The following is a 45,332-nucleotide window of genomic DNA, read 5'->3' as shown; positions in this document are numbered from 1 at the left end:
GTCGTCCCACGTGTACAGGATGATCTCGGTCTCCTCGCCGGCGTGCCAGGAGGGCGCTGTCGGCCGCGGAGGCCTGCCAGGCAGGCCGGGCGCTCAGGACGGCGACCTCGACGCGGGCGCCGGGGCGTACGGGGGTCAGGCCGTGGAGAGCGGCGAGGACGCGCTCCTCCGAGTCCGGGTCGAGGAAACGGAGGCCGACCTCGGCTGCCGCCTGCGCGGGGACGACGTTGGTGCGGGCGCCGCCGTCGATGACGCCGACGTTGCAGAGCACCGGGCTCGGCAGGGTGGGGTCGGCCACGATCGCGCGGACCCGGAGGAGCTGGTCCACGAGCTCGTCGATCGCCGAGACGCCGTGCTCGGGGTCGAGCGCGGCGTGGGCCGCGCGGCCGGTGACGGCGATGCGCACCCGGGCGCTGCCGCGACGGCCGACCTTGAGGGCGCCGTCGGGATGCGGGGACTCGAATCCGATGGCGCAGGCCGCGCCCCTGGCCCGTTCCGCGAGCAGGGGGCCCGAGACGGGGGAGCCGATCTCCTCGTCCGCGACGAGCACGATCCGCACGGCGCGCCGCTGCGCGATCGGCAGGGGCTGCAGGTGTCGCAGGGTCTCCAGCATCACCACGATGCCGGCCTTCATGTCGTAGGAGCCCGGTCCGCGCACGACGTCGTCCTCCTCGGTCCACGGCAGGTCGTCCGCCAGGGTGCCGACCGGCCACACGGTATCGGTGTGGCCGATGAGGAGTACCGGGTCTCCGGTGCCGGGGACGTCGATGACGAGATCCGTCCCGAGCTCGTGCGGGACCCGCTGGACGGTGCCGCCGACGGCGGCGAACCAGGCGGCCAGCAGATCGGCGATGCGGGCGCTCGCCTCGACGTCGCGGCTCGGCGTCTCGAGCAGCACGAGTTCGCGCACGAGTGCGATGATGTCGTCGGAAGGATGGTCCGCGTCGCGCACTGCCGGAGGAGTCGTCACGGTTACGAACCGTATCTTGCCCCTTGATCGCCCCGCAACCCGCCGATAGCATCGCTCACAGCAGCAGGACTCCTCGATCTTAGGAAACGTATCGTGCCTCATTCTTCGGTGGCCGCCGATGTCGCCCACGGCTGCCGCGAACTCACCCGGTACGCCGAGTTCCGTGAGGCCGCGGCGTTGTACGCCCGCGTTTTCGCCTACACGGAGAACGAGTACGCCCTCAACGCCAACCTGCTCACCGCCCTCGCCCGCAACGGCGGTTCGGCGGTCGGCGCGTTCGCCGACGACGGGGAGCTGATCGGGTTCGCGTACGGTTTCGCCGGTTGCGACACCGCGGGCGCCTCGTTCCACTACTCGCAGGCGGCCGCCGTGGACGCCGCGTATCAGGGGCGGGGCGTCGGCCAGGCCCTCAAGCGGGCGCAGCGTGCCGTGGCCCTGCGGTGGGGGCAGCGGACGATGCGGTGGACGTTCGATCCGCTGCTCTCGCGCAACGCCCATTTCAACCTGAGTTCCCTCGGGGCCGTCGGCATCGCCTACGAGCGGGACTACTACGCCCGCCCCGACACCGACCGCCTGGTGGTCTCGTGGGACCTGGACGCCGCCGACCGGCCTTCCCGGCGGTCCCTTCCGATCCCTCCCGTGCTCGGGCCGGACGACTGGGGGCGGGGCGTGGCGGCGGACGACGGCACCTGGATCGCGATCCCGACCCGTCCCGGCGACCTCGACGTCGAGGCGCGCGCGGTGCTCCGGCGGGATCTGGAGCGGACGATGACCGCGGCGTTCCGCCGCGGAGACGTCCTCGTCGGGGCCACGCGCCTCGACGACGACACGGCGGTCTACCGCGCGACACCCGGGGAGGGCACGGCATGAACGACCACGATCACGACCAGGAGGATCGCGACCTCGTCTCTCCGCGGGACCGCTACGGCGAGCGCATCCGCACCAACCTCTCCGCCGAGAGCATCCAGGCGCGGATCATCGAGACGGAGCAGCGCACGCTCGCCCAGACCTTCGAGGAGCTCAGCCGTTCGGCCCAGGTCCCGCAGGCCGCCGCGCTGCTTCTCGGCGCCCGACGACGGTACGTGGCCGGCGAGGGCAAGGCGGCGGCGTACGCGCAGCTCCTCAACGCGGATCTCTCGGCGACGCTGTCGAACGTGTTCCTCGTCGACGGGCACGCGCTGCAGCCGCTCACCGTGCTCACGGATGTGCGGGCCAGCGACGTGCTCATCGCGTTCTCCCTGCGGCGCTACCGGGAGGAGACCGTGCGGCTCGGGCGGCTCTTCCATGAGGCGGGCGGTCAGCTCGTCGTCATCACCGACAGCGAGGAGGCCCCGCTCGCATCGATCGCGACCTCGCTCATCCGGGTGCGCACCGGATCGGCGTCGTACGCGGACTCGCCGACCCCGGTCGCGGCCGTGTGCCATCTGCTGAGCGCGCTCACCACGGCGAGCGCGAAGGGAGCGCGTCGGCGGCTGGCCGAACGCGACCGGCTGGTGGCCCGCCTGGGTCTCTACGGCCCCGAGACGGCGCGCCCCCGCCCGGAGGAGGACGCGTGAGGGTCGTCCGCGTCCGGCTGTTCGCCCTGCGGCAGGCGCTGCGGCACAGCTTCGAGACGAGCTCGCACCGCAAATCCGGCATCGAGCACGTGCTCGTCGAGGTCACCGATGCCGACGGTCAGACGGGCTGGGGGGAGATCGCGTCCCCGAGTGACCCGTTCTACGGCGCGGAGACCACGGTCACCGCGTGGGAGATCGCCACGCGGTACCTCGTGCCCGCGCTGCTGCGTGCCGAGGGGGAGGAGCCGGCGGAGCTGGAGGCGTCGTGGGCGCGGGTCCGCGGGCACGAATTCGCGAAGGCCGGGTTCTCCGGGGCGGTGTGGGACCTGGCCTCCCGGCGGCGGGGGGTCGCGCTCGCCGCGGCCCTGGGCGGGACGCGCGACGAGGTCGTCGCCGGGGTGTCGTTGGGCATCGAGCCGTCGATCGACGAGCTGCTCGCGCAGGTGGAGCTGCAGCGCGCCGCCGGCTACCCCCGCGTCAAGCTCAAGATCGCTCCGGGATGGGATGTCGAGCCGGTGCGTGCGGTGCGCGGCGCCTACCCCGACCTCGACCTCCACGTGGACGCGAACGGCGCCTACGCCGATGACGAGCGGGCGGCCGCGGTGTTCGCGCGCCTGGATCGCGAGGCGCTGACCATGATCGAGCAGCCCTTCGCACCGCGGGATCTCGTGGCCCACGCCGATCTGCAGGCGCGGCTCGACACGGACGTGTGCCTGGACGAGTCGGTCGTCGACCTCGGCGACCTGCGGACCATGATCCGGCTGGGAGCGGGGCGGGTCCTCAACATCAAGGTGTCGCGGATGGGCGGGCTCACCGTCGCCCGCGCCGCGCACGACGTCGCGCGGGACGCGGGCATCCCCGTGTGGTGCGGCGGGATGCACGAGTTCGGCATCGGGCGCGCTGCGAACGTCGCGCTGTCCTCGCTCCCGGGGTTCCTGCTGCCGTCGGATGTGTCGGGATCGGACAAGTACTACGAGTCCGACATCATCGCTCCTCCGGTGACCGCGGTCGCCGGTCGCGTCGCGGTCCCCACGGGACCGGGCATCGGGCACGAGGTGCTCGCCGAGCGCATCGCCCGCGACGCGTCCCGTGTCTTCGACTCCTCCGCGGCCGAGGCTCCCGAGGCCGTCCTGACCGCGGGCTGACCGGCCCCCGAACCTGCGAGAGCGGAATCCCATGCGCGCACTGCTGCTGTACCGGTTCGATCCGGCCGCCGAATCCGCGGAGGACGGGATCCACCCCGTCGATCCACGGGAGCCGATCATCCGGGCGACCGACCTCGGCGTCACCCGCGGCGACGGCGTGTTCGAGACCGCCGTGGTGCGCGGGGGCAGGCCGCAGGCGCTGGAGGCGCATCTCGCGCGGCTGGAGCGTTCGGCGCAGCTCCTGGGGCTGCCCGCGCCGGGCCGCGAGCGGTGGGCAAGGGCGGTGCGCCGCGCGGCCGCCGAGGTCTCCCGCCCCGGAGTGCTCCGCGACGGGGAGATCGCCTCGATCAAGTTCGCGATGACCCGCGGGGACGAGATCGACGCGGCCGGACCGACGGGGTGGGTGCTGGGCTTCGCGGGAGAGGATCCCGCCGGCGTCCGTGCGCGGGGCGTCTCCGCGGTGGTCCTCGACCGCGGATACCGGCACGACGTCATGGAGACGGCACCCTGGCTGCTGCAGGGAGCGAAATCCCTCGCTTACGCCGTGAACCAGGCGGCGCTGCGGGAGGCGCGGAGCCGGGGTGCGGACGATGTCATCTTCGTCAGCGCCGACGGCTTCGTGCTGGAAGGGCCGCGATCGACGCTGATCGCGCTGCTCGACGGGACACTGGTCACGCCACCGCCCGAGTACGGGGTGCTCCCCGGGACGACCCAGGCCGACGTCTTCGCGGGACTCGCCGAGGTGCCCTCCCGCGTCGGTGCGATGGTGCGGGACGATCTGGAGCGGGCGGACGCCCTCTGGCTCTGCTCCAGCACTCGGGGAGCGGTGCCCGTGCGGGAGCTGGACGGCGTCGCGCGCGCCGTGGACCCGGTGCTCACCGCGCGGATGAACGCGGTGCTGGATGGACGAGAGGACTGAGATGGTCGACGCGGACCTGCCGATCGATCGGGTGATCGACGGCCACAACGATCTGGCCTGGGCGAGCAGGACGCTGCTCGGCTACCGGGTCGCGGAGCTCTCCGGGGCGGTGGCGGCCACGCAGACCGACCTGCCGCGACTGGGCGCGGGCGGGGTCGCCGGCCAGTTCTGGTCGGTCTGGGTCGATCCCGTGCTGGAGGGGGCGGAGCAGGTCGTGGCCACGCTCGAGCAGATCGACTTCGTGCACCGGCTCGTCGACGCCCACCCGCAGCGCTTCGCGATCGCTCGGACGGCGGCCGACGTGCGTGCGGCGATGACCGAGGGGCGGATCGCCTCGCTCATCGGCATCGAGGGCGGCGACCAGCTCGGCGGATCGCTGGCCGTGCTGCGGCAGTTCGCGCGTCTCGGCGCGCGGTATCTGACGCTCACCTGGTCGCGGACGATCGCCTGGGCGGACTCCGCGACCGACGAGGCGCGCCACGGCGGTCTGACGGACTTCGGACGCGAGGTGGTGCGTGAGATGAACCGCATCGGTGTGCTCGTCGACCTCTCGCACGTCGCTCCGATGACCATGCGGCATGCCCTGGAGGTCGCGACCCGCCCGGTGATGGTCAGCCACTCCGGCGCCTTCGCCCTGTGTGACCACCCTCGCAACGTGCCGGACGACGTGCTCGCCGCGATCGGCGCGCAGGGCGGCGTCGTGATGGTGCCGTTCGTCCCCACGTTCGTCTCGCAGGCCCGTCGCGACTGGTGGGAGGCGGGGGGAGAGGGAGAGGCGCCGCACGTCGGCGTCGCGGACGTCGCCGATCACCTGGATCACGTGCGTCGCGTGGCCGGCGCGCATGCGGTCGGGATCGGCGCCGACTACGACGGCTCCGATGCGATGCCGGACGGTCTCGGCGACGTCTCGGGGTACCCGGCGCTGTTCGCCGAGCTGCGGCGTCGCGACTGGTCGGAGGACGACCTCCGGGCGGCGGCGCACGAGAACGTCCTCCGCGTGCTGGAGGCGTCGGACCCCGACCACGAGGCTTTCCTCGCGGGCAGCGCAGGAGAGCCGGCCGCAGCCGCGCTCGTGCCGGCGGTCGACACGTCGACCCGGGAGGGAGCGCTGTGACCCCGCGCGTCCTCGTGATCGTGAACTCCGCGAGCTCCGGCCCGCGCCGCCTCGGCACCTGGCTGCGGGAGAAGGCGATCGATGTCGACGAGATCGTGGGAGCCGAGCAGCCGCTGCCGATCTCTCTGGACGGCTACGCCGGACTCGTCATGCTGGGCGGCGGGCTCATGCCGGACGACGATCACCGCGCGCCGTGGCTCGCCGCCGAGCGCGCGCTCGCCGCGGAGGCCATCGCCCGCGACCTCCCCACGCTCGGCATCTGCCTGGGTGGTCAGCTGCTCGCCCACGTGGCGGGCGGCGAGGTCGCGGAGAAGACCGGACCGATCGAGCGCGGGGCGACCCCCATCCGCCCGACGGCGGCCGGGCGTGCGGATGCCCTGTTCGCGGCGTTCGGCGACGAGGCTCCGATGATCGAGAACCATCAGGACATGATCACGCGGCTGCCACCCGCGGCGGTGCTGCTCGCATCGAGCGCCGCCGTCGAGAACCAGGCCTTCCGGCTGGGGGCGCGGGTGCGCGGCGTCCAGTTCCATCCGGAGGCCTCCGCCGCCGACCTCGCCCGATGGGACGACGCGGCGCTGCGGGGGGAGGGACGCTCTCTTCCCGCGCTCATCGCGGACGCCGAGCGCGTGCACGATCACAACACCGCGGCCAGCCGCGCGCTCATCGAGGCCTTCGCCGACGAGGTGCGCGCCGGGGTCCCCGTATGACCGGGCAGCATGCGGATCTCCTCGTCACCGCCGAGTCCGCCGCGGAGGCACTCCGCCACGGCCTGGACGAGCGCGCGCGTCGTGCCGCTCCGGCCGCCATCGCCGCGGTGGCCGAACGGGGAAGCATCCGCGCAGTGCTCACCCACGGCCATCCACGCGCCGATGAGGCCCCGACGACGCGGGACACGGTCTTCCGCATCGCCTCGATGTCCAAGAGCTTCCTGGCCGCCACCGTGCTCTCCCTTCGAGACCGCGGCCTGCTCGACCTCCACGCGCCGATTCGCACCTATCTGCCGGAGGTCCGGCTGCGGCATCGGGGTGCGGACGTCGAGGTCACCGGCGACCTGCTGCTCTCCAACCGGTCCGGTCTGGGGGAGGACAACGCCTGGGTGGACCGGCATCTCGGCGCCTCCCGTTCGGAGATCGCCGCCGTGTTCGCAGGTGGGGTGCACCTCGCGGCCGCGCCGGGAACCGTCTACCAATATTCCAACCTCGGCCAGTCGCTGCTCGGCCGCGTCGTGGAAGCGGTGACGGACCGGGCCGTGGAGGACGTGATCCGGGAGACCCTGCTCGAGCCCCTCGGGCTGCGCCGGACCGCGCACGCGTCGGACGGCTACGCGCCGGAGACGCTGGCCGGCGGGTTCCGGACGTTCGACGACGGCACCACGTTCCGCCCCGAGCCGTTCGTGGGGTCCGGCGCGCTCGGCTGCATCGGCAGCATGTTCAGCACCGTCGACGACATCGCGAGATGGATGTGGTTCCTCGGCTCGGCCTTCACCGACGACCCGCTGGCGCCCGCCGTGCTGGCTCCGGCGTCGCGACGGGAGCTGCAGCAGGCCCGCACCCCCATCCCGGTGCCGTCGGCGATGTTCGACGGGCGCGATCTCGCGGGGGCCGGCTACGGCTACGGCCTCTTCGTCGAGGACGACCGGCGGTTCGGGCGGGTCGTGCAGCACTCCGGCGGCCTTCCCGGCTTCTCGGCGCATATGCGCTGGCACGCCGCCACCGGCGTCGGCGTCGTGGCCTTCGGGAACTCCGACGAGTTCGGCGCCCGGCGGATCGCGGGAGCCGCGCTCCAGCAGGTGCTCGAACGGACGGACGCCCCCTCCGCGGTCCTGCATCCGTGGGCGGAGACGGTCGCCGCCGCGCAGGCTCTCGACGCCGCGATCCGCGCCGGACGGCCCGCCGCCACGTACCCGTTCCTCGCCGACCATGTGCTCGACGACGTCCCGGCCGACGTCCGCGATGCCCGGCTGGCGGCGCAGGTCCAGGAGATCGGCGGATTCCGCGCGGAGCAGGACCCGTTCCCGGATCGCGTGGTGGCCGCGGCGACGGAAGCCGAGCTGCGCTGGCGGATCGCGGGAAATCGCGGCGACCTCCTCGTCGACGTGCGGCTGGTCGGGCTGCCGGAGCCTCGCGTGCAGGGGGTGAGCGCGGCGGTCGTCGCGCCAGGGCAGACGCGTGTCGAGGGGGAAAGGGCCGGGGCCGCAGAGCGGCATCGGATCATCCTGCCATCCCCCTGATCCCGGGACGGCACAGATCGACCGGGTCCAAAAAACCGCCCTAGGATGGAGACATCCCGACCCGTCCGTTCTGAGGAATCCTCATGCCCGCCACCCCTGTGCGTCGCCTCCTTCCCCTCGCCGCGCTCGCCGCTGCCACCGCCCTGGTGCTGACCGCGTGCGCCGGCCCGTCCACGGAGAGCGACGGCGGTGAGCTCGTGTGGTCGATCGAGGGCGCGAACCTGTCCGCGGGGCACATGGACCCGCAGGTGAGCCAGCTGGACGTCTCCGGCATGGTGCAGCGCGCGGTGCTCGACTCCCTGGTGTTCCAGGAGGACGACGGCACGTTCAGCCCGTGGCTCGCGAAGAGCTGGGACGTCTCGCCGGACAGCACGGAGTACACCTTCACGCTGCGCGACGACGTGACCTTCACCGACGGCGAGCCGTTCGATGCGGAGGCCGTGAAGGCGAACTTCGACCGGATCGTCGACCCGGAGACCGCCTCGGCCCAGGCGGCGAGCATGCTCGGCGCGGACTTCTACGCCGGCACCGAGGTCGTCGACGACCACACGGTGAGGGTCTCGTTCACGCAGCCGTATGCGCCGTTCCTGCAGGCGGCCAGCACCCCGCAGCTCGGCTTCTACTCACCGGCCGTGCTGGCCGAGTCGGCCGACAAGCTCAAGGCGGGCGGCCCCGACGTCACGGTCGGCACCGGACCCTTCGTGCTCACCGAGTACACCGCCGACCAGGAGATCGTCTACACGCGCAACGACGACTACGCCTGGGGCCCGCACGAGACGAAGGCGCCGGCGTTCGAGACGCTGCGCGTGCAGATCCAGCCGGAGGCGTCGGTGCGTACCGGAGTCATCGAGAGCGGAGAGGCCGACCTCGCCAGCAACATCCCGCCGAACCAGGTCGCCGGTCTGGACGACGCCGGCGTCACGGTGGACTCGGTGGAGTACCCCGGGCTGCCCTACGCGCTCTACCTGAACGAGAAGTACGGCGTCTTCGCCGACGAGAAGGTGCGGCAGGCGTTCGCCCGCGGCATCGACGTCGACGCGGCGGTCGAGGAGATCTACTTCGGGCAGTTCCCGCGGGCATGGAGCGTCCTCGGCAGCACGACCCCGGGCTACGACGCGTCGCTGGAGGACTCCTGGCCGTTCGATCAGGACGCCGCGAACGCCCTGCTCGACGAGGCCGGGTGGACGGAGCGCGATGCCGACGGCATCCGCATGAAGGACGGCGAGCGCCTGTCCGTGCGGTGGATCGCCTGGACCCCGGTCCCCGACGACCGCGCGGCGCTGGCCAACGCGATCCAGTCGGACCTCAAGGCCATCGGCTTCGAGGTGCAGCGCGAGGAGCTGGAGCCCGGCGCCTACAACGCCCAGTACGAGCCGAAGACGTTCGACCTCACCGACTGGGGCTTCTCCGGCGTAGACGCCGACTTCCTCCGTGCGCACCTGCACACCGACGGCTTCCAGAACGCCTCGCAGGTGAGCGACCCGGAGATCGACGCGCTCCTGGAAGAGGCGGTCGCGTCGAGCGATCAGGACGCCCGCAACGAGCTCTACACGCAGCTGCAGCAGTGGAACGCGGAGTACACGGCCATCGTCCCGCTCTACAGCCCCTCGGCGATCACGGCGGTCGGCGAGCGCGTGCAGGGTCTGGACTACGACCTCTACGGGCGGCCGCTCTTCTACGATGTGAGCCTCGGCTGACATCCGGCGGCCGTCGTTTCGAGGGAGCGGGCGGAGTGATCGAACCGTGAAGGCGGTGCTCGGCCGTGCCCTCGGGCTCGTCGCCTCGGTGGTCATCGTGCTGTGGGGCGCCGCGACGGTCGCGTTCCTGGCCTTCCGAGTGATCCCCGGCGACCCGGTGTCGGTGATGCTGGGGCCGCAGGCGCAGGTGAGCGAGGCGGTCAAGGACGGCATCCGCGCCGATCTCGGGCTCGACCGTCCGCCGCTGGAGCAGTACGTCGGCTTCATCGGGCAGCTCGCCCGCGGCGACCTCGGAGAGTCGTATCAACTGCGGCTGCCGGTGACCGAGGTCATCGGACGGCAACTGGGTGCGACCGTGCAGCTCTCGGCTCTGGCGCTGGGGATCGCCGTCGTGCTCGCCCTCGCGGTCGCGGTCTTCGTGCGGGGCCGTGTCGGGCGCACCGTCGCCGCCGGCGTCGAGCTCGTGGTGCTCTCCTCTCCGGTGTTCTGGATCGGGCTGCTGCTGCTCAGCGTCTTCGCGTTCGGACTGGGGTGGTTCCCCGTCTCGGGCACCCGCAATCCGGCGACCATCGTCCTGCCGGCGATCACGCTCGCCCTCCCGGTGGCGGCACTGCTCAGCCAGGTGCTGCGCGACGGGTTGATGCAGGCGGAGCGGATGCCGTTCGCGGAGACGGTCCGTGCGCGGGGCGCCGGGCCGACCTGGTTCACGCTGCGGCACGGGGTGCGGCACGGCGCCGCGTCGGCGGTCACCCTCGCGGCCTATCTCACCGGCTCGGTGCTCGGGGGCGCGGTTCTCGTCGAGACCGTGTTCGCCCGGCCCGGCCTGGGGCGGGTCACCCTCGCCGCCATCAACGACCGGGATCTCCCCGTCCTCACCGGCATCATCCTGCTGAGCGCTCTCGTCTTCGTCGTCATCAACGTGGTGGTGGAGCTCGTGCATCCGCTGATCGACCCCCGCGTCGCCGCCTCCTCCCGACCGGGAGTCGTCCGATGAGTAGGGGGCAGCGACTCCTGCTGGGCTCCGCCGCGGTCGTGTTGGTCGTCGTCGCCGTCGCCGCCCTCTGGCCGGGGCTGCTCGCCACGCACGATCCGCTGCAGACCGAGGTCCGGGCCTCTCTGCTGCCGCCGAGTGCCGAGCACCTCTTCGGCACCGATCAGAGCGGCCGCGACGTATACTCCCGCGTGGTGTTCGGCGCGGGGCGCTCGGTCGGGATCGGGCTTCTCGCCACCGCCATCGCCCTCGCCGCGGGCCTGCTCGTGGGGGCGCTCGCCGGCATGTCGCCCCGGGGTGTGGACGTCACGCTCATGCGCATCAACGACGTGCTCATGGCGTTCCCGGAGTTCCTGGTGGCGCTCGTCGTGGTGGCCGTGCTGGGTCCGGGGCCGGTGAACATCGCCATCGCGGTGACGCTGGCCGCCGCACCCGTGTACGTGCGGCTCGCCCGCGTGCAGACCAGGACGCTCCGCGTGGCCGAACACGTCGAAGCCGCCCGCATCCTCGGCGTGCCGCCGCTGCGGGCGTTCCGCCGCCACGTCGTGCCCGGGGTACTGGGTGCGCTGAGCGTGCTGGCGACCATCGGCATCGGATCGAGCATCCTGGCCGCGGCCGGACTGAGCTTCCTGGGTCTCGGGCCGTCCGAGCCGACCCCGGAGTGGGGTCTCATGCTCGCCGGCGGGCGCAATGTGCTCGGACAGGCCTGGTGGGTGTCGGTGTTCCCCGGACTCGCGATCACGCTGACGGTGGTGTGCGCGACGGTGGTCGGACGCATCCTCCGGGCCCGGGCGGACGGGAGGGACGCATGAGTGCGGTGCTGGAGGTCGAGGGACTGCGGATCGCCTTCGCCGGGACTCCCGTCGTGGAGGGCGTGTCGTTCGCGGTGGATACCGGCGAGTGCGTGGCGATCGTGGGGGAGTCGGGGGCGGGGAAGTCGCTCTCGGCCCGCGCTCTGCTCGGCCTCACGCCGCCCGCGGCCGACGTCGCCGTCGACCGGCTCAGCGTCGACGGGGTGGACGCCGCCGCCCTGACCGAGCGCGGCTGGCGACGGATCCGGGGCACCGGGATCGGCCTCGTGTCGCAGGACGCTCTCGTCTCCCTGGACCCGCTGCGACGGATCGCGGACGAGATCGCCGAGCCGCTGCGGCTGCACCGTCTCGTGCGCGGTCGGGCGCCCCTCGCCGCGCGCGTCCGGGACCTCCTCGCGCGGGTGTGGATGCCCGACCCCGACCGCCGCGCGCGGCAGCGTCCGCAGGAGCTCTCCGGAGGGTTGCGGCAGCGCGCGCTCATCGCCTCGGCGCTGGCCGGGAACCCCGCGGTGCTCGTCGCGGATGAGCCCACCACGGCCCTGGACGCGACCGTGCAGGCCCGGATCCTCGTGCTCCTGCGGGAGATCGCCGACGACGGCACCGCCGTGGTGTTCATCAGTCACGACTTCGCGGCGGTGCGGCGGGTGGCGGACCGGGTGCTGGTGATGAAGGACGGCCTGATCGTGGAGTCCGGGCCGGTCGCGGAGGTGCTCGCCGCCCCTCGCCACCCGTACACGCAGCAGCTCATCGCGGCGACCATGCACGAGCCGCGGGAGGAGCGTGCGGCGTCCTCGGAAGTCGTGGTCGTCGCCGAGGAGGTGTCCAAGGCTTTCGGCGGGGTGGCCGCCGTCGTCGACGCGTCGTTCACGGTGTCTGCCGGTCGGACGCTGGGCATCGTCGGCGAATCCGGATCGGGCAAGACGACCCTCGCCCGGATGCTGGTGGGCGTCGAGAGGCCGGACACCGGAGTGCTGCGCTGGAACGGAACGCCGCGCGTGCAGCTCGTGCACCAGAACCCGCTCGGCGCCTTCGACCCGCGGTGGACGGTGGGGCGGTCGCTGGAGGAGGCACTGGAGGCGGGAGGGATGCCGCGTGGTGCGCGTCGGACCCGTGTCGCGTCGCTGCTCGCGGAGGTCGGGCTCGATGCGAGTCTGGCGGCGCGACGGCCGGCGGCGCTGTCGGGCGGGCAGCGGCAGCGGGCGGCCCTCGCCCGAGCGCTCGCCGCCGACCCGGACGTGCTGGTGCTGGATGAGCCCGTCTCGGCCCTCGACCCCTCGGTGCGCGAGCGGGTGCTCCGGCTCCTCGCGCGGGTGCAGGAGGAGCGGCGGCTGACGATGGTCTTCGTCTCCCACGACCTCGACGTCGTCGGCGCCGTCGCGGACGACGTCCTGGTCATGCAGGACGGCCGGATCGTGGAGCAGGGGCCCACGGCGGCGGTGTTCGCCGCGCCGCAGCACCCGTTCACCCGGGAGCTGCTCGCGGCGAGCGGCCCCGTCAGTCCGTGACGATGATCCCGAGGCCTGCCGCCATCACCGGTGCGAGCTGCTGCACCTGCACCGACGAGAGCGTGGCGCCGCGGAGGCTCTGGACGTCGAGGTAGGAGAGCGCGTCGAGGCCGCGGAGGTCCACATCCTTCGCGCGCAGGCCTCGGGGGTCGACCTCGTCGCTGCGCGTGGCCTGGAACCGGACGCGCGTGAGCTCGGCCTGCGGGATGTCGATCGTGCGGATGGCGCATCCCACGACGTCGACGTCGTCGGCGCGTGCGGCGCCCAGGTTCAGATAGTCGATGCGCACGTCGCGCAGTTCGAGCTCCGCCACGCGGGCGTCGCTGAGGTCGAGGGTCCCGATGCGCCCGCCCGTGATCCGGAGCCGACGGATGCTCGCGTTCCGCAGCCGGAGCGCCGCGATGCGCGGTTCCGGGAGATCGACGTCGAGGAGCGTGGCCCCGGTGAGGTCGACGCTCTCGGCGTCCGCCTGCACTGCGCATTGCTCGAGCGTGGCGTACGCGAGGTCGACGGTGCCGGTGAGCTCCAGGGCGGCGGCGAGGAGATCCGCCCGGCGCGCGGGTTTCCGCGGCTCCAGCACGGGCGGCAGATCGGGCGCGGACACACGGGGTGCGGTCGGGGAGTTCGGCATCCTCCGAGGCTATGTCCTCCCTCCGACACCCTTACTCCTTCCTGCTCCGGTCCCAGGTCGCAGATCCTCACCGCCTCGCCCCCTCTCGCGCAGCCCCTGCGACAGGAGTCCCAATCTGCGACCTGGCCCCGGCCCACCCCGGCCCTGGCCCAGCTCCGTGGCTCCGGGCCTCAGTCTGCGGGAGGTCGCTGATCTGCGCCGCGTCGCAGGCTCTCCGTGGGAACGTCCGGCGGGGGCGGGAATCTGCGACATCGAGCGGGGGTCCGGAGGAGAGGGACTCGGGCTGCACAGGAGGGGGTGTGCGGGAGTTGTACACAGGGAATGGGAGGAGGCGGCCGGGGTGGGGAGCACCGGAGGGGATGGGGAGCAGCATCGGGGGCATGAACGGGATGAGGCGGGCACGGCTGCTGCGGGCGATGCGCGAGGTCGACGGAGTCGCGCGGGTCGAGCGGCTCCGGGAATACGGGGTCAGCCGGTACGACCTCGAGACGGCGCTCTCGGAGCGGATGATCCAGCGGGTGCGGGTGGGGTGGGTGGCGCTGCCCGACGCCGATCCGCGTCGGGTGACCGCGGCGCAGCATGGTGTTCTGCTGACGTGCGTGACGCAGGCGCGGCGGCTGGGCCTCTGGGTGCACGACGAGAGGCCGCGCCTTCACCTCGCGGCCAGCCCGGGCAGCCGGGGTGGGAAGCCGCCGGAGGCACGCGTGCACTGGGCTCGGCCTCTGGTTCCGCGACACCCGGATGCCCTGGAGGACTCGATCGAGAACGTGCTGAGCCTGGTGTCCACGTGTGAGCCGTACGAACAGGCGCTCGCGACCTGGGAGTCGGCATTGAACAAGGGTCTCGTCGATCGAGAGAGGCTGCTCCGACTCCGCTGGGGACCGCGCGGGCGGCGGCTCCTGGCCGAGGCGCTGCCGTTTGCGGATGCGGGGCTTGAGACCTACCTGCGCGTGCGACTGCGCTGGCTCCGTCTGCCGCTGCGCTTTCAGACATGGATCGCCGGACATCGGGTGGACGCCCTGATCGGCGAGCGACTCGTGCTGCAGATCGACGGCGGCACCCACGTCGGAGCCCAGCGCGACCAGGACAACCGTCACGACGCGGAGCTGAAGCTGCGCGGCTACCACGTCATCCGTCTGGGCTATCACCAGGTGATGGACGAGTGGCCCGCGGTGCAGGACCTCGTCATGCGCGCCGTCGCCCAGGGACTGCATCGTGCTCGCACGACGTGATGTCGCAGATTCCGCCCCGGGTCGCAGGGGTGTCTCCGGTTCCTGCGACGTGGAAGGGAATCCGCGGGGGGAGGAGCACGCGTACAATGGGCACACGAGCATCGATCCGGCCATCACCGGGGAGCTCTCGGAAGAACGGTCCGGCGACGGACTCAGTAGAACCGAGCGGGGCAGGCCCGTCACAGCCGCAGTGAGAGTGGTCCGTGGATCTCTGAGCTTGTCGAGGGGATTCAGGGGCACGCGAGGTGGTACCGCGGTCCGCGAGGATCGTCCTCGCAGCAGCATCCGCCACGACGACCACTGCGAGAGACCATGACCTACCCGCGCTCCTCCTTCGGCCCCGCTGCCGACCAGGCCGCCACTGTGGCGCCGAGCCCCCGCTTCCCGCAGATCGAGGAGGAGGTGCTCGACTTCTGGAAGACCGACGACACCTTCCGCGCCTCCATCGAGCAGCGCGAGGGTGCTCCCGAGTGGGTGTTCTACGACGGCCCTCCCTTCGCGAACGGTCTGCCGCACTACGGCCACCTGCTCACGGGCTACGCGAAGGACGTGTTCCCGCGCTTCCAGACGATGATCGGGCACAAGGTCGACCGCGTCTTCGGATGGGACACCCACGGGCTCCCGGCCGAGCTCGAGGCGATGAAGCAGCTCGGGATCACCGAGAAGAGCGAGATCGAGGAGATGGGGATCGACGTCTTCAACGAGAAGGCGCGCTCCTCGGTCCTGAAGTACACGCGGGAGTGGGAGGACTACGTCACCCGCCAGGCCCGGTGGGTGGACTTCGAGCGCGGCTACAAGACGCTCGACCTCGGCTACATGGAGAGCGTGCTCTGGGCCTTCAAGACCCTGTACGACAAGGGGCTCGCCTACGAGGGCTACCGTGTGCTCCCGTACTGCTGGCGCGATGAGACGCCGCTGTCCGCGCACGAGCTGCGCATGGACGACGACGTCTACCAGATGCGACAGGACCCGTCGGTCACAGTCACCTTCCCGCTCACCGGCGCGAAGGCCGAGGCGCTGGGCCTCACCGGCGTGCGCGCCCTCGCCTGGACGACGACGCCGTGGACCCTGCCGACCAACCTCGCGCTCGCCGTGGGGCCGGACATCGAGTACGTCGTGCTGCCCGCCGGTCCCGCCGGCGCCTCCGACGTGCACCAGGGCCGCGCTGCCCCCTCGGCCGACCAGCTCGCGGTCGAGGCGTCCGCGCACCGCTACCTGCTCGCGAAGGACCTGCTCGGCGGCTATGCCAAGGACCTCGGCTACGAGAGCCCGGAGGACGCGCTCGCCGCGGTCGACGCGACGCTGCGCGGTGCGGAGCTGGCCGACATCACCTACGACCGCCTCTTCGACTACTACGCGGACGAGGAGACCTACGGCACGGGGAACGCCTGGCGCATCCTCGTCGACGACTACGTCACCACGACCGACGGCACCGGCATCGTCCACCAGGCCCCCGCCTACGGTGAGGACGACCAGCGCGTCGCCGGCGCCGCGGGCATCCCCACGATCCTGTCCCTCGACGACGGCGGGCGCTTCCTCCCGAACGTCACGGATGTCGCGGGCGAGCTGTGGATGGACGCGAACACCCCCCTCGTGCGGATCATCCGCGACAACGGCCGCCTGGTCCGCCTGCAGAGCTACGAGCACTCCTACCCGCACTGCTGGCGCTGCCGGAACCCCCTGATCTACAAGGCCGTGTCGAGCTGGTTCATCCGTGTCACCGACATCAAGGACGACCTCCTCGCGAACAACGAGCAGATCACCTGGGTGCCGGAGAACGTGAAGGAGGGACAGTTCGGCAAGTGGCTCGAGGGCGCCCGCGACTGGTCGATCAGCCGCAACCGCTACTGGGGCTCGCCCATCCCGATCTGGAAGAGCGACGACCCGGAGTACCCGCGCGTCGACGCCTACGGCTCGCTGGAGGAGCTGGAGCGCGACTTCGGCACGCTGCCGCGCAACCCCGAGGGCGAGGTGGACCTGCACCGCCCCTACATCGACGACCTGACGAGGCCGAACCCCGACGACCCCACAGGCAGGAGCACGATGCGGCGCATCGGTGACGTCTTCGACGTGTGGTTCGACTCCGGCTCGATGCCGTACGCCCAGGTGCACTATCCGTTCGAGAACCAGGAGTGGTTCGACTCGCACTCCCCGGCGGACTTCATCGTGGAGTACATCGGCCAGACCCGCGGCTGGTTCTACGTCATGCACGTGCTCTCGACGGCGCTGTTCAACCGCCCGGCGTTCACGGGTGTCAGCTGCCACGGCATCGTGCTCGGCAGCGACGGCTACAAGATGTCGAAGTCGCTGCGGAACTACCCGGACGTGTCCGAGGTGCTGGACCGCGACGGGTCCGACGCGATGCGCTGGTTCCTGATGTCCAGCGCGGTGCTCCGCGGCGGCAATCTCATCGTCACCGAGGAGGGCATCCGGTCCGGCGTGCGGGAGTTCCTGCTGCCGCTGTGGAACTCGTGGTACTTCTTCGCGACGTATGCGAATGCTTCGACAGGCTCAGCAACCCAGGGAGGAGCAGGCTCGGCGCCCCAGGGAGGCGGGTACGAGGCGTCGTGGCGCACCGACTCGACCGACGTCCTCGACCGGTACATCCTCGCGCGCCTGGGCGACCTCGTCCGCGAGGTCCGGGCCGATCTGGAGGGTCTGGACTCGACCACCGCGTCCGCGCGACTGCGCGACTTCGCCGAGGTGCTGACGAACTGGTACATCCGTCGCTCGCGCGACCGGTTCTGGGTGGGCGTGACGGACGACCCGAAGAGCCGCGAGGCGTTCGACACGCTCTACACGGTGCTGGAGACCCTGTGCCGCGTGGCCGCGCCGCTCGTTCCGCTCATCAGCGAGCGCGTGTGGCAGGGTCTCACCGGTGGACGCAGCGTGCACCTGCAGGACTGGCCCGATGCGGATCAGTTCCCCGCAGCCGACGAGATCCGCGACGCCATGGATGCCGTGCGTGAGCTGTCGAGCGTCGGCAATGCCCTGCGCAAGAAGGAGAAGCTGCGCGTGCGGCTGCCGCTCGCACGGCTCACGGTGGTCTCTCCGCTCGCGGCCGACCTCGGACAGTTCGAGGACATCCTCCGCGAGGAGCTCAACGTGAAGACCGTCGAGCTCGTCCCGCTGACCGACGAGGCGGCGGGGGAGTATGGCATCAGCCACCGGCTGAGCGTGAACGCCCGCGCTGCGGGTCCGCGCCTCGGCAAGGACGTGCAGAAGGCCATCCAGGCCGCGCGCTCGGGTGACTGGTCCGAGACCGACGGCGTCGTGACCGCCGGCGGCATCGCACTGGAACCCGCCGAGTACGACCTCGTCCTCGAGACCACGGGCCGCCCCGAGGGGGAGGCCCTGGCCATCGTCCCGTCCGGAGGGTTCGTCCTGCTCGACACCGACACGACGCCGGAGCTGGAGGCCGAGGGTCTAGCGCGCGACGTTATCCGCGCGACCCAGGAGACGCGGAAGAACGCGGGACTTGACGTGAGCGACCGCATTCGACTGAGGCTCTCCTTCGCTAACGCCGACGATGCGGACGCCGTTGCCGCCGCATTCGACGCCGCGCGAGTCGCTGAAGAAACGCTGGCCGAGGAGTATGCCGTCGTGGATCCGGATGGTTCCATCGCCCTCGGATACGCAGCCGTGTTTGCGGCGTCGGCGGACTCCGTTGCCGATGCTGCTATCGAATTCGCCGTGGATGTTCCGAGCGGGAAGTATGCCAACCGCGGTGACTTCACGATCTCCGTAACCAAGATCGAGGTGGGCGCATGAGTGCGAGAGACCGGGCCGACGCCGTCTACGAGACGCTGCTGAGCCGTGCCGGGGAACGCTGGGTGCAGCCGCGCAAGGAGCGGACGGCGCGGATCCTCGAGTACCTCGACGATCCGCAGCGCACCTACCGCGTCATCCACATCACCGGGACCAACGGCAAGACGTCGACCGCGCGGATGATCGAGAGCCTGCTGCGCGCCCATGATCTGCGCACCGGCCTGTTCACGAGCCCGCACCTGGAGCGCTTCACGGAGCGCATCATGATCGACGGCGAGCCGATCGCCGACGAGGCCGTCGCCGACGCCTGGGACGAGATCGAGCCCTTCGTGGGGATCGTCGACGCCGAGCTCGAGGCGGCAGGGGAGGCCCCGCTGACGTTCTTCGAGCTGCTCACGGTCCTCGCCTTCGTCGCGGTCGCCGACGCGCCCGTCGACGTGCTCGTCCTCGAGGTCGGCATGGGTGGGGAGTGGGACTCCACGAACACCGCCGACGGCGACGTGGCGGTGTTCGCTCCGATCGACATCGACCACGCGGACCGCCTGGGAAGCACGATCGCCGAGATCGCCCAGGTCAAGGCCGGCATCATCAAGGAAGGCGCCGCCGTGGTCTCCGCCCAGCAGCCCGCCGAGGCCGCCGAGGTGCTGCGCCGCGTGGCCGCGGAGCGCCATGCCACCATCGCCTTCGAAGGCGAGGACTTCGGGCTCGCCGAGCAGAAGCTCGCCGTCGGCGGTCAGCTCCTCACCATCCGGGGCCTCGCGGGGCAGTACGAGGAGGAGTACCTGCCGCTGTACGGCGCGCACCAGGGCCACAACGCCGCGCTGGCCGTCGCCGCCGTCGAGTCGCTCATCGGCGGCGCCGCTCAGGCGATCGCCGGCGGTGTGATCTCCGACGGACTCCAGGGCAGCACGTCTCCCGGCCGGCTGCAGCTCCTCGGCATCGCCCCCACCGTCATCGTCGACGCCGCGCACAACCCGCACGGCGCTGCGGCGCTCGCCCAGGCGCTCGACGACAGCTTCGACTTCGACGAGTGGGGTCTCGTGCTCGGCGTCCTCGCGGACAAGGACGCGGCGGGGATCGTCGCGCGGCTCGCGCCGGCCGCCGCGCACGTCTTCGCGACCGCTCCGGAGTCGGACCGCGCCAGCGATGCCGACCTCATCGCCGACCTCGTCGAACAGGCCGGACAGCGCGCCACCGTGCACCCGTCGCTCGCCGACGCCGCGGACGCGGCCCGGGAGTGGGCGGCCTCGTCGGATCGTCGGGCCGTCGTCATCGCGGGCTCCGTGGTGCTCGCGGGCGAGGCGATCGCGCTCTCCGAGGAGGAGGACTGGAAGTCGGGGTGGCGCGCGTGAGCGCCTCCGCCGCCCCGCGTCGACCGCGCGCCCCGCGCACCCTCGTGCAGAAGCTCGCGCCGGTGGTGCTCGGCTTCGAGGCGATCGTCGTCTTCCTCGTCGGTCTCACCATCTTCGGCTTGAAGGCTCTGCCGGCCGGCATCGAGCAGTGGTGGGGGATCGTGGGCGGTGCCGTCGTGGCCGTGGCCTGCGTCGTCATCGCGGGCATGATCACGAAGCCCTGGGCGATCCCCGCCGGATGGATCGTGCAGATCGTGGTCGCGCTGTCGGCCATCGCCGTCCCCGCGGTGCTCCTCGTCGTCCTGATTTTCGGCGGGATGTGGGCATATGCGACCATCATGGGGGCCCGCCTGGACGCACGACGCCCCAGCGAGTCTCCGACCGCGCAGAATGCAGACACAGAGAGTGAATGACATGGCCACCGAAGAAACCCTCGTCCTCGTCAAGCCGGACGGTGTCGCCCGCGGCCTCACCGGAACGATTCTCGCCCGCATCGAGGCGAAGGGATACGCCCTCGTCGACATCCGCCTCGTCGAGCCCGACCGCGACCTCCTCGCCGCGCACTACGCCGAGCACGAGGGCAAGCCGTTCTACGAGCCGCTTCTCGAGTTCATGATGTCCGGTCCCTCCGTGGCGATCCGCCTCGCGGGCAACCGCGTCATCGAGGGCTTCCGCTCCCTCGCCGGCACGACCGACCCCACGACCGCCGCGCCGGGCACCATCCGTGGTGACTTCGGTCGCGACTGGGGCCTCCAGGTGCAGCAGAACCTCGTGCACGGCTCGGACAGCCCCGAGTCGGCCGCCCGCGAGCTGGGCATCTGGTTCGACTGACCCCGATCCTCACGACGAAGCCCGTCCGCCGGAATGGCGGACGGGCTTCGTCGTTCTCACGGAGAGATCAGAAGAGGATCTTCGCCATCTCGCCGAGGAAGTCGAGGCCCTGCAGCTGCGCGAGGAAGATGATGAGCGCATACGCGATGACGGTCGCCAGCGGCACCCACGGCATGAGCTTCTCGGCGCGCGCCCGGACCTTCGCGTTGCTCGTGAAGGTGCCGTTGCGGGCCAGGTGGACCATCGTGGCGAAGAAGGTGGGGATCGTCACCGCCCAGGTGACCATGCACCAGGGGCAGAGCACGAAGAGGCTGTACAGGCTCTGCGCGATCAGCCAGCACACGAGGCCGAAGGCGAAGGTGATGCCCGCGCCGAACGCCGCCCAGAACCACCGCGGGAACCGCGCCCCGGCGAGGATCGCGACGCCGACGACGAGCGGCGCCATCCAACCGGTGAGACCGATGATCGGGTTCGGGAAGCCGAACACCGAGCCCTGCCACGACTGCAGGTTGACGCTGCACTGGATGAACGGGCTGAGATCGCACCCGAGCGCTTCCTGCGGCTTCTCCAGCAGTGCGAACTTCTCGACGGTGAGCTGGAAGGCGGCGTACCAGCCGATGACGCTCGCGATGATCAACCACACGGCATAGACGACGGGGCGGGTGCGCTGCTCGCTCATGCTCAGGATTATCCCAGCGACGGCTATGGAAAGGGCGAGAACCGCCCGGATAAAACGGGCGGTGACCGACGGGATGCCGCGATCGGACCGACTTGGTGCGATAATGACCTGTGATGCGATGAACGGCGTTGCCGCGACACGTGTCGAGCAGACTTCGGGGCCCATGCCCCACGCGACCAGAGCCATGAGCCGGTCGCAGACCGATTGAGTTCGCGGCACCCGCGGGTGCCGCATGAGATTTCACGGGACACGCAGTGGACCGTGCCAGGGAGCACGCCAGAGATGGCCGATGAGAACAATGACAACAACGCCCCCGCCCTCGACGCCCCGGCTGACGCCGCGGAGCCGCTGACGGCGCCTACCGACGCTCCGGGCGTCGAGACGGAGAGCGACGCTTCCGCGGCGCAGGCCCCGACCGAGGGCGTCCCTGCGGAGTCCGAAGCCGCCGCCGAGCCTGAGGCTCCGGCTGAGCCTGAGGCTCCCGCGGAGTCCGAGGCTCCGGCTGAGCCTGAGGCTCCCGCAGAGTCCGAGGCGCCTGCGGAGTCCGAGGTTCCCGCAGAGTCCGAGGCCCCGGCTGAGCCCGAGGCCCCGGCGCAGCCGGAAGTCGCGCCTGAGCCCGAGGCCTCGGCCGAGCCGGAGAAGCCCGCGGCCGTCACCGCCGTGTCGCTCGGTCTGCTGCCCGAGGTCTTCGTGTCGCAGGTGTCGACCCAGCTGCACTTCTACGCGCCGGAGGTCGTCCCGCTTCCCGCACGCCCCGGTCGTGACGACCGTGCGCCGGAGCGTGACCAGGAGGAGTCCGGGGGAGGGCGCCGCGGGCGCCGTCGCCGCGGCGGATCCGAGGGCGATGACCAGCGCGAAGAGCCGCGCCAGCGCCAGCGGGTCGTCGAGTACATCACCGAGCCGAAGGCGATCAAGGGTTCGACCCGGCTCGAGGCCAAGAAGCAGCGGCGCCGTGACGGCCGTGACGCCGGTCGTCGTCGTCCGGTCGTGACCGAGGCCGAGTTCCTCGCGCGTCGCGAATCCGTCGACCGCAAGATGGTCGTGCGCTCCAAGAACGGCCGGACCCAGATCGGTGTCCTGGAGGACGGCGTGCTCGTGGAGCACTACGTCGCCCGCAACCAGGACGCCTCGCTGATCGGCAACGTCTACCTCGGTCGCGTGCAGAACGTGCTGCCCAGCATGGAGGCCGCGTTCGTCGACATCGGCCGCGGCCGCAACGCCGTGCTCTACTCGGGCGAGGTGGACTGGGACGGCGTCGAGACCGGCAACCAGCCCCGTCGCATCGAACTGGCGCTCAAGCCGGGCGATCGCGTGCTCGTGCAGGTCACCAAGGACCCGGTGGGCCACAAGGGCGCCCGCCTCACGAGCCAGATCTCGCTGCCCGGCCGCTACCTCGTGTACGTGCCCGGCGGCTCCATGAACGGCATCAGCCGCAAGCTCCCCGACAACGAGCGCGCACGCCTCAAGCGCATCCTCAAGGAGGTGCTGCCGGAGTCGTCCGGCGTGATCGTCCGCACGGCGGCCGAGGGCGCCACCGAGGAGCAGCTGACCCGCGACGTGCAGCGCCTCACCTCGCAGTGGGAGCACATCCAGAAGCAGGTCGAGAGCCAGCAGGCTCCGGCGCTCCTGCACGCCGAGCCCGACCTGCTCGTGAAGATCGTGCGTGATGTCTTCAACGAGGACTTCACGAAGATGCTCATCCAGGGCGAGGAGTCGCAGCGCACGATCCGGGCGTACCTGGAGAGCGTCGCGCCCGACCTGCTCGAGCGCGTCGAGTCCTATGAGGACGACGTCGACCCGTTCGACGCGTTCCGCATCACCGAGCAGATCGAGAAGGCGCTGGACCGCAAGGTGTGGCTGCCCTCCGGCGGTTCGCTCGTGATCGACCGCACCGAGGCCATGACGGTCGTCGACGTCAACACCGGCAAGTTCGTCGGCTCGGGCGGAAACCTCGAGGAGACCGTCACCAAGAACAACCTCGAGGCCGCGGAGGAGATCGTCCGCCAGCTGCGCTTGCGCGACATCGGCGGCATCATCGTCGTCGACTTCATCGACATGGTCCTGGAGTCCAACCGCGATCTCGTGCTTCGGCGCCTGATCGAATGCCTGAGCCGCGACCGGACCAAGCACCAGGTCGCCGAGGTCACCTCACTCGGGCTCGTGCAGATGACGCGCAAGAAGCTGGGGCTCGGCCTGCTGGAGACCTTCAGCGAGGCGTGCGAGGTCTGCGCCGGCCGCGGCGTGATCGTGCACCACGACCCGGTCGTGAAGCACCGCGCGAATGGCAATGGCAACAACAACGGCGGTAACGGCAACGGAGGACGCCGGCAGCGCGGGAACGGCGGCAACGGCAACGGCAACGGCAACAATCACTCCGCGCCCGCCGCCCCGCCGGTGACCCACGCCATCACCGAGGGGGCGAAGTCCGCCCTTGCGCAGATCGCTGCCTCCACCATTGTGCCGGCCGGTGAACCGGCTGCCGAGGTGCCGGCCGTCGAGTCTGCACCGGCTCCCGCATCCGAGCGCCCGAAGAAGGCCCGGAAGAAGCGCGGCGACCGCAAGGGGCCGAAGACGCCGACCGAGGAGCTGCTCGACTCGGTGCTGGACGCGCTTCCGGAGCCCAAGGCGCCGGGTCAGGGCCGTGGACGGCGCCGGGTCACCACCGCCGCGCTCTCCGGCACGCCTGTGTCCGTGAACTCGGAGGCGTCAGTGCCGCCGGTCGCGTCCGCGGACCCGGAGGCCTGAGGCGATCAGGCGCCGGACGAGCTCCTTGCCGGGGACGTGCTGCGCGCCACCGGCGATGAGCCGGGGGACGGCGTCCTCCGGGACGTCGTAGTGGTCGAGGTCGAAGGCCCGGGCGGGGATGCCGTGCGCGCGGGCGAACGCATGCAGCTCGTCGAGGTTGTCGTCGCTGACCAGGTGCGCCCACAGGCGTCCATGGGCGGGCCAGCGGGGGTCGTCGACGAGAACGGTCACTCCGTCAGCCTACGACCGGCCCCGTCACCCGGCTCACTTTGCGAGGTCAGCCGGCATCCGGTAAAGTAGTCCCTTGGTGCGCATGCCGCGTCGTCCTCGACGGCCGAAGCGGAGAGTCTTGCATTCGCGCCCGTCGTACCAGCGACGCATGCAAGCAACAGTCTTCCCGTGAGATTCTCGGAGCCGCGTGCTCCCCAACGAAACAGGTATGAAGTGGTTTACGCAGTAGTGCGCGCCGGTGGCCGGCAGGAGAAGGTCGAGGTCGGCACCATCGTTCAGCTCGACCGTGTTCAGGCTGCCCAGGGCGACAAGATCCAGCTGCCCGCCGTGCTGCTCGTCGACGGCTCCACGGTGACCACCGACGCTGACGCGCTGGCGAAGGTCACCGTCACGGCTGAGGTCGTCGGCAACCTCCGCGGCCCGAAGATCGTCATCCAGAAGTACAAGAACAAGACCGGCTACAAGAAGCGTCAGGGCCACCGCCAGGAGCTCACGCGCGTCAAGATCACCGGCATCAAGTAAGACCGAGGAGACCAGGACATGGCACACAAAAAGGGCGCAAGCTCCACCCGTAACGGTCGTGACTCCAACGCACAGCGCCTCGGCGTGAAGCGCTTCGGCGGTCAGCAGGTCCTCGCCGGCGAGATCATCGTCCGCCAGCGCGGCACGCACTTCCACCCCGGCGCCAACGTCGGCCGTGGTGGCGACGACACGCTGTTCGCTCTGGCCGCCGGTGCGGTCGAGTTCGGCGCGAAGGGCGGCCGCAAGGTCGTCAACATCGTCGCTGCTGCTGAGTGATCACAGCACCACGCTAAACATCCGGTTCGGGGCGGGCTTCGGCTCGCCCCGTCCGTGTATCTGCCGTCAGGCACCCTGAGCAACCGAAGGACTCGCACATGGTCACGTTCGTCGACACCGTCACACTGCACCTGCGTGCAGGCAAGGGCGGCAACGGCTGCGTCTCCGTGCACCGGGAGAAGTTCAAGCCCCTCGGCGGCCCGGACGGCGGCAACGGCGGCGACGGCGGCGACATCGTCCTCGTCGCCGACACGCAGACCGGCACGCTGCTGTCGTACCACCACTCGCCGCACCGCGCGTCGGGCAACGGCGGACCGGGCATGGGCGACCACCGCTCCGGCTTCGACGGCGAGACCCTGGAGCTCCCCGTCCCGGTCGGCACCGTGGTCAAGAACCCGAACGGCGACGTCCTGATCGACATGATCGAGCCGGGCGAGCGTTTCGTCGTGGCCGCGGGCGGTCAGGGCGGACTGGGCAACGCGGCCTTGGCGACCCCCAAGCGCAAGGCTCCCGGGTTCGCTCTGCTCGGCACCCCCGGCTTCGAGGGCGATGTCGTGCTCGAGCTCAAGACCGTCGCCGACGTGGCGCTCGTGGGCTATCCGTCCGCGGGCAAGTCGAGCCTCATCGGAGCGATCTCGGCCGCGCGGCCCAAGATCGCCGATTACCCCTTCACGACCCTGCACCCGAATCTCGGTGTCGTGCAGGTGGAGGACTTCCGTTACACCGTCGCCGATGTGCCCGGCCTCATCGAGGGCGCGAGCGAGGGCCGCGGGCTCGGACTCGAGTTCCTGCGGCACGTGGAGCGCTGCTCCGCCCTGCTGCACGTGCTCGACTGCGCGACGCTGGAGCCGAACCGCGACCCCATCTCGGACCTCGACGTCATCCTCGCCGAGCTGGCCGCGTACGAAGTGCCGGAGGGGCAGACTCCTCTGCTGGAGCGTCCCCAGTTCGTGGCGTTGAACAAGGTCGACGTGCCCGAGGCGCGTGACCTCGCCGATCTCGTGCGGCCGGATCTGGAGGCTCGCGGATTCCGCGTGTTCGAGATCTCCACTGTCTCGCACGAAGGGCTGCGCCCCCTCACGCTCGCTCTCGGCGAGCTGGTCGAGCAGCACCGCAAGGAGACGGCGGTCGAGGCGCCGCGCGAGCGCGTCGTCATCCGTCCGAAGGGCTCTGTGAAGCCGTTCACCATCCGGGTCGAGGGCGGCACCTACGGCAACATCTACCGCATCCTGGGCGAGAAGCCGGTGCGCTGGGTCCAGCAGACCGACTTCCAGAACGAGGAGGCCGTGGGCTACCTCGCCGACCGTCTGGAGAAGCTCGGCGTCGAGGACGAGCTCTTCCGTCTCGGCGCCGTGCAGGGCTCGACGGTCGTCATCGGCGAGGGCGACAGCATCGTCTTCGACTGGGAGCCGACGATGAGCTCCGCCGCCGAGCTCATGACGGCACCCCGCGGCACCGACCCGCGTCTGGCCCCGAACGCCCGCCGGACCACGTCCGAGCGCCGTGAGCAGTACTACGAGCGCATGGACGCGAAGGCGCAGGCGCGCGCCGAGCTGGAGGCGGAGCGGCTCGCCACGTACCGCGAGGACGAGGCGTGAGCGCACGCACGCGCGCCGATCTCGCGACGGCGACGCGGATCGTCGTGAAGGTGGGCTCGTCGTCCATCAGCGGCGAGTCGTCCTGGCGCATCCCGGTGATCGTCGAAGCCCTGGCGGAGGCACACGCCCGCGGGGCCGAGGTCGTGCTCGTGTCGTCGGGGGCGATCGCCTCGGGTATCCCGTTCCTCCGCCTGGACGCGCGACCCACCGATCTCGCCACGCAGCAGGCCGCGGCAGCGGTCGGCCAGAACATCCTCGTCTACCGGTACCAGGAGGCGCTGCGCCCCTTCGACATCGTCGCCGGTCAGGTGCTGCTCACCACCGGAGACCTCGAGAACCCGACGTCGCGCTCGAACGCACGGCGGGCCATGGAGCGCCTCCTGGGGCTGCGGACCCTTCCGATCGTGAACGAGAACGATACCGTCGCGACGCAGGAGATCCGCTTCGGCGACAACGACCGGCTGGGAGCTCTCGTCGCGCAGCTCATCGAGGCCGACGCGCTCATCCTCCTCAGCGACATCGAGTCGCTGTACACCCGCCCGCCGAGCGACCCCGGCGCCGAGCCCATCGACGTCATCGCTCCGGACGCGGACCTCTCCGGGCTGGAGTTCGGCGCCACGGTCGTCAACAGTGTCGGCACCGGGGGAGCGGCGACGAAGGTCTCCGCCGCCCGACTCGCGGCGGCCTCGGGTATCGGGGTCCTGGTCACCAGTGCTGACCTCGTCTCCCAGGCCCTGGCGGGCGCCGACATCGGGACCTGGTTCGAGCCCGCCACCTCCTAGACTGGGCGGATGACCGACCTCACCCCTCAGACGCGCCTGGAGCGGGCCAAGGAGGCCTCGCGGGCGACCGCCGCCCTCACGAGCGACGACAAGGCGAGGGCACTCGAAGCCATCGCCGTCGCCCTCGAGGCGAATGCCGCCCGGATCATCGAGGCGAACCAGCGGGACATCGAGCGGGGTCGTGAGGACGGCATCGGCGAGTCTCTCGTCGACCGCCTCCGTCTGGACGAGAAGAGGGTCTCCGCCCTCGCAGCCGCCGTCCGCGATGTGGCGGCGCTGCCCGACCCGGTGGGTCGCGTGGTCGGCGGGCACCGGATGCCGAACGGCGTGGCTCTCGAACAGGTGCGCGTGCCGTTCGGCGTGGTCGGGGCGATCTATGAGGCGCGACCCAACGTCACCGTCGACATCGCCGCCCTCGCCTTGCGCTCGGGCAACGCGGTCGTCCTGCGCGGAGGCAGAGCGGCGCTCCACTCCAACACGGTCCTCGTCGATGTCATGCGCTCCGCCCTCGGCGAGGCCGGGGTGACGCCCGAGGCGATCCAGACCGTGGACGACTTCGGACGGGACGGGGCGAAGGCGCTCATGCACGGTCGCGGTCTCATCGACGTCCTCGTGCCGCGCGGCAGCGCCGGGCTCATCGAGACGGTGGTGACGGAGTCGACGGTGCCTGTCATCGAGACGGGCGCGGGGAACGTGCACATCCTGCTCGACGAGAGCGCCCCGGACGACTGGGCGTCCGACATCGTCGTGAACGCCAAGGTGCAGCGCCCGAGCGTGTGCAACGCGGTCGAGACCGTTCTCGTGCACCGGCAGGCGGCACCGCGGCTGATCCCGCTCGTCGCGAGCGCCCTCATGAGTGAGGGGGTGGCGATCCACGGCGACGACGTGGTCGCAGGACTCGTGGCCAACATCATTCCGGCGACCGAGGAGGACTGGGCGACCGAGTACCTGAGCCTGGACGTCGCGATGAAGGTCGTCGACAGCCTCGACGACGCCCTGGACCACATCCGGCGCTACAGCACAGGGCACACCGAGTCCATCGTGACCACCGACTCCCGCAGCGCGGAGCGGTTCCTGGCCGAGGTGGACTCCGCAGTGGTGATGGTGAACGCCTCCACACGGTTCACGGACGGGGGCGAGTTCGGCTTCGGTGCCGAGGTGGGGATCTCGACGCAGAAGCTGCATGCGCGGGGTCCGATGGGGCTCTCCGAGCTGACCAGTACGAAATGGCTCGCGCGTGGGGCAGGTCAGACCCGCGGGTGAGGGCTAGACTGGGGGACGCTGTATCCCCACAGGACCCCCGAGACAGCACGCCACGAACGGAGTCAGGATGAACCTCGTCGCACAGATCGCGATGGCCGCCGCAGAGACCGAGCACCACGGCAACGTGGCTCTCGACACGGTGATCTTCGGAGTCATCGCCGCGATCGTGTTCGCCGCTCTCGGTCTCGTGACGCTGTCGTACAAGAACGTCGCGAACCGCCACTCGGCGAAGGCGGAGGCCTGGGCGGCGAAGCACGGCAAGGACCACGAGGCGGGACACGGCCACTAGGCCCTCATGAGCACCGCGACCACGCGCGCACCGCGCATCGGCGTGATGGGCGGGACGTTCGATCCGATCCATCACGGCCATCTGGTCGCCGCCAGCGAGGTCGCGCACTCGTTCGATCTCGACGAGGTGGTGTTCGTCCCGACGGGTCGTCCCTGGCAGAAGGCCGACGTCACGCCGAGTGAGCATCGCTACCTGATGACGGTCATCGCAACGGCCTCCAACCCGCAGTTCACGGTGAGCCGTGTGGACATCGACCGCGCGGGTCCGACGTACACGATCGACACGCTCCGCGACCTCAAGGAGCAGCGCCCGGACGCCGAGCTGTTCTTCATCAGCGGGGCGGACGCCGTGGCGCAAATTCTCAGTTGGAGAGACCATGATGAATTGTGGGAACTGGCCCACTTCGTCGCGGTCTCCCGCCCAGGACACGTTCTGAGCATCGACGGCCTCCCGAGCGACGACGTCAGCCAGCTCGAGGTGCCGGCGCTGTCCATATCGTCGACGGACTGTCGCGACCGCGTCCGCGACGATCAACCGGTCTGGTACCTCGTCCCCGACGGGGTCGTCCAGTACATCGCGAAGCATCATCTGTATCGGAGCAAGGCATGAGCACATCGGATCAGCGAGGTCCGCTGACGCGGAAGCAGCTGCGGGAGATCCGGTTGACGGGATCCACCCCGATCATCAGCGAGGAGCAGGCCAACGCCGCCGCGGAAGCCGCGGCTCCCTCGCAGCCGTTGCCGCGTGCCGCCGAGCCCGTGGTCATTCCGCCCGCCCCGGTCGCCGGCACTTCTGTCGATCCTGAGTCCGCGCCGCTCACCCGGCGTCAGGCGCGCGAGCAGGAGAAGATCAAGACCGTCCCGGTTCCCGCCGTCGGCGCCCCGGAGCAGGAGGCGGTGGAAGAGCCGGCGGTGCAGCACGACGCCTCCGGCGACGACGACACCGATGACGAGGTCGTCGCGGAGCCCATCAGCGCGGCCGAGGCCGCCGACACGGTCGGAGAGGTTCCACTCGCCGACGAGCATGCGCAGACCCCGGAGGCCGAGCCTGAGGATCCCGCCGTCGCACTCGGCGTCAGTCAGGAGGACACCGCTGAGGGGGAGGACCTCCTGGACGAGGACGCCGAGGGCGAGATCGACCAGGGCGAGCGTCCGACCGTCAGTCCGACGTTCGGTCAGGGTGTGCTGCAGGCCGAGCCGCCCGCCGAGCCGGCGCCTTTCCGCCCCTCCTTCGACGAGCTGCTCACCTCGACCGACTCGGGGGGCACCCAGCACTCGGCCCCGAACGCACTGATCTTCACCCCGTCGCCCGGCGAGGGGTCTCTCTCCGGTCCGGTCGCCTCCACCGGCGAGATCCTCGTCACGGGATCGTACGAGCTGCCGAAGGGGCTCGGCTCGCAGGGCCATGCCCACGGCACGACGGACGGCAAAGAGGTCGACGCCGTCCTCATCGACGGCGAGCTGCCGCCCGCGTCTTCCCCCACACCGATCGCGGCGAGCTCCGCGGTCAGCACCATCAAGCCCGCCGGCGAGGTGATCCGTCCGCCGGCACCCGAGAAGGGCAACCGGCTCATGCTGATCGCCGCCATCGTCGCGGGCGCCCTCGCGCTGGGTCTGGGCACGGCCCTGGTCATCGCCTTCACAGGAAACGTCTTCTGATGCAATCACCCGAAACCGCCGAAGAGATGCTGCGCATCGCCGCCGAAGCCGCCGTGGCCAAGGGTGGTGAGGACCTCGTCGCGCTGAACGTCTCCGAACCGCTTCCGCTCGTCGACATCTTCCTCCTCGTGACCGGCAACAGCGAGCGGAACGTCGCTGCCATCGCCGACGAGATCGAGGACCGTCTCGTCGAGTCCGGACACAAGCGCGTGCGCCGGGAAGGTCGTGCCGAGGCGCGGTGGGTGCTGCTGGACTTCGGCGACCTCATCGTCCACGTCTTCCACCAGGAGGAGCGGGTCTACTACGGCCTCGAGCGCCTGTGGAAGGACTGCCCTGTCATCCCGCTCGAGGTCGCCGAAGCGTCGGCTGACAACGCCTGACATGGCCACGCACCTGCTGACCGGTGCGGGGTCGGGCATCGGCGCGGTCCTCGCCCGACGGCTCGTGGAGCGTGGCGACGACGTCGTGGTGCTCGCGCGCGATGCGGGACGAGCGCGACTGATCGCCGAGCAGCTGCCAGGGGTCTCGACCCTGGTCGGCGACCTCGCGCAGCCGGGACGCCTCTCCTGGGCGCTCTCCAAGCAGAGCCTGCCCGATCGCATCGATTCCCTGGTGCACGCGGCCGGGGTCGTCGACCTCGGAACGGTGGGAGATCTCACTCCGGCGCTCTGGGACCAGCAGCTCGCGGTCAATCTCGTCGCCCCGGCGGAGCTCACGCGGCTCCTGCTTCCCGTCCTCCGCGTCTCGCGGGGACACGTGGTGTTCGTGAACTCCGGAGCCGGACTCCGGGCGAGCCCTGGGTGGTCGGCGTACGCGGCCTCGAAGCACGGCCTGCGCGCCCTCGCGGACGCGCTCCGACAGGAGGAGGCCGAGCACGGCCTGCGGGTGACATCGGTCTATCCAGGGCGCACGGCGACGCCCATGCAGGAGCGCGTGCACCAGCAGGAAGGTCAAGAGTACGACGCGGCCCGGTTCATCACACCGGAGGCCGTGGCGACGACGATCCTCGCGGCGCTGGATCTTCCGCGGGACGCGCACCTCACGGATCTCACGGTGCGTCCGCAGGGCTGACCGAGCCGATCCCTCCATTCTCCTGCACCTCCGCGAGAGAGTGTCAAGGCCCTTCCCTTCCCCCGCGGGGTATCAGAGCCTCGTCATCAGAGAGTCCTGGAGGGCCGACTGATGTCAGAAGTTCCTGATCCCCGTTTCGTGCTTCACCGCATCACGCCGTCGGAGTGGGTGATCAACGACCTGCGCTATCCCCAGAACGACCCGCGGCATGTCGTCGCCTGCGTCTATGAGCTCGCCGACACCGAGGTCGAGGTCACGTGGCTGCGCGATCTTCCGCTGGCGATCCGCTATGGCACGGCGTTCGAGGTGTTGGAGGAGGTCGAACGGATGCAGGGTGTCAGCCGGGCCACGCGACCCATCGCGATCCCGTCTCGCCCGCCTCTGCTGGCCACCTGAGCCGGCTGCACACGAGAAAGGGCACCCCTCCGTGAGGAGGCGGTGCCCTTTCTCGTGTCCGGGTCAGTCGTCGTCGCCGACCACGGCGGCGCGATCGGCCTGAGCGCTGTCGATCTGGGCGTCGTCCGCGTCCTCGTCGAGCACCTCTTCGCCGTCCACCTCGCGCGTCGGGACGTCTTCGGCGTCTCCGTCGCCGATCGGCGGGAGAGGCGGGATCGGGGGAGTCGTGTTGGACATGTCGTCTCCTTTCGTCGGATGCCCTCTGTCTACGCCGGCACGCGCGGACGCGGGAGACCGTTGACGCGCAGCGGCGGGGACGGCTACGGGGTCGCTCAGGAGGCGGGAGGCGCGTCGCCGCCTCCCGGGCCGCCGCTCATGCCGGACGCGGCCTGCTGGGTGACGCTGTTCGCGTAGTCGTTCGTCGGGTCGCGGTAGATGGTGTGCACGTGACCCCAGCCCGACGTCGTCACGCCCTCGACGTCGGCGCCCGCGGAGCCCTGCTGCGCCTGGAACGCGACGTAGACCTTCGGCCCGGAGATGGAGAAGTCGATGCCGTCTCCGGTGCTCATGTCGTATGTCGTCGCCCCGGACCAGGCGATCACGGTGTCATCCAGCGTCTCCTCGATATCGGTCAGCGTGGAGGTCGTGGTCTCCTCGTCGCTCATCCCGGCCCAGTTCGCGATGAGCTGGAGAAGCAGGTCCCGCTGCTCGTCGGAGAGATCGGCCCCCGACAGGCCGGCTCCGGTGGCGAAATCGCAGGTGTCGCCCGGTGCGCACATACTCACATCGCCGGAGGTCAGCGTGGCCTGCTGGTCGGCGGTGAGGCTGTCGTAGAACGCGAAGGCGTCCGTGTAGATCCCATCGAACGGCTGCACCTCCTCGCCGTCCTCGTTCGTGTAGACGGCGGGCTGGACGCCGAGGTGCGTGGGAGCGAAGGTGATCGCGTCGGTGCTGCCGTCGAGCGTGGCGTTGATCCCGAGGTGGTGCCCGCCGAATTGCACCTCGAAGGCGCTGTCGGTCGCTGTCGGATCGCCGAAGAAGGCGATGTAGTACTGCCCGAGGGAATCCTCGGTGCTGCTGCTGTTCTCGGCGAGGTACTCGTCGCCGCCCATGATCCCGATCACGGTGGCGTATGCCTCGTCGCTGAGGAGAGACTCCAGCACGGCGAGCGCCGCTGTCCGCTGCTCCTCGGTCAGGTCGACGAGGTTCAGACCGGCCCGCTGCACGAAGGTCACCGGGAAGTTGGACCACGAGGTCGTCTTCGTCTCGTCGTCGAAGTCGTAGAGAACGGTCTCCTTCTGCTCGTCGGTCAGCGTCGCGAGGAAGGCCGCGGCGGCGGCGGACGAGTCGGCGATCGTCCCCGCCGTCGTTCCGGCTTCCGTCGACGCGGCGGCGGAAGCCGAGGCGGATGACGAGGCAGAGGTCGTCGGTTCGGCGGTCGTGGCTGCGCCGCAGCCGCTCAAGACGAGGCCGCCCGCGAGGACGAGGCCGGAGAGCCAGGCGAGGCGTTTCTTAGCGGGAGAGGATGTCGTGTTCATGGCATCAGGCTAGGAAGGTGACCGGTGGTGATCCTTTGCGCCGTCGATGTGGTTCCTATGATCTCTACCGAGCCGTGAATTTTCGTATGACCGGGACTTCATCCGGACGGAGGAGCCGCGTACCGCATCACGTACGAGCTCCACGGCCTGAGCGGCGACGAGAAGATCCGGTACCAGGACACGTCTTTCAGCGAGGGCTTCGTGTTCGGGACGAAGGAGACGGAGGAGACGGTCGTCGATGCCCGTGCCGGTGACATGACCCTGGAGGCCATCGTGACCGAAGGCCAGGAGGCCGTCGTGGTCATCGAGAACCCCGGAGCAGGTGTGTCCTGCGCGATCGTGCAGGATGCCGGTGATGCGAACCTCGAGCTCCTCCGCACGGACGAGGAGATCGCCACGGCGGGCTCCGTCGCGTGCCGCGCCGTCCTCGACTGACCCGCACGGCGTCCGTCGCCTCAGGCTTTCGCGTGGCAGCAGGCATCCCCTCCCGTTGGGGCCTGTTGTCGCGCGATTGCCTGAGGCCGAGGGGGTGAGCTAGGGGAGGTAGCGGTCCACGATCGTGCGGAGCTGTGCCTCGTCGGGTGCCGTGGTCACGCCGGTCACGCGCTGCAGCGTCGCGAACGGGGTCGACGCGGTACCGGTGGGAGCGGGCTCGATCTGCGTCTTCCAGTCGGGAGCGATGCGGTCGAGGAGGAGGCCGAGCTGTGCACCCGTGAAGTAGGAGTAGTCGCGTTCCAGGACTATCTGCTGCTCCGGGTCGTCGATCAGCGCTTCGAGACCGTCGGTGAAGGTGCTCTGTACGGGAGTGAGGCCGCGTGCTCGGTCGAAGGCCCGCTCCACGTAGGTCGCGGTCCCTTCGATGGCCTCCAGCTCGATCTCCAGTTCGAGAGCCGTCCACGTCGTGTAACGCGCCATGCGCACGGTGGCGAGGTCGGACGCGAGGGTGGCGAGTGTCTGCGGATCGGTCTCCGATTCGACCCGGTCGAAGATCCGCGCCTCCACGCGCAGCAGCTCGTACTGCGCCTCCGTGTGCGGGTAGTCCGGAATCGTGCCGCCGGCCTCCCACGGCCAGGCGCCGGGCGCCTCGGGATCGATCCCCTGTTTCGTGACGTGGAAGTTCTCGTGCAGCGAGAAGCGCGCAAAACCCTGCGACGTCGTGGTCTCGGTGTCGAGCATCGCCTGGCTGTACTTGAACGCGAGGACATCGTCGCCATCCACCTCGATCACACCGAAGTTCGAGGGGGTATACAGCAGCCCATCTCCGGTGGCGAACGTCCGGCTGATGCGGACGTCATCGAGGTGGGTGGCTCCGGGAACGTCGATCCTCGTCATGCCGGAGGTGTCCGTGACACCACTCATGTTGACGAGGATCGCGTGCGACCAGAAGGAGCTCTTCTCTCCGTCCGCGCGCAGCAGCACCAGCGGTTGCTCCTCGTACCGGTAGGCGTCCGTCCAGATGTCTGCCGCATGTGCCGCCGTGACGTCGTACTGCTCCGATAGCTGCGTGAGCATCTCCTTGTCGGTGGCGTCGAGGCCCTCGTAGTCCGACGGGGTGGGGGCGAGGAGGCGCCACGCGACCACCCCGCCGATCGCGAGGGCGAGGACGGCGAGTATTCCGAGGATCACGGGAGCGAAGCGGCGACGACGTCGCGCGACGGTAGCATGCATATGTAACACGCTACTGCGACGACTGTCTCGTCTTCGTGTGCTTCGCGTCAGGCAGCCGCGCGGCGTCAGGCAGGGAGGGAGGTGGGTGCCTGATGTGGCGTGGGTGCCTGACCTCGCGTGATGCAGGACGCCGCAGAAACACGAAAACCCCCGGCGAACCGAGGGTTTTTCGTGGACCTGAGGGGACTCGAACCCCTGACCCCCTGCATGCCATGCAGGTGCGCTACCAGCTGCGCCACAGGCCCAGACGCTGTTCCGGAGTGCTCCGGGCAACGTGAAAACACTACTACACGAATCCGCATCCGCACCAATCGGGACGGGCCGCCCGGGCGCGTCGGTGCGCGAGGAACATCCAGAGGAGCGAGGGCGTTCGATCCATCGTGAGCACTCTCGACAGCATCGTGATCGGCGCCGGCCAGGCCGGGCTGTCCGCGTCGTTCCACCTGCGCCGCCGCCGGATCGAGCACGTCGTCCTGGACGCCGATGCTCGGGCCGGGGGAGCCTGGCAGCACCGGTGGGACGCCCTCACGATGCGCGACGTGCACGGGGTCGCCGAGCTTCCGGGAGACACCGCGCCGCCGCGGGACGAGCGCCGGGCCAACATCGCGGTGCCGGAGTACTTCGCCGCGTACGAGGAGGCCCAGGAGCTGCCCGTGCTGCGGCCGGTGCACGTCCGCCGGGTCCATGACGACGGGGGAGTCCTGGTCGTCGAGGCCGACGAGGGGGAGTGGCGCACCCGCACCCTCGTCAACGCGACGGGCACCTGGACGCAACCCTTCATCCCGCACTATCCGGGGATGGAGACGTTCCTCGGGGAGCAGTTCCACACCGTCGACTACCCGGGCCCGGAGCACTTCCTCGGCAAGCGGGTGCTGGTCGTCGGCGGCGGTGCGTCCGCCGTCCAGTTCCTCGGTGCCCTCGCTCCTCTCACCGAGACCCTGTGGGTCACCCGACGCCCGCCCGTCTGGCGCGACGACGACTTCACGCCGGAGGCCGGTGCCGCCGCTGTCGCGCTCGTCGAGAAGCGGGTAGCAGCCGGCCTGCCCCCGGAGAGCGTGGTCAGCGTCACGGGTCTCATGCTGCGACCGCAGGAACGGGAAGCGGAGCGTCTCGGGGCGTATGCCGACCGTCGGCCGCTCTTCCAGCGCATCGAACCCGACGGCGTGCGCTGGGCCGATGGAGCGTTCGAGCGCGTCGACGTGATCCTGTGGGCCACGGGGTTCCGGCCGGCCATCGGCCACCTCGCTCCGCTCCATCTGCGCAGTGCCGCCGGCGGAATCCAGCTCGATCGCGGCGGCCGCGGCACGACGGCGGTGGCCGACCCCCGGGTGCAGCTCGTCGGGTACGGGCCGTCTGCGAGCACCATCGGTGCGAACCGGGCGGGGCGGGCCGCGGCGGCCGGTGTCGTCCGTGCGCTCGCGAAGACGGGAGCCACGGTCTCGTCCTGACCGTTTCGTCGTCCGGCGCGTCCTGTGGATACGCTGGGAGGCATGCTGCGCATCGTCCTGACCGTCGTCTGGCTGCTCCTCTCCGCGTGGCTCCTCGTCTGGGTCGGCGAAGGCCTGTTCGGGGTGGACCAGCGCGAGTCGATCCTCCCCTTCGCGAGCGATGACGGCCCGGGCGGACCGATCGTGATCGGCGTCGCCTGGGGGCTGTTGCTCACCTTCGGCGGGTCGATGTCGGGACTGGCGCGGCGCAAGAAGGTCCGCGGGCCGGCGCAGATCGGCGTCGGCACCGTCGTCGAGATGTCGCGCACCGGCGTGACCGTGAACGACGTGCCCCAGTACGACCTCTTCATCCGGGTCAGCCCCAGCGTCGGCGACGATTTCATCGGACAGCTGCGCATGCTGCTCGACGCCGGCGACGTCGGAGCGCTGCAGGTGGGGCAGCCCGTCCCCGTCCGCTACAACGTCGACGACCCCGACACCGTCGAGCTCGCCGACCTCAGCGACCCGAGCGTCCGGGAGGCGATGCTGCAGTGGCGCATCGACCGCGGCCTCATCGACCCGTCCCAGGTCCGCGCGCGTACGACGGGGACCCAGGTGCCCGCGTCCGTCGTCGAGGTGCGTCCGACCGGACGGCGCCGTGAGGGGCAGAGCGAGCTCGCGCTGAAGGTGCTCGTGGCCCCCGAGGGGGCAGAGCCGTGGGAGGCCGACACCACCGTGTTCGTCTACCCGCAGGCCGTGTCTCGGCTGCAGGTGGGGGCTCCGATCTGGGCGTTCTACCGGCGGGAGGACCCGCACACGGTCGCCGTCACCATCGAGAAGGAGCCGGCACGATGAACCCCCTCGACACGCTGATGTGGCTGGTGAACTTCCCGGCCGCGCACGGCTACGCGATGGTCTTCATCGCGGCGTTCTCGATCCTCGGGCTGTTCGCGATGTCCGCACGAGGCGCGACTGCCGGCGGCTCGCTGCGGGCGGTCCGCGACCGGGAGGGTCTGGTTCCGGCGGGCACGCGATCCAGGGGCAGCATCGGCGGCGCCGTGGTCCGCGTGATCTTCCGGGTGCTGGCGTTCGTGATGCTCGGCTCCCTCATCATCGGGATCCTGAGTCTGACCGGTGTCCCGGTGACCCGCGCGTACATCTTCGAGAACGGCCGTCCCACCACCGGCACGGTGGACGGCGACTGGGTGACGTTCACGGCCGCGGACGGCACCGAGTACACGCTGGAGAGCGACTTCTTCACTCCGGCCGTGTACCCGGACCGTGACGCGTGGCTCCCGAGCGGGGCGCCCGTGGTCGTGCGGTACCTGCCCTCGCACCCTCAGGCCTTCGTCATCGACAGTTCGCAGATCCCGGACTGACGTCGGTGAGGGCGCGTAGGGTGAAGACATGTCGCGCATCCTCGTCTTCGGCGGCCACGGCCGCATCGCCCTGCTGCTCGCCCCACTCCTTGTGGCCCGCGGTCACGAGGTCACGGGGGTGATCCGTAACCCCGATCACGTGTCCGAGGTGGAGGAGAGCGGCGCGATCGCTCTTGTGGCCGACATCGAGACCATGGACGTCGACGCCCTCACCGAGATCATCCGCGGGCACGACGCGGTGGTGTGGTCGGCGGGTGCCGGGGGCGGGAGTCCCGAGCGCACCTACGCCGTCGACAGGGACGCGGCGGAGCGGACCATGGACGCGGCTGAGCGTGCCGGTGTGCGGCGGTACGTCATGGTGTCGTGGATCGGGTCCACGGCCGACCACGGCGTCCCGGAAGACGACTCCTTCTTCCCGTACGCCGATGCGAAGTGGGCTGCCGACGAGCACCTCCGTGCTTCCGGCCTCGACGGGACGATCCTCGGCCCCGGCACGCTGACCTTCGACGACCCGACCGGACGCATCCGCATCGATCCGGAGGGGCGCGGCGAGGTCTCGCGCGCCGACGTCGCGGCGGTCATCGTCGCGACTCTGGAGGACCCGGGCACGATCGGGCGCACGATCCGCTTCGGCAACGGCGACGAGGGCACCTCGGTTCCGATCGCCGAGGCGATCGCACGCTGAGAGCGATGAATCGGGGTTGGCCACGGGTGCGGCGGGGCGTCGGCGCCGCACTCGTCCTGCTCGCCCTCACGGGAGGTGCCTGCGTGTCGGCGGCTGCACAGTCCAGCCCGGGGCCGGCTGCCGAGGCGGTGTCGGTGCAGGCCGCGGAACCTGACGCGGTCCGGGAGCAGGCCGCCGCCCTCGTCGCGGACATGAGCACCGCGGATCAGGCGTCATCCATCGTGATGGGACACATCGGCGGGACCGATCCGGCAGCGCTGCACGACTACATGAAGTCGGGACTCGGAGGCTTCATCCTCATGGGCGGGAACATCCCGGCCACGGAGGAAGAGCTTCGCACGCTGACGGCCGCGCTGACGATCGACCCGGCCCTCCCGCCGCTGATCGCGGTGGATCAGGAAGGCGGCATCGTCTCGCGACTGCCCTGGGACGCCTCCCCGGCGTCGACGACCCTGAAGAGCCGTCCGGTCGCCGAGACTTCGGCGGCCTTCGCGGCCCGCGGCGCGCTCGTCGCCCGCGCCGGGATCACCGTCGACTTCGGCACCGTCGCCGACGTCCCCGCGGACCCCGGCTCCTTCATCTTCGGGCGGGCACTCGGCACCGATCCGCAGAGCGCCGCCGCCCGCACCGCCGCCGCGACGGAGGGGCAGGAGCACTTCGTCGCGTCCACGCTCAAGCACTTCCCCGGGCACGGAGCGGCGCCGGGAGACTCCCATCACGCGATCCCGAGCACCGGCATGACGAAGGCCGCGTGGCGCGAAGCGGATGCCGTGCCGTTCGCCGCCGGCATCGACGCCGGCGCCTCGTTGCTCATGTACGGGCACCTCGCGTACACCGCCGTGGACTCCCGTCCGGCTTCGCTCTCCGCGGAGTGGCATCGCATCGCGCGGGAAGAGCTCGGGTTCGACGGCGTGGCCGTGACGGACGACCTCGGCATGCTGCTGTCCTCGGGGGATCCGGCGTACGCTGACCCCGTCGCGAACGGCGTCGCCGCGGTCGCGGCCGGCAACGACCTCGTGCTCATGATCGCGGGCTCCACGGCGCAGACCGCGACCGCGATGGCCGCGGGGATCGCGGTCGCGGTCGACGCCGGCACGCTCCCCGCCGAGCGTCTGGAGGACGCGGCGACCCGAGTCCTCGCCCTGCGTCTGCAGCTCGCCGCCGCGTCGTCGTCGTGGGCCGTCTGCGGGGACTGCGCCGCCCGCTGACGCTCAGGCTGCGACGCGCTCGTCCGGGCCGAGCCAGGCGGTGAGGAGGGAGGAGCGGAGGGTGGCGCCGCGGTCCGCGAAACCACGCTGGCGCCGGACGTACTCGGCCTTGCCCTCCGGCGTCTCGATGCGTACCGGTTCGACATCCCACGCCGAGAGGTCGTACGGGGCAGCCTGCATGTCGAGCAGCCGGATGTCGCGCGCCAGCTCGAAGGTGTCCAGCAGCAGCTCTCCGGGAATGAGCGGGCCGAGCTTCATCGCCCACTTGTACAGGTCCATGCCGGCGTGCAGACAACCGGGCTGCTCGAAAAGGGGCTGATCCTCTCTCGTCAACGCGGCCCGGTTGCGGGGCACCGCCTCCGGAGTGAAGAACCGGAAGGCGTCGAAGTGCGTGCAGCGGAGATCGTGGCCCTCGACCACCGCGTCCGTGCCCTCCTGCCCGAGCCGCAGGGGGACGGCATGCCGATGCTCTGCGGCGCGGTAGACCATCGCCCACTCGTGCAGACCGAAGCAGCCGAACTGCCCGGGACGGGAACCCGTGCGGCGCAGCATGAGGGCGACGAGTCGAGCGAGGTCGGGCTTCTCGGCGGCGAAGCGCTCGGCATCCGGGGTCACGCCGTCGGTGGTCACCCCGGGGGCGTACCAGCGCCATGCTGCCCGTTCGGATGCGTCCGCCAGCTCCACACCCGCTCCGGGGTGCCACCGGCGGAGCTGCGCCGGCTTGTAGCCGTAGTAGGTGAAGAGGAAGTCCCACACCGGGTGCTTCTCGCCGCGCGCCACACGGTCTCGGTGCGAGGCAGTCAGGGCATCGGCCCGTTCCCGATGCGCGTCCTCGCGCCGGAGCCAGTCGTCACGCGTGAGGATCATGTCAGTGCAGGATGCCGGCGTCGCCGAGCTGGTCGCGCAGGCCCGCGCCGTCCTCGGCGCTCACCCACGGCACCTCGTCCGCGTCATGCGATTCCATCTCGGCGCGACCGCCGGCGAGCACCGCCTCCGCGGGCAGCAGCCGTCGGATCGCGACACCCGCGACGGAATCCGGGTACTCCTCCTGGAACTGCGTGTAGATGGCCTCGTCGTGCTGGCCGTCGTCGCCGATCAGCAGCCATTTGACGTCCGGGAACTCCGTGGCCAGCCGACGGAGATTCGTGAGCTTGTGCTCGCGGCCGCTACGGAACCAGCGATCGTGCGTGGGACCCCAATCGGTCAGCAGCAGCGAGCCGGCGGGGAAGAGGTGCCGACCGAGGAACCGCGACAGCGTGGGGGCGACATTCCAGGCGCCGGTGGAGAGGTAGATCATGGGGGCGCCGGGGTTCTGCCGGAGAAGCTGATCCAGCAGAACCGCCATCCCCGGCACAGGAATGCGGGCGTGCTCGTCGACGACGAACGAGTTCCAGAAGGCGATGAAAGGGCGGGGGAGCGCCGTGACCATGACGGTGTCGTCGACGTCGGAGACGACACCGAACCGGGTGCTCTCCGCGACGATGAAGGCTCGGGCCTCGATGGGCTCCTGCCCCTCGACGGTGATCGTGAAGGTCTGCCAGCCGGGCTCGAGATCGGCGCGGATGACGGTGTCGATGACGCCTCCGCGGTCGGCGACCACCCGATGCGTGCTGTCGCCGATGTGCACGTCGACGGAGGCGAAGCCCACGGGGATGCCGACGAAGCTGCGCCAGCCACGGATGCTCGCCGGTTCCCCGTCACGGCCTCGCCGCTGCGGCGGGACGATGAGCACGCGACCGAGCACACGGACCCACCCGGGGCCGCCGTAGCCCGGGAAGGGCAGCACGGTAGCGTTCCGGCCGCGGCGGCGCGCTCGTCCCTCACGCCACACGTGCAGGCGGTGCTCGAGACGGGCGAACCAGTGGATCCTGGGCGCCGGGGGTGCGGGGGCCATTGCCTCAGTCTTTCACGTCGGCGTCGGACTCCGCCGCCGGGGCCTCCAGATGACGAGCTTCGAGACGGTGCAGCAGCCGCTTGCCCAGATAGGCGAGCACGAGGAAGAGGGCGATGACCCCGACGAACAGGTAGCCCGCGAAGTGCACGCGGTCGACGAGCTCACGGAAGCTCCCGGCCGCCAGCGACGTGACGCTCACGTACGCGGAGGCCCAGATGATGCAGGCCGGGGTCGTCCAGGCCAGGAAGCGCCGGTAGGGGTACTCGCTCATCCCCACCGTGAGAGGGACGAGCGAGTGGAGGACCGGGAGGAAACGGGAGAGGAAGATGGCGATGCCGCCGCGTCGGGCCAGGTAGTTCTCCGCGCGGACCCAGTTGTGCTCGCCGATCCGCCGCCCGAGCCAGGAGGCGCGGATGTAGGGGCCCAGCCAGCGGCCGAGCCAGAAGCCGATGCTCTCGCCGATGAGGGCGCCGACGACGACGGCCACACCCATCGCGATGCCCTCCAGAGGGGTGGCGACGCCCATCGAGGCGATGATGACGATCGTGTCGCCGGGGACGATGAGGCCGATGAGGATGCTCGTCTCCAGCATGACGGCGAGACCTGCGACCAGCGTGCGCGTGACCGGATCGATCGACTGCACGGTGTCGAGGAGCCAGAGCAGGAGGTCGTCCACCCCATGAGGATACGGGAGCGGCCCGGTCCTAGGCTGGAAAGGTGCCCGACCGCCTGAGCCCCCGACCGCTGCCGTCCTGGGTGGCTCCGGAGCGCCTCTTCCCGGTGCTCGCGGCGCAGCGCTCGGACGTGTTCTGGCTCGATGCGGGCGCCGATGCCGTCGAGGGATGGAGCTTCCTCGGCACCGGGGTCGCAGAACCGCTCCCGAAGGACGTGCGCCTGGATGCCGGGTCCGTCGAGGCGGGGATGCCGCCGTTCCGCGGGGGATGGGTGGGCTGGCGCGACTACGAGAGCGGAGCCGTCCGCGCGGGGGCTCCGGTCGCCACCGACCCGGAGCCGGAAGCCCGGACGTGGCTGCGCGTGACGATGGCCGTGGCGTTCGATCATGCCGAGCACCGCATGTGGTTGCTGGCGCCGGAGGAAGAGGGCGAAGGGGAGGGCTGGCTGCAGAGTCTCCTCGCCGCCACCAGTCTCAAGGCGCCGACGCCGCGGGTGGTGGAGGACCGTCACGCCGCCGAGGCCCGCCACACCCCTGCCGCGTACGAGCAGCTCATCGACCGCTGCCGTGACCTCATCCACGCGGGCATCGCCTACCAGCTCTGCCTCACGACGCGGTTCACCGTGCCAGGGACCCACGACCCCGTCGCCGTCTACGAGCGGCTCCGGGCGGCGACGCCTGCCCACCATGGCGGATTCCTGCGCATCGGGGGACGTGCGCTCCTCAGTGCCAGCCCCGAACAGTTCCTCCACGCCGGCGGTGGGGTCATCCGCACCCGTCCCATCAAGGGGACCCGCCCTCGAGGCGCCGACGCCGTGACCGATGCCGCGCTCGCCGCAGAGCTCGCCGCGGATCCGAAGGAGCGAGCCGAGAACGTCATGATCGTCGACCTCATGCGCAACGACCTCTCCCAGGTGTGCGTGCCGGGGTCGATCCGGGTCGAAGGGCTCTGGGAGGTCGAGAGCTATCCGGCCGTGCATCAACTCGTCAGCACCGTCAGCGGCACGGCCGCGGAGGGGACCACGGTCGGGGCGCTGCTGGAGGCGGCATTCCCCGCCGGGAGCATGACCGGAGCGCCGAAGCTGTCGGCGATGACGCAGCTGCACGAGCTCGAAGGAGGCCCGCGCGACATCTATGCCGGCTGCTTCGGCTACATCGGCGTGGACGGTGCGCTCGACCTCGCTATGGTGATCCGCAGCATCGTCGTGGACGAGGAGGCCGCGTTCGTCGGCGCCGGTGGCGGGATCACGTGGGGATCGGTGCCCGCGGCCGAGGTGCGTGAGGTCGCCACGAAGGCCCGCGCCCCCCTCGCGGCGCTCGGCGCGGAAATGCCCGCCACCTGGCGTTCCGATATCCTGAACTGATCCCGTTTTTCCCTTCAGATTGGTCGTGCGTTCGTTGTCCGAGAACATGTCCACCGCTCCCGTCGACGAGGAGTTCTCCTCGCCGCACGCCATCCAGGCCAAGTGGCAGAAGTACTGGGCGGAGCACGAGACGTTCCTCACGGGCGGCGACGAGGACACGCGGCCGCGGCGCTACGTGCTGGCGATGTTCCCGTACCCCTCCGGTGACCTGCACATGGGGCACGCGGAGAACTACCTGTACTCCGACATCGTCGCCCGCTTCTGGCGGCACCGCGGTCACAACGTCCTGAACCCCATCGGGTGGGACTCCTTCGGCCTGCCCGCGGAGAACGCCGCGATCCGCCAGGGTGCCGACCCGCGCGAGTGGACGTACCAGAACATCGCGCAGCAGAAGGTCGGCTTCCAGCAGTACGGCGTCTCGTTCGACTGGAGCCGGGTGCTGCACACGTCCGACCCGGAGTACTACCGCTGGAACCAGTGGCTGTTCCTGAAGATGTACGAGCGCGGGCTGGCGTACCGGAAGAAGAGCCCGGTCAACTGGTGCCCGAACGACCAGACCGTGCTGGCCAACGAGCAGGTCGTGGACGGGCGCTGCGAGCGCTGCGGCTACGAGGTCGTCAAGAAGAAGCTCACCCAGTGGTACTTCCGCATCACCGACTATGCGGACCGCCTGCTCGACGACCTGAACCAGCTCGAGGGGTTCTGGCCGCACAAGGTGCTGCAGATGCAGCGCAACTGGATCGGCCGTTCCGTCGGTGCCGATGTCGACTTCCGCATCGAAGGCCGCGAGGAGCCGGTGACGGTGTTCTCGACGCGCCCCGACACCCTGCACGGCGCGACGTTCTTCGTCGTGGCGCCCGACGGCGACCTGGCCGCCGAGCTCGCCGCCGACGCCGAGCCCGAGGTGCGTGAGCGCTTCCAGGCCTACCTGGCCGAGGTGCAGAAGACCACGGACATCGATCGGCAGTCCACCGACCGCCCCAAGACGGGTGTGTTCCTCGGCCGCTACGCCATCAACCCGGTCAACGGCGAGAAGCTCCCGATCTGGGCCGCCGACTACGTGCTGGCCGACTACGGGCACGGCGCCGTCATGGCGGTCCCGGCGCACGACCAGCGTGACCTCGACTTCGCACGCGCGTTCGACCTGCCGGTGAAGGTCGTCGTCGACACCACCGCTCCGGTGACCGGTGCCATGCCGGTCATCGAGGTGGACCAGGACGGCGTCCCGAT

General features: G+C 70.6%; 46 protein-coding genes and 1 tRNA gene. 36 read left to right on the top strand and 11 right to left on the bottom strand.

Annotated elements, in window-relative coordinates; genetic code table 11:
• On the bottom strand, positions 1 to 970 hold a 970-nt coding region (locus DW296_RS09030; protein ID WP_136051951.1), incomplete at its 3' end, for a M20/M25/M40 family metallo-hydrolase.
• A 93-nt stretch (positions 971 to 1,063) separates the two neighbouring features.
• Here DW296_RS09030 and DW296_RS09025 point away from each other — a divergent pair.
• From DW296_RS09025 to DW296_RS08975, 11 genes are all read left to right on the top strand, one after another.
• Complete coding sequence (locus DW296_RS09025; protein ID WP_136051950.1) at positions 1,064 to 1,840, top strand: GNAT family N-acetyltransferase; 777 nt, start codon at positions 1,064 to 1,066, stop codon at positions 1,838 to 1,840.
• Positions 1,837 to 2,526, top strand: coding sequence for a MurR/RpiR family transcriptional regulator (locus DW296_RS09020; protein WP_136051949.1), 690 nt, complete (start codon positions 1,837 to 1,839; stop codon positions 2,524 to 2,526). Before DW296_RS09025 ends, DW296_RS09020 begins: the two co-directional genes overlap by 4 nt.
• Positions 2,523 to 3,671: an o-succinylbenzoate synthase gene (gene menC, locus DW296_RS09015; RefSeq protein ID WP_136051948.1), complete on the top strand. Its 1,149-nt coding sequence runs from the start codon at positions 2,523 to 2,525 to the stop codon at positions 3,669 to 3,671. Before DW296_RS09020 ends, menC begins: the two co-directional genes overlap by 4 nt.
• Positions 3,672 to 3,702: 31 nt before the next feature.
• Positions 3,703 to 4,590 carry an aminotransferase class IV gene (locus tag DW296_RS09010; RefSeq protein WP_136051947.1) on the top strand — a complete coding sequence of 296 codons (888 nt, stop codon included), beginning with the start codon at positions 3,703 to 3,705 and terminating at the stop codon, positions 4,588 to 4,590.
• Complete coding sequence (locus DW296_RS09005) at positions 4,574 to 5,704, top strand: dipeptidase (protein ID WP_240743046.1); 1,131 nt, start codon at positions 4,574 to 4,576, stop codon at positions 5,702 to 5,704. Before DW296_RS09010 ends, DW296_RS09005 begins: the two co-directional genes overlap by 17 nt.
• Positions 5,701 to 6,414, top strand: a complete 714-nt coding sequence (locus tag DW296_RS09000; RefSeq protein WP_136051946.1) for a type 1 glutamine amidotransferase — start codon at positions 5,701 to 5,703, stop codon at positions 6,412 to 6,414. Before DW296_RS09005 ends, DW296_RS09000 begins: the two co-directional genes overlap by 4 nt.
• Complete coding sequence (locus tag DW296_RS08995) at positions 6,411 to 7,937, top strand: serine hydrolase domain-containing protein (protein WP_136051945.1); 1,527 nt, start codon at positions 6,411 to 6,413, stop codon at positions 7,935 to 7,937. Before DW296_RS09000 ends, DW296_RS08995 begins: the two co-directional genes overlap by 4 nt.
• Before the next feature lie 83 nt (positions 7,938 to 8,020).
• A complete protein-coding gene (locus DW296_RS08990) occupies positions 8,021 to 9,634 on the top strand; it encodes an ABC transporter substrate-binding protein (RefSeq protein ID WP_136051944.1) in 1,614 nt (537 codons plus the stop codon).
• Between the two features lie 46 nt (positions 9,635 to 9,680).
• The gene (locus DW296_RS08985) at positions 9,681 to 10,628 is read left to right on the top strand and encodes an ABC transporter permease (protein WP_060921670.1); all 948 of its coding nucleotides are present in this window, start codon (positions 9,681 to 9,683) and stop codon (positions 10,626 to 10,628) included.
• Complete coding sequence (locus DW296_RS08980; protein ID WP_136051943.1) at positions 10,625 to 11,437, top strand: ABC transporter permease; 813 nt, start codon at positions 10,625 to 10,627, stop codon at positions 11,435 to 11,437. The genes DW296_RS08985 and DW296_RS08980 overlap by 4 nt, the downstream gene beginning before the upstream one ends.
• Positions 11,434 to 12,942 carry an ATP-binding cassette domain-containing protein gene (locus tag DW296_RS08975; protein WP_136051942.1) on the top strand — a complete coding sequence of 503 codons (1,509 nt, stop codon included), beginning with the start codon at positions 11,434 to 11,436 and terminating at the stop codon, positions 12,940 to 12,942. The genes DW296_RS08980 and DW296_RS08975 overlap by 4 nt, the downstream gene beginning before the upstream one ends.
• Here DW296_RS08975 and DW296_RS08970 read toward each other — a convergent pair.
• On the bottom strand, positions 12,932 to 13,573 hold the full coding sequence (locus DW296_RS08970) for a pentapeptide repeat-containing protein (protein WP_136051941.1): 642 nt from the start codon (positions 13,571 to 13,573) through the stop codon (positions 12,932 to 12,934). The two genes, DW296_RS08975 and DW296_RS08970, sit on opposite strands and share 11 nt — an antisense overlap.
• 380 nt (positions 13,574 to 13,953) lie before the next feature.
• Here DW296_RS08970 and DW296_RS08965 point away from each other — a divergent pair, with 380 nt between their 5' ends.
• The 5 genes from DW296_RS08965 (at position 13,954) to ndk (ending at position 20,756) form a co-directional block, all read left to right on the top strand.
• The gene (locus DW296_RS08965) at positions 13,954 to 14,805 is read left to right on the top strand and encodes an endonuclease domain-containing protein (protein WP_240743045.1); all 852 of its coding nucleotides are present in this window, start codon (positions 13,954 to 13,956) and stop codon (positions 14,803 to 14,805) included.
• A gap of 312 nt (positions 14,806 to 15,117) precedes the next feature.
• Positions 15,118 to 18,576, top strand: coding sequence for an isoleucine--tRNA ligase (gene ileS / locus DW296_RS08955; RefSeq protein WP_136051940.1), 3,459 nt, complete (start codon positions 15,118 to 15,120; stop codon positions 18,574 to 18,576).
• On the top strand, positions 18,573 to 19,925 hold the full coding sequence (locus DW296_RS08950) for a bifunctional folylpolyglutamate synthase/dihydrofolate synthase (RefSeq protein WP_136051939.1): 1,353 nt from the start codon (positions 18,573 to 18,575) through the stop codon (positions 19,923 to 19,925). Before ileS ends, DW296_RS08950 begins: the two co-directional genes overlap by 4 nt.
• On the top strand, positions 19,922 to 20,338 hold the full coding sequence (locus tag DW296_RS08945) for a DUF4233 domain-containing protein (RefSeq protein WP_240743044.1): 417 nt from the start codon (positions 19,922 to 19,924) through the stop codon (positions 20,336 to 20,338). Before DW296_RS08950 ends, DW296_RS08945 begins: the two co-directional genes overlap by 4 nt.
• A gap of 1 nt (position 20,339) precedes the next feature.
• On the top strand, positions 20,340 to 20,756 hold the full coding sequence (gene ndk, locus DW296_RS08940) for a nucleoside-diphosphate kinase (RefSeq protein WP_025104977.1): 417 nt from the start codon (positions 20,340 to 20,342) through the stop codon (positions 20,754 to 20,756).
• Between the two features lie 67 nt (positions 20,757 to 20,823).
• Here the strand turns inward: ndk and DW296_RS08935 are convergent, their stop codons facing one another.
• Entirely contained in the window at positions 20,824 to 21,435 is a 612-nt protein-coding gene (locus DW296_RS08935; protein ID WP_025104976.1) for a vitamin K epoxide reductase family protein, read from the bottom strand.
• Positions 21,436 to 21,717: 282 nt separating this feature from the next.
• Here DW296_RS08935 and DW296_RS08930 point away from each other — a divergent pair, with 282 nt between their 5' ends.
• Positions 21,718 to 24,180, top strand: coding sequence for an Rne/Rng family ribonuclease (locus tag DW296_RS08930; RefSeq protein WP_136051937.1), 2,463 nt, complete (start codon positions 21,718 to 21,720; stop codon positions 24,178 to 24,180).
• Here DW296_RS08930 and DW296_RS08925 read toward each other — a convergent pair.
• Positions 24,142 to 24,411, bottom strand: coding sequence for a DUF4031 domain-containing protein (locus tag DW296_RS08925; protein WP_136051936.1), 270 nt, complete (start codon positions 24,409 to 24,411; stop codon positions 24,142 to 24,144). The two genes, DW296_RS08930 and DW296_RS08925, sit on opposite strands and share 39 nt — an antisense overlap.
• Positions 24,412 to 24,624: 213 nt before the next feature.
• On the opposite strand from DW296_RS08925, the gene rplU reads away from it, so the two are divergent.
• The 11 genes from rplU to DW296_RS08870 all read left to right on the top strand — a co-directional run bounded on the left by rplU (position 24,625) and on the right by DW296_RS08870 (position 32,266).
• The gene (gene rplU, locus DW296_RS08920) at positions 24,625 to 24,933 is read left to right on the top strand and encodes a 50S ribosomal protein L21 (RefSeq protein WP_025104973.1); all 309 of its coding nucleotides are present in this window, start codon (positions 24,625 to 24,627) and stop codon (positions 24,931 to 24,933) included.
• A gap of 18 nt (positions 24,934 to 24,951) precedes the next feature.
• On the top strand, positions 24,952 to 25,209 hold the full coding sequence (rpmA, locus tag DW296_RS08915) for a 50S ribosomal protein L27 (RefSeq protein ID WP_025104972.1): 258 nt from the start codon (positions 24,952 to 24,954) through the stop codon (positions 25,207 to 25,209).
• Positions 25,210 to 25,307: 98 nt separating this feature from the next.
• On the top strand, positions 25,308 to 26,807 hold the full coding sequence (gene obgE, locus DW296_RS08910) for a GTPase ObgE (RefSeq protein ID WP_136051935.1): 1,500 nt from the start codon (positions 25,308 to 25,310) through the stop codon (positions 26,805 to 26,807).
• Entirely contained in the window at positions 26,804 to 27,589 is a 786-nt protein-coding gene (gene proB, locus DW296_RS08905) for a glutamate 5-kinase (protein WP_136051934.1), read from the top strand. Before obgE ends, proB begins: the two co-directional genes overlap by 4 nt.
• Positions 27,590 to 27,598: 9 nt before the next feature.
• Positions 27,599 to 28,852 carry a glutamate-5-semialdehyde dehydrogenase gene (locus tag DW296_RS08900; protein ID WP_136051933.1) on the top strand — a complete coding sequence of 418 codons (1,254 nt, stop codon included), beginning with the start codon at positions 27,599 to 27,601 and terminating at the stop codon, positions 28,850 to 28,852.
• A gap of 67 nt (positions 28,853 to 28,919) precedes the next feature.
• Complete coding sequence (locus DW296_RS08895; protein ID WP_136051932.1) at positions 28,920 to 29,141, top strand: hypothetical protein; 222 nt, start codon at positions 28,920 to 28,922, stop codon at positions 29,139 to 29,141.
• 6 nt (positions 29,142 to 29,147) lie between these two features.
• Positions 29,148 to 29,750 carry a nicotinate-nucleotide adenylyltransferase gene (gene nadD / locus DW296_RS08890; protein ID WP_082749995.1) on the top strand — a complete coding sequence of 201 codons (603 nt, stop codon included), beginning with the start codon at positions 29,148 to 29,150 and terminating at the stop codon, positions 29,748 to 29,750.
• The gene (locus tag DW296_RS08885) at positions 29,747 to 30,799 is read left to right on the top strand and encodes a hypothetical protein (protein ID WP_136051931.1); all 1,053 of its coding nucleotides are present in this window, start codon (positions 29,747 to 29,749) and stop codon (positions 30,797 to 30,799) included. Before nadD ends, DW296_RS08885 begins: the two co-directional genes overlap by 4 nt.
• Complete coding sequence (gene rsfS / locus DW296_RS08880) at positions 30,799 to 31,179, top strand: ribosome silencing factor (RefSeq protein ID WP_105949979.1); 381 nt, start codon at positions 30,799 to 30,801, stop codon at positions 31,177 to 31,179. Before DW296_RS08885 ends, rsfS begins: the two co-directional genes overlap by 1 nt.
• A gap of 1 nt (position 31,180) precedes the next feature.
• Positions 31,181 to 31,870 (top strand): SDR family oxidoreductase, encoded by a 690-nt coding sequence (locus DW296_RS08875; RefSeq protein ID WP_136051930.1) that lies wholly within the window; start codon positions 31,181 to 31,183, stop codon positions 31,868 to 31,870.
• A 138-nt stretch (positions 31,871 to 32,008) separates the two neighbouring features.
• Positions 32,009 to 32,266: a hypothetical protein gene (locus DW296_RS08870; protein WP_240743043.1), complete on the top strand. Its 258-nt coding sequence runs from the start codon at positions 32,009 to 32,011 to the stop codon at positions 32,264 to 32,266.
• 63 nt (positions 32,267 to 32,329) lie between these two features.
• On the opposite strand, the gene DW296_RS16450 is transcribed toward DW296_RS08870, so the two are convergent.
• Complete coding sequence (locus DW296_RS16450) at positions 32,330 to 32,503, bottom strand: hypothetical protein (RefSeq protein ID WP_168429004.1); 174 nt, start codon at positions 32,501 to 32,503, stop codon at positions 32,330 to 32,332.
• A 95-nt stretch (positions 32,504 to 32,598) separates the two neighbouring features.
• Positions 32,599 to 33,804 (bottom strand): DUF3500 domain-containing protein, encoded by a 1,206-nt coding sequence (locus DW296_RS08865; RefSeq protein WP_136051928.1) that lies wholly within the window; start codon positions 33,802 to 33,804, stop codon positions 32,599 to 32,601.
• Positions 33,805 to 34,005: 201 nt separating this feature from the next.
• Here DW296_RS08865 and DW296_RS08860 point away from each other — a divergent pair, with 201 nt between their 5' ends.
• Positions 34,006 to 34,239 carry a hypothetical protein gene (locus DW296_RS08860; protein WP_136051927.1) on the top strand — a complete coding sequence of 78 codons (234 nt, stop codon included), beginning with the start codon at positions 34,006 to 34,008 and terminating at the stop codon, positions 34,237 to 34,239.
• A gap of 99 nt (positions 34,240 to 34,338) precedes the next feature.
• On the opposite strand, the gene DW296_RS08855 is transcribed toward DW296_RS08860, so the two are convergent.
• Positions 34,339 to 35,472 carry a hypothetical protein gene (locus DW296_RS08855; protein ID WP_136051926.1) on the bottom strand — a complete coding sequence of 378 codons (1,134 nt, stop codon included), beginning with the start codon at positions 35,470 to 35,472 and terminating at the stop codon, positions 34,339 to 34,341.
• Between the two features lie 172 nt (positions 35,473 to 35,644).
• A tRNA-Ala gene (locus DW296_RS08850) sits at positions 35,645 to 35,717 on the bottom strand.
• Between the two features lie 135 nt (positions 35,718 to 35,852).
• Between DW296_RS08850 and DW296_RS08845 the strand changes: the two genes are divergently transcribed.
• The 5 genes from DW296_RS08845 to DW296_RS08825 are packed head-to-tail and all read left to right on the top strand — an operon-like array spanning position 35,853 to position 40,171.
• Positions 35,853 to 36,920 (top strand): flavin-containing monooxygenase, encoded by a 1,068-nt coding sequence (locus DW296_RS08845; protein WP_136051925.1) that lies wholly within the window; start codon positions 35,853 to 35,855, stop codon positions 36,918 to 36,920.
• A gap of 42 nt (positions 36,921 to 36,962) precedes the next feature.
• Positions 36,963 to 37,754 carry a hypothetical protein gene (locus DW296_RS08840; protein WP_136051924.1) on the top strand — a complete coding sequence of 264 codons (792 nt, stop codon included), beginning with the start codon at positions 36,963 to 36,965 and terminating at the stop codon, positions 37,752 to 37,754.
• On the top strand, positions 37,751 to 38,278 hold the full coding sequence (locus tag DW296_RS08835; RefSeq protein ID WP_136051923.1) for a DUF3592 domain-containing protein: 528 nt from the start codon (positions 37,751 to 37,753) through the stop codon (positions 38,276 to 38,278). The genes DW296_RS08840 and DW296_RS08835 overlap by 4 nt, the downstream gene beginning before the upstream one ends.
• A 28-nt stretch (positions 38,279 to 38,306) precedes the next feature.
• On the top strand, positions 38,307 to 38,963 hold the full coding sequence (locus tag DW296_RS08830) for an SDR family oxidoreductase (protein ID WP_136051922.1): 657 nt from the start codon (positions 38,307 to 38,309) through the stop codon (positions 38,961 to 38,963).
• Positions 38,964 to 38,968: 5 nt separating this feature from the next.
• Positions 38,969 to 40,171 carry a glycoside hydrolase family 3 protein gene (locus DW296_RS08825; protein ID WP_168429003.1) on the top strand — a complete coding sequence of 401 codons (1,203 nt, stop codon included), beginning with the start codon at positions 38,969 to 38,971 and terminating at the stop codon, positions 40,169 to 40,171.
• 3 nt (positions 40,172 to 40,174) lie between these two features.
• Here DW296_RS08825 and DW296_RS08820 read toward each other — a convergent pair whose 3' ends face one another.
• From DW296_RS08820 to DW296_RS08810, 3 genes are read right to left on the bottom strand one after another with little or no spacing between them, the layout of a single operon-like run.
• Positions 40,175 to 41,038 carry a 3-methyladenine DNA glycosylase gene (locus tag DW296_RS08820; RefSeq protein ID WP_136051921.1) on the bottom strand — a complete coding sequence of 288 codons (864 nt, stop codon included), beginning with the start codon at positions 41,036 to 41,038 and terminating at the stop codon, positions 40,175 to 40,177.
• Position 41,039: 1 nt separating this feature from the next.
• Positions 41,040 to 42,065, bottom strand: a complete 1,026-nt coding sequence (locus tag DW296_RS08815; protein ID WP_136051920.1) for an App1 family protein — start codon at positions 42,063 to 42,065, stop codon at positions 41,040 to 41,042.
• A gap of 4 nt (positions 42,066 to 42,069) precedes the next feature.
• Positions 42,070 to 42,741 carry a DedA family protein gene (locus DW296_RS08810; protein ID WP_025104953.1) on the bottom strand — a complete coding sequence of 224 codons (672 nt, stop codon included), beginning with the start codon at positions 42,739 to 42,741 and terminating at the stop codon, positions 42,070 to 42,072.
• A 41-nt stretch (positions 42,742 to 42,782) separates the two neighbouring features.
• On the opposite strand from DW296_RS08810, the gene DW296_RS08805 reads away from it, so the two are divergent.
• Positions 42,783 to 44,102, top strand: coding sequence for an anthranilate synthase component I family protein (locus tag DW296_RS08805; RefSeq protein WP_136051919.1), 1,320 nt, complete (start codon positions 42,783 to 42,785; stop codon positions 44,100 to 44,102).
• Between the two features lie 46 nt (positions 44,103 to 44,148).
• Positions 44,149 to 45,332 (top strand): class I tRNA ligase family protein (locus DW296_RS08800; protein ID WP_136051918.1); only part of this gene is annotated, 1,184 nt, incomplete at its 3' end.

Source organism: Microbacterium sp. K36, from assembly GCF_004794355.1.
Taxonomy (GTDB): Bacteria; Actinomycetota; Actinomycetes; order Actinomycetales; family Microbacteriaceae; genus Microbacterium; species Microbacterium paraoxydans_D.
This window is presented reverse-complemented; position numbering and strand designations above follow the sequence as displayed.

What these genes read in the sequence shown, in the direction of transcription:
- DW296_RS09020 (WP_136051949.1), top strand. Translation starts at nt 1,837, where the DNA reads ATGAACGACCACGATCACGACCAGGAGGATCGCGACCTCGTCTCTCCG.
- DW296_RS09010 (WP_136051947.1), top strand. Translation starts at nt 3,703, where the DNA reads ATGCGCGCACTGCTGCTGTACCGGTTCGATCCGGCCGCCGAATCCGCG.
- DW296_RS09005 (WP_240743046.1), top strand. Translation starts at nt 4,574, where the DNA reads ATGGACGAGAGGACTGAGATGGTCGACGCGGACCTGCCGATCGATCGG.
- DW296_RS08995 (WP_136051945.1), top strand. Translation starts at nt 6,411, where the DNA reads ATGACCGGGCAGCATGCGGATCTCCTCGTCACCGCCGAGTCCGCCGCG.
- DW296_RS08990 (WP_136051944.1), top strand. Translation starts at nt 8,021, where the DNA reads ATGCCCGCCACCCCTGTGCGTCGCCTCCTTCCCCTCGCCGCGCTCGCC.
- DW296_RS08980 (WP_136051943.1), top strand. Translation starts at nt 10,625, where the DNA reads ATGAGTAGGGGGCAGCGACTCCTGCTGGGCTCCGCCGCGGTCGTGTTG.
- DW296_RS08975 (WP_136051942.1), top strand. Translation starts at nt 11,434, where the DNA reads ATGAGTGCGGTGCTGGAGGTCGAGGGACTGCGGATCGCCTTCGCCGGG.
- DW296_RS08970 (WP_136051941.1), bottom strand. Translation starts at nt 13,573, where the DNA reads ATGCCGAACTCCCCGACCGCACCCCGTGTGTCCGCGCCCGATCTGCCG.
- DW296_RS08965 (WP_240743045.1), top strand. Translation starts at nt 13,954, where the DNA reads ATGAACGGGATGAGGCGGGCACGGCTGCTGCGGGCGATGCGCGAGGTC.
- ileS (WP_136051940.1), top strand. Translation starts at nt 15,118, where the DNA reads ATGACCTACCCGCGCTCCTCCTTCGGCCCCGCTGCCGACCAGGCCGCC.
- DW296_RS08950 (WP_136051939.1), top strand. Translation starts at nt 18,573, where the DNA reads ATGAGTGCGAGAGACCGGGCCGACGCCGTCTACGAGACGCTGCTGAGC.
- ndk (WP_025104977.1), top strand. Translation starts at nt 20,340, where the DNA reads ATGGCCACCGAAGAAACCCTCGTCCTCGTCAAGCCGGACGGTGTCGCC.
- DW296_RS08935 (WP_025104976.1), bottom strand. Translation starts at nt 21,435, where the DNA reads ATGAGCGAGCAGCGCACCCGCCCCGTCGTCTATGCCGTGTGGTTGATC.
- DW296_RS08930 (WP_136051937.1), top strand. Translation starts at nt 21,718, where the DNA reads ATGGCCGATGAGAACAATGACAACAACGCCCCCGCCCTCGACGCCCCG.
- rpmA (WP_025104972.1), top strand. Translation starts at nt 24,952, where the DNA reads ATGGCACACAAAAAGGGCGCAAGCTCCACCCGTAACGGTCGTGACTCC.
- obgE (WP_136051935.1), top strand. Translation starts at nt 25,308, where the DNA reads ATGGTCACGTTCGTCGACACCGTCACACTGCACCTGCGTGCAGGCAAG.
- DW296_RS08900 (WP_136051933.1), top strand. Translation starts at nt 27,599, where the DNA reads ATGACCGACCTCACCCCTCAGACGCGCCTGGAGCGGGCCAAGGAGGCC.
- DW296_RS08895 (WP_136051932.1), top strand. Translation starts at nt 28,920, where the DNA reads ATGAACCTCGTCGCACAGATCGCGATGGCCGCCGCAGAGACCGAGCAC.
- nadD (WP_082749995.1), top strand. Translation starts at nt 29,148, where the DNA reads ATGAGCACCGCGACCACGCGCGCACCGCGCATCGGCGTGATGGGCGGG.
- DW296_RS08885 (WP_136051931.1), top strand. Translation starts at nt 29,747, where the DNA reads ATGAGCACATCGGATCAGCGAGGTCCGCTGACGCGGAAGCAGCTGCGG.
- rsfS (WP_105949979.1), top strand. Translation starts at nt 30,799, where the DNA reads ATGCAATCACCCGAAACCGCCGAAGAGATGCTGCGCATCGCCGCCGAA.
- DW296_RS08875 (WP_136051930.1), top strand. Translation starts at nt 31,181, where the DNA reads ATGGCCACGCACCTGCTGACCGGTGCGGGGTCGGGCATCGGCGCGGTC.
- DW296_RS16450 (WP_168429004.1), bottom strand. Translation starts at nt 32,503, where the DNA reads ATGTCCAACACGACTCCCCCGATCCCGCCTCTCCCGCCGATCGGCGAC.
- DW296_RS08865 (WP_136051928.1), bottom strand. Translation starts at nt 33,804, where the DNA reads ATGAACACGACATCCTCTCCCGCTAAGAAACGCCTCGCCTGGCTCTCC.
- DW296_RS08855 (WP_136051926.1), bottom strand. Translation starts at nt 35,472, where the DNA reads ATGCATGCTACCGTCGCGCGACGTCGTCGCCGCTTCGCTCCCGTGATC.
- DW296_RS08840 (WP_136051924.1), top strand. Translation starts at nt 36,963, where the DNA reads ATGCTGCGCATCGTCCTGACCGTCGTCTGGCTGCTCCTCTCCGCGTGG.
- DW296_RS08835 (WP_136051923.1), top strand. Translation starts at nt 37,751, where the DNA reads ATGAACCCCCTCGACACGCTGATGTGGCTGGTGAACTTCCCGGCCGCG.
- DW296_RS08830 (WP_136051922.1), top strand. Translation starts at nt 38,307, where the DNA reads ATGTCGCGCATCCTCGTCTTCGGCGGCCACGGCCGCATCGCCCTGCTG.
- DW296_RS08825 (WP_168429003.1), top strand. Translation starts at nt 38,969, where the DNA reads ATGAATCGGGGTTGGCCACGGGTGCGGCGGGGCGTCGGCGCCGCACTC.
- DW296_RS08820 (WP_136051921.1), bottom strand. Translation starts at nt 41,038, where the DNA reads ATGATCCTCACGCGTGACGACTGGCTCCGGCGCGAGGACGCGCATCGG.
- DW296_RS08815 (WP_136051920.1), bottom strand. Translation starts at nt 42,065, where the DNA reads ATGGCCCCCGCACCCCCGGCGCCCAGGATCCACTGGTTCGCCCGTCTC.